The organism is Geodermatophilus sp. URMC 62, assembly GCF_052931475.1.
This window is the reverse complement of record NZ_JBRFHY010000001.1, coordinates 4,630,124-4,687,794: the sequence shown is the minus strand read 5'-3', so window position 1 is coordinate 4,687,794 and position 57,671 is coordinate 4,630,124. Positions and strand designations below refer to the sequence as shown.

The window sequence follows — 57,671 nt, the reverse complement described above, 5'->3', positions numbered from 1 at the left end:
CGGCTGACCTCGGCCGAGACCGGCGACACGCTGTCCTCACCCGGCGACCCGCGGCTGGTCCCCCCGTGGGAGCTCCCCGTCCCGCAGCACCCGGTCGCGGTCGAGGCCGCCTCCCGCAGCGACGAGGACCGCCTGGGCCCGGCGCTGTCCCGGCTGGCCGCCGAGGACCCGACGCTGCGCGTGGAGCGCTCCCGCGACACCGGCCAGCTGCTGCTGTGGTGCGTGGGGGAGGCCCACGGCGAGGTGCTGCTCGAGCGGCTGCGCACCCGGCACGGCGTGGCGGTGTCGACGGTGCCGGTGCGCGTGCCGATGGTCGAGACCCTCGCCGGTCCGGCCCGGGCCACCGGGCGGCTGGTCAAGCAGTCCGGCGGCCACGGGCAGTACGCCGTCGTCGTGGTGGAGGCCGAGCCCGGCGAGCCGGGGTCGGGCGTCACCTTCGAGCAGCGCGTCATCGGCGGCGCGGTCCCCTCCCAGTACCACGGCAGCGTGGAGAAGGGCATCCGCGCGCAGGCCGCCAAGGGGGTCCACGACGACCGGCCGCTGGTCGACGTCCGGTTCGTGCTCGTCGACGGCAAGGCGCACTCGGTCGACTCCTCCGACGCCGCGTTCCAGTCCGCCGGGGCGCTGGCGGTGCGGGAGCTGGCGGCCGCGGCCGGCACGAAGGTGCTCGAGCCCTGGTGCGAGGTGGCCGTCGTCGTCCCCGGCGAGCACGTCGGCGCGGTGATGAGCGACCTGTCCGGCCGCCGCGCCCGGGTCACCGGCAGCGACGCCGACCCCGACCGGGACCGCACCACCGTCCGGGCGGAGGTGCCCGAGGTGGAGCTGCTCGGCTACGCCGGGGCGCTGCGCTCGGTCAGCCACGGCACCGGCTCGTTCACCCGGCGTGCGCTGGGCCACGAGCCGGCGCCCGCCTCCCTGGTCGCCGTGCCCGCCTAGATGACTGATTCCAAGGGGTCAGTGGTCGTAGGCGAGTAGCGATCTGCGGACGGATTGGCCGGTGTGGTCGTTGTGCCAGATGACCGCGGTCAGGGCCAGCAGGCGCTGCAGCACCCGGATCAGGACGCCGGCTGGGGTGTGGCCGCCGTGCAGTTCGAGGTCGAGCTGGCCTTTGAGGGTGTCGAAGACCGACTCGATGGTCTGGCGCAGCGGTTTGAACACCGATGCGCCGGGCCGGTCGGGTTCTCCGCGGCGGGGGCGGCGCAGCAGCCTCAGCCCGGCGTCGGCCAGCTCGGCTTCGAAGCGGCGGCCGTAGTCGTGCTTGTCGGTGATGAGGATCTGTCCGGGATGGCTCGAGATGAGGGCGGGGTCGGCGCCGAGCAGGTCGAGCAGCACCTGGCGTTCGTCGGCTGTGGCGCCGGAGAGGGCGAAGGCGACCGGCAGTCCGTGCAGGGTGGCGATCAGGTGCAGCCGCAGCCCCCAGAAGTAGCGGGTGTGGCTGGCGCAGTAGCCGTACTCGGCCCAGCCGGCCAGCTCCGAGCGGCGGACCGCTTCCCGGGAGCGGGCGCATTCGATCGGCGTGGAGTCGATGACCCACACGTCATCGGCCCACAGGCTGGTGTCGGTCGCCAGGGCCCGGATCAGCCAGATCACGGTGCCGGCGAGGCGGCGCAGCCGCTTGTTGTAGCCGGGCTGGTGCGGCAGGTAGGGAAACAGCGGGCGCAGCTGCTGGCCGGCGAACCGCAGCCAGCGGGCCTCGCTGGTGAACCCCAGCAGCGCCTGCAACACCGCCAGGGTCACCAGCTCGGCATCGCTGAGCCGGGGAGCGATGCCCACCGCCGGGCGCCACGGGAGCCGCTGCGGCGCGGCCTTCAGCAGGTCATCGGTGCGGGCATACAGTGCCGTGGCGAGGGTGTCCAGGTCGGCGTCCACGAGGGCCTCCCGGCTCGACGTTGGGTTAGCAACGCCAAGCCTGAACACCCTCGCCCGTGATCACACCGGTTTCAGCCCGAACCCCTTGGAATCAGTCATCTAGCCGACGGACCCCGCTGCCCCCGCCACGAGCGGACGAGCGGCGGGCGCGGCGGGGTCCGTCGACTAGCCTCGGGCACGGTGTGCAGCGGGGTGGAGGAGCAGTGACGTCGTCGCAGGGGCGCTCGGCCGCCGTCCCGGCGTCCCCGGGGCGACCGCCGAGCGGCACGCCCCGGGTCACCGACCGCAACGAGCTGCCCGACCGCGTGTGGACGGTGCCCAACGCGCTGTCGGCGCTGCGGCTGCTCGGTGTCCCGCTGTTCCTGTGGCTGCTGCTGGGCCCGCAGGCCGACGGCTGGGCGGTCGTCGTCCTCATGGTCTCGGGGGTCACCGACTGGGCCGACGGCAAGCTCGCCCGCGTGCTGGGCCAGTCCAGCCGGCTGGGTGCGCTGCTCGACCCGGCCGCCGACCGCCTCTACATCGTCTCGACGCTGGTCGCCTTCGTGCTCCGCGACGTGGTGCCGCTGTGGCTGGTGGCGGTGCTGGTCGGCCGGGAGCTGGTGCTCGCCGTCATGCTGCTGGTGCTGCGCCGGCACGGCTACCCGCCGCTGCAGGTGCACTACCTGGGCAAGGCGGCCACCTTCATCCTCCTCTACGCCTTCCCGCTGCTGCTGCTGGCCGACGGCGGCGGTGCCTGGGTCGCCGTCGTCGCGCCGGTCGCGTGGGCGCTGACCGTCTGGGGCAGCGCGCTGTACGTGCTGGCCGGCGTCCTCTACGTCGTCCAGGTGCTCGGGCTGGTGCGGGCCGAGCGGGCCGCCCCGCTGCCGACCGCGGCCCGCCCCGCGCCGTGACCGCGACCCGGCCGGCTCCCCGCGGGACCGGCGGCCCGCGCTCGATGGGCGCCTCGCTGCTCGACCAGGTGCTCGCCGAGACCCTCGACCCCGCCTACGCCCGCGCCGCCGAGGCGCGCGCCGCTCGTGCCGCCGCCGGCGAGCCGCCCCGTCCGGGCCGGCGCGCCCGGCTGGCGTCCGCGGCCGTCGCGCTGACCATGGTCGGGGCCGGCCTGCTCGCCGCCGTCACCTACGACCAGGCCGCCTCCGGCGCGCAGGGGCGCGAGGACGTCCGCGCGGCGCTGGTCGGGGAGATCGAGGCACAGTCCGACAGCACCGACGCGCTGGCCGCCGAGCTCGAGGCGCTGCGCGCGCAGACGGCCGAGGCGCGGGACGCGGCGCTGGCCGCCAGCAGCGAGGGGCAGCGCGCGATCGAGGACCTCGACGCCGCCGAGCAGGCGGCCGGACTGGTCGCGGTGACCGGTCCCGGCCTGCTGGTCACGCTGGCCAACGCCGAGGCCGAGGCCGACGCCGACCCGGTGGGCGGCGCCGCCGAGCAGGACTCCCGCGGCCGGGTCCAGGACGGCGACCTGCAGCTGGTGGTCAACGCGCTGTGGGCCTCCGGCGCGGAGGCGATCGCCATCGACGGCCAGCGGCTGGGGCCCACCACGGCCATCCGCTTCGCCGGGGAGGCGGTGCTGGTCGACTTCCGCCCGGTCGCCAACCCCTACGAGATCAGTGCCATCGGCGATCCGGACGAGCTCCGGTCGCGGTTCCTGGCCAGCCCCGAGGTCGGTGCCCTGGCCGCCATCTCGGAGTCCTTCGGCCTGCGCTTCGACTTCGCCCAGGAGGACGAGCTGTCCGTGCCCGCCGGGGGAGTCCCCGAGCTGCGATCCGCCGTCCCCTTCGCCGGCCAGCCGGCGGAGGCCGCCGCCACGGCGACGGGGGGCTGAGCCGTGCTGCCCGTCATCGGCCTGGCCGTCGGCATCGCCCTCGGCCTGGTCTTCGACCCCACCGTGCCGGTGTGGCTGCAGCCCTACCTGCCGATCGCGGTGGTCGCCGCCCTCGACGCGGTCTTCGGCGGCGTGCGCGCCCGGCTCGACCGGATCTTCGACGCGAAGGTGTTCGTCGTGTCGTTCGTGTCGAACGTCGTCGTCGCCGCGCTGATCGTCTTCCTCGGCGACCAGCTCGGGGTGGGCGCACAGCTGTCGACGGCGGTCGTCGTCGTCCTGGGCATCCGCATCTTCGGCAACGCCGCGGCCATCCGCCGGCACCTGTTCCGGGCATGAGCGCCGACCCCCGTCCCGGACCGGACGCCGAGGACACCGGCCCCGCCGCGGAGGAGCCCGCCACGGAGCGCCCCGCCGCGGAGGAGCCCACCACCGAGGAGCCCGCCACGGAGGAGGAGGCCGCGGAGCAGACCGCCGACGCCGCGGCCGCCCCGCCCGCGGCTCCCCGGCGGCAGCGCCGGGTGGCCGCCGCGCTGATCGCCGTCCTCACGCTGCTGCTCGGCTTCGCCATCGCCGTGCAGGTGCGCGCCACCGGCACCGGCGGCGCCCTCGAGGGGGCCCGCGAGGAGGAGCTGGTCGGCATCCTCGACAGCCTCGACGCCCGCGAGGACCAGCTGCGCCAGCAGATCACCGACCAGCGCGCCGCCCTGCGCGACCTGTCCAACACCGACAGCCGCTCGGCGGCCGCGCTGGAGGAGGCCGCCGACCGCGCCGACGCCCTCGCCGTCCTCAACGGCACGGTCGCGGCCGAGGGACCGGGCCTGGTGATGACCATCCGCGACCCGCAGGGGCGGGTGCGGGTCGCCGACCTGCTCGACGCGGTCCAGGAGCTGCGCGGGGCCGGCGCGGAGACGATGCAGATCGACGGCGTCCGCGTGGGCGTCTCCACCGCCGTCACCGGCGACCCCGGCGCCCTGCGGGTCGACGGCCGGGCGGTGAGCGCGCCCTACGACGTCGTGGTCATCGGCTCGCCGCAGGACCTGCAGACGGCGATGAGCATCCCCGGCGGGGTCGTCGACCGGGTCGGCCGGCAGGGCGGCACCGTCGACATCGAGCAGCGCGACCGGGTCGTGGTCGACGCGTTGCGGCCCCTGGACGAGCCTCAATACGCTCAGCCGCAGACCGACTGACGAAGGACCTCCCTGCCCCTCACCGCTCGCAGGCTCGCGGCGGGCCCCTGCAGGGAGGCCGTGGCACCTTCTGGAGACTGCCGCATGACGACCACCCCGGACGACCGCCGCTACACCGAGCAGCACGAGTGGGCCCTCGTGCAGGGGAGCGGGGACACGGGGACCGTCGTCCGCGTGGGCATCACCGACCACGCGCAGGACGCGCTGGGCGACATCGTCTTCGTGCAGCTGCCCGCGGTCGGGGAGGAGGTGGGCCCCGGCAACCCGATCGGCGAGGTGGAGTCGACCAAGTCGGTCTCCGACGTCTACTCGCCGGTCGCCGGGGTCGTGTCGGCGGTCAACGAGGCCCTCACCGACACGCCCGAGACGGTCAACGCCGACCCCTACGGCGCCGGCTGGCTGGTCGAGGTCACCGTGTCGTCCGGGGACGACGGCGACCCCACCGCGGGCCTGCTCGACGCCGCCTCCTACCAGGCGCTGGTCGACGCGTCCTGACCGCCCCCGGGTCCCCCGACTCCCCCGGGGCGGTGCCTATGCTGCCCCGGGAACCGGCCCCGGCCGGCTCCGTGGGACAGCTGGGACGCCGCCTCGACGTCCGGTTGACCCTCGGGACGACCGCTGGTTCCATGACCCACGGCCCGCCGTGCCCCGCACGGCGGCCGACCCGCGACGGACTGACCGGTCCGTCGTCCGCCGGCCGCCCGCGGCATCCCCTCGCCCGCGGCGGTGCCCCCTGCACCGGAGGAGACAGACGTGCACTGCACTCGTTGTGGCCACGACAACCCCGAGGGCAGTCGCTTCTGCGCGCAGTGCGGCGCCGCCCTCTCCCAGGAGCGGGTCGGCGAGTCGACCAGCGTCATCCCCAAGGTCGGCGGCGAGGACTCCGGTGAGGTCCCCGAGGTCGCCGAGCCGGCCACCGACGCGCAGCTGGGCGCGGTGGAGTCCCTCCCGGCCGGATCGGCCCTGCTGGTGGTCAAGCGCGGCCCCAACGCCGGCAGCCGCTTCCTGCTCGACCAGGACGTCACCACCGCCGGTCGCCACCCCGACAGCGACATCTTCCTCGACGACGTGACCGTCAGCCGCCGGCACGTGGAGTTCCACCGCGAGGGCGGGGGCTTCTCGGTGCACGACGTGGGCAGCCTCAACGGCACCTACGTCAACCGCGAGCCGGTCGACGTCGCCACGCTGGCCGGCGGTGACGAGGTGCAGATCGGCAAGTTCCGCCTCGTCTACCTGACCGGCCCCCGCACCGGCGAGCCCGCCGCCCGCTGAGCCGGTGCCCGGAGCGCGTGCCAGCGCGTCCGGGGACGACGCCGCCGGCGTCCACACCCCCCGCCTGACCATCGGCGCGGTGCTGGCCGCTCTCCGCGACGACTTCCCGGACGTGACGATCAGCAAGATCCGGTACCTGGAGAGCGAGGACCTGGTCCACCCGCAGCGGACGCCGTCGGGGTACCGGAAGTTCTCCCGGGCCGACGTCGACCGCCTGCGCTACGTGCTGACCGCGCAGCGGGACCACTACCTCCCGCTGCGCGTCATCAAGGAGCACCTCGACGCGCTCGACCGCGGGCTGCCGGTGCCCGGCACCGGCCCCGCGCTGCCGCCGGCTGCCGAGGAGCGCCCGCCCGCGGGGCCGCACCCGGCGGAGCGGGAGGCGGCGGAGCGGGCGGCGGCGGTCGACGTCGTCCCTCCGCTGACGCCGGAGGAGTTCGCCCGCGCCGCGGGCATGGCGCCGGAGCAGCTGGCCGACTGCGTGCAGTTCGGCCTGCTGGTGCCCGACGCCGACGGCCGCCACCCGGCCGGCGACCTGCCGATCGCGCAGGCCGCCGCCGGCCTGGCCCGCCACGGCTTCGAGCCGCGCCACCTGCGGGCCTTCCGGACCAGCGCGGAGCGGGAGGCCGGCCTGGTCGAGCAGCTCGTCGCGCCGGTCCTGCGGTCGCGGTCGGAGGACGCCCGGGCGCGCGCGACGGAGAAGCTCGCGGAGCTCTCGGCGCTGTCGGCGCAGCTGCACCGGGCCCTGCTGGAAGCACGCCTCCGGGACCTCCTGCGCCCGTGACTGCGGCGTACGGTGGACGTGCCGTCGGACCGGCCACACCGTCGGCCCGCGCCGGCCCCCACCCGTACCGCCGCAGCTGAGGGAGCAACACCGTGCAGGAACTCAGAGTCGTCGGGGTCCGGGTCGAGCTGCCCGGCAACCAGCCGATCCTGCTGCTTAAGGAGACGCAGGGCGAGCGCTACCTGCCCATCTGGATCGGTGCGGTCGAGGCGGCGGCCATCGCCTTCGAGCAGCAGGGGGTCCGTCCTGCTCGGCCGATGACGCACGACCTGCTGCGCGAGGTGGTCCGGGCCCTGGGTGCCGAGCTCGAGGCGGTCAACATCACCGAGATGCGCGACGGCATCTACATCGCCGAGCTCGTCTTCGGCGACGACCGGGTGGTCAGCGCCCGCCCCTCGGACGCCGTCGCCCTCGCCGTGCGCACCGGTGCGCCGATCTACGGCGCGGAGGACCTGCTCGACGAGGTCGGGATCGAGATCCCCGACGAGCAGGAGGACGAGGTGGAGAAGTTCCGCGAGTTCCTCGACCAGATCTCCCCCGAGGACTTCGGCGCCGGGTCCGGGTCCGGCGGGGCCTGAGCGCCGCGGCGCGCCGCCGCCCCGGCACGCGGTCCCCGGGACGGGTGGGGTCCCGCGCGCCCCGTCCGTCACACGCGCCCCCACCTGCACCGCCTCGGGTGCGCACCGCTGCCGGGACCGCCGATACCACTCCCTCGGGGTGAGTGGGGCGACACGCCGCCCGCGTCAGTTGACCGCCCTGGGGGCCCGGCTTACGGTCGCGGGCAACGACGGTGTTGCTCGTGGGGTCCACGCGGACGACGCCGGACGACCGCCGCGCCCGTGGCGGGACGCGAAGGAGGACGCTGACGTGAGCGACCAGAGCGAGGGCTCCCAGGGTCAGCTCTTCAGCGACGCCGCCGTGGGTGCGACGGACTACGACGAGGTCGACAGCGACCTGGTCGGGTACCGCGGCCCCACGGCGTGTGCCGCCGCCGGGATCACCTACCGCCAGCTGGACTACTGGGCCCGCACCGGCCTGGTCGCCCCCTCGGTCCGCAGTGCGACCGGGTCGGGCACCCAGCGGCTGTACTCGTTCCGCGACATCCTGGTGCTGAAGGTGGTCAAGCGGCTGCTCGACACCGGGGTCTCGCTGCAGAACATCCGCAAGGCCGTCGACCACCTGCGCAACCGCGGGATCAAGGACCTCGCCAACGTCACGCTGTTCTCCGACGGCGCGACGGTGTACGAGTGCACCTCGGCCGAGGAGGTCGTCGACCTGCTGGCCGGCGGGCAGGGCGTGTTCGGCATCGCCGTCTCCGGCGCGCTGCGCGAGCTCTCCGGCGAGCTGGCCGAGCTGCCCGCCGAGCGCCTCGACGGCGCCCCGCTGCACGCCGCCGAGGACGAGCTGTCGATGCGCCGCCGCCGCCGGGTCGCGACCGCCTGAGCCCGGCGGGGGCGTCCGGCCCGGCGGGGCGCCGGGAGGTGCCCCGGACGCCGTCCGTCGGTGACCTCCCTGGTCGGGCGGGCGGCTGGCGGGCCGCTGGTAGCGTCGCGGTAATGGCGGACGCTGCTGCTGGCCCCCTCCCGTCGCTGACCTCCCTGGACCCCGCGGGCTCCTTCGCGGCCCGGCACATCGGCCCGCGCGCGGCCGAGACCGCCGCGATGCTGGAGACCATCGGGTACGACTCGCTGCCGTCGCTGGTCGACGCCACCGTGCCCGAGACCGTCCGCGACCGCGACGCCCTGAGCCTGCCGCCGGCCGCTGACGAGGCGGCCGTCCTCGCCGAGCTGCGCGAGCGGGCCGCGGCCAACGAGGTCAGCGTCGCGATGATCGGCCTGGGCTACTCGGGCACGGTCACCCCGGCGGTCATCCAGCGCAACGTCCTGGAGAACCCCGCCTGGTACACCGCCTACACGCCCTACCAGCCCGAGATCAGCCAGGGCCGGCTCGAGGCGCTGATCAACTTCCAGACGATGGTCGCCGACCTCACCGGCCTGCCCGTCGCCGGGGCCTCCATGCTCGACGAGGCCACCGCCGCCGCCGAGGCCATGACCCTGGTGCGCCGCGCCGGGCGCGCGAGGCCCGGCGCGGTCTTCGTCGTCGACGCCGACACGCTGCCGCAGACCCTCGCGGTGCTCGAGACCCGCGCCGAGCCGCTGGGCATCGGCCTGCACGTCGCCGACCTGTCCGCCGGCTGGCCGGCCGACCTGCCCGAGGCCGGGGCGTTCGGCGTGCTGCTGTCCTACCCGGGGGCCAGCGGAGCGGTCCGCGACCACCGGGCGCTGGCCGCCGCCGCGCACGAGGCTGGCGCCGCGGTGGTCGTGGCCGCCGACCTGCTGGCGCTGACGCTGCTGGAGGCGCCGGGGGAGTGGGGCGCCGACGTCGCCTGCGGCAGCTCGCAGCGCTTCGGCGTCCCCATGGGGTACGGCGGCCCGCACGCCGGCTACCTGTCGGTGCGCGAGGGCCTGGCCCGCCAGCTGCCCGGCCGGCTGGTCGGGGCGTCGGTGGACGCCGACGGCGACGTCGCCTACCGGCTGGCGCTGCAGACCCGCGAGCAGCACATCCGCCGGGAGAAGGCGACCAGCAACATCTGCACCGCGCAGGTGCTGCTGGCCGTCATGGCCGGCGCCTACGCCGTCTACCACGGGCCCGAGGGGCTGGCCGCGATCGCCGCCCGCGTGCACCGCAGCGCCCTGGCGCTGGCGGGGTGGCTGCGCGCCGGCGGGGTCGACGTCGTCCACGAGGCGTTCTTCGACACCGTGCAGGCCCGGGTGCCCGGCCGCGCCGACGAGGTGGTGGCCGCCGCGGCGGCGCGGCGGATCGACCTGCGCCGGGTCGATGCCGACACCGTGGCCGTGGCCTGCGACGAGACGACCACGCCGGAGGTGCTGCGGCAGGTGGCCGCGGCGTTCGGCGTCGCCGCCGACGACGCGGCCCTCGACGACGACGGCCCCAACGCGCTGCCCGCGGCCCTGCGCCGGCGCACTCCCTACCTGACCCACCCGGTCTTCTCCGCGCACCGCTCGGAGACGGCGATGATGCGCTACCTGCGGTCGCTGTCGGACAAGGACCTGGCGCTGGACCGCACGATGATCCCGCTGGGCTCGTGCACCATGAAGCTCAACTCCGCCGTGGAGATGGCCGCCATCACCTGGCCGGAGTTCGCCGGGCTGCACCCCTTCGCCCCCGCCGGGCGGGCCCGCGGCTACCGCCGGCTGATCGACGAGCTGTGCACCTGGCTGGCCGAGATCACCGGGTACGCCGCCGTCAGCGTGCAGCCCAACGCCGGATCGCAGGGCGAGTTCGCCGGGCTGCTGGCCATCCGCGGCTGGCACCGCTCCCGCGGCGAGTCCCACCGCGACGTCTGCCTGATCCCGAGCTCGGCGCACGGCACCAACGCCGCCAGCGCCGTCATGGCCGGCATGCGCGTGGTCGTGGTGGCCTGCGACGAGGCGGGCAACGTCGACGTCGCCGACCTGCGGGCGAGGATCGAGGAGCACGCCGAGCGGCTGGCCGCGATCATGATCACCTACCCGTCGACGCACGGGGTGTTCGAGACCGACATCCGCGACATCTGCGCCGCGGTGCACGACGCCGGCGGGCAGGTCTACGTCGACGGCGCCAACCTCAACGCGATGGTGGGGCTGGCCCGCCCGGGCCGGTTCGGCTCCGACGTCAGCCACCTCAACCTGCACAAGACGTTCTGCATCCCGCACGGCGGCGGCGGCCCCGGCGTCGGCCCGATCGGCGTCCGCGAGCACCTGGTGCCGTTCCTGCCCGGGCACCCCCTGGCCGACACCGGCGGGCAGGGCCCGGCCGTCTCCGGCGCGCCGTGGGGGTCGGCGGGCATCCTGCCGATCTCGTGGGCCTACCTGCGGCTCATGGGTCCCGACGGGCTGCAGCGGGCCACCGAGCACGCGGTGCTGGGCGCCAACTACCTGGCCGCCCGGCTGCGCGAGCACTACCCGGTGCTCTACACCGGCGCCGGCGGGCTGGTCGCCCACGAGTGCATCCTCGACATCCGCCCGCTCACCAAGGCCACCGGGATCACCAACGACGACATCGCCAAGCGGCTGGTGGACTTCGGGTTCCACGCCCCGACGATGAGCTTCCCGGTGGCCGGCACGCTGATGGTCGAGCCCACCGAGAGCGAGGACCGCGCCGAGCTCGACCGCTTCGTCGAGGCGATGGTGGCCATCCGCGGCGAGATCGAGCAGGTGGCCTCCGGGGAGTACGACCGCGAGGACAACCCGCTGCGCAACGCCCCGCACACGCTGAAGATGCTGGCCGGGAACTGGGACCGCCCCTACCCGCGCAGCGCGGCGGTGTTCCCGGTGCCGGGGCTGACCACCCGCGGCTACCTGGCACCGGTGCGGCGCGTCGACCAGGCCTACGGCGACCGCAACCTGGTCTGCTCCTGCCCGCCGCCGGAGGCCTTCGCCGAGCCCGAGCCCGCGCACGCCCCGCAGACCCACGTGCCCGACCCCGGCGAGGGCGCCCCCGACGACCTCGGCACCGCCGCCGACGTGGTGGGCGCCTCCGCCTGATCACCGCGAGATCTGCACACTCGAGGCCTTCCGTCCCCGGAAGGGCGCGAGTGTGCAGATCTCGCGCGTCAGGACAGCGCCACCCGGCCGGACGCCGAGGCGATGCCGAGCCAGGTGTGCCGGTTGCCCGCCCAGCACCAGCCCACCTTGGGGCTGTCCCGGCGCTCCCGGCCGTCGCGGCCGGTGCCGTTGCTGATCCACAGCGCCGGCGTGCGGGCGTCCGGCGACCCGTCGGCCCGCCGCAGCCGCGAGCCGACGGTCATCGTGCAGGCGCCCCGCTCCAGCAGGTCCGGGCACTGCAGCAGCCAGGTCAGGCCCTCGGCCACCGTCAGCGGCGTCCGGCCGGCCGCGCGGATCCGCGGCAGGGCCTCCTCCGGCGAGCAGCCGCGGTACTCGTCGCCACGGTCGGGGTCGCGCAGCAGGTAGGCCGGGGCCGGCGGAGGGACGGCGTCGGCGACGGGTGCGAAGTCGTCGAGGTCGGTCAGGTCCACCACGACGAACGCCGGCCGGTCCCGCCACCGCACGAACGGCACCAGCGCCGACGCGGGGACGACGTCCGGCGCCAGCACCAGCAGCCCGTCGCCGGACGCGGCGGCAGCCTCCCGCAGCCCGGCCGCGGGCAGTCCCGCGCGCTCGTGCAGGCCGAGGGCGACCAGCCGCGCGGCCTGGTCGAGGGGGGAGGGGAGGGACAGCGAGAGGGTCGGCACGACGGCACCTCCGGTGCGACGGCGAGCGGCGGACCGTCTCGCAACGCGCGGGCGCCCCTCCGGGTTCCGGCCCGCGGCCGGCTCGACGGGCGAGGAGGCGCGGAGGAGCATCGGCGCCATGACGGCGAGGGTGCGGCGGGGACGGGTCCGGACGGCGTGGGTGGCGGCCCTGGGGGCCGGTGCGCTGCTGACGGCCGGCTGCGCCGGCGCGGAGGACGCCGCCAGCCCGGTCAGCCCGGCAGCCGCCACCGGGTCGGTCACCGGGTCGGCCACCGGGTCGGCCACGGCATCGGGCTCCGCGAGCACCGACGACCTGCGGGACGCACTGCTGCCGGCCTCGGCCTTCGGCGCGGACGCGACCGTCGTGGGCGTCACCCTCGAGCAGCTGGGGACCGCCGGCCTGCCCGGGTGGTCGGGGAGCCTCCCCGAGGGCGTCACCGTCGACCCTCCGCTGTGCGGCGCCGCGCTGGGGGCCCTGCCGGGGCTCCCCGGGGACGGCGGGCGGGAGGAGCCGGTCCTGGTGGCCCAGGCGGCGCTCGGGAGCCAGGTGCGGACGCTGGAGGTGCTCGCGGAGTCGCCGGAGCTCGAGGGACGGCAGCTGCCGCTCGACCAGCTCCTGGGCGCCTGCTCGTCGGTCACGGTGAGCGGCCCGGACGGGAGCACGACGGTCGACCTCGCGGCGCTGGAGGTGCCGCAGCTGGGGGACGAGAGCGCCGCGCTGCAGGTGAGGGTCGGCCGGCCGGACGGGGGGACGACGACCGCGCTCGTCGGCGTCGTCCTCGACGGGCCGCGCGGGGTGCTGCTGGCGCAGACCGGCGCGCCGGACGCGCCGGCTCCCGACGCGGGGGCCTTCACCGCCCTGCTCGGCGACGCGGCCCAGGCCGCCGCCGGCTGAGCTCCGGCCGCCGCCGGCTGAGCTCCGGCCGCCGCCGGCTGAGCTCCGGCCGCCGCCGGCTGAGCCCGTGCCCGGGTCCGCTCCGGACCCGGGCACGGGCGGGACCGGCCCCGTCGCGGGCCCCGTGCCCCGGACGTGCGGGGCGCCCGCTCAGGCGGAGACGAGCCCGGCGGTGCGCCACTCGTGGTGGGTGTCGACGGCCTGGCCGTCGGGGAGCAGCTCGCCGTCGTCGTCGAAGAGGACGACGCCGTTGCAGAGCAGGCTCCAGCCCTGCTCGGGGTGGCTGCTCACGGCGGCGGCGAGGTCACGCGCGTCGCTGGTGGCATCGGGACAGGGGGTGGTGTGTACGCACATCAGGATCGACTCCCGATCGGCCCGGCGGCGAGCCGGGGTGACTTTCAGTGAGGGTCCGATCACCGGACGCCTCCGAGTGTGCGCGCGGCCCGCCCTTTCGTCAGGTGATGAACCTCACCACCTCACCCGTCCGAGTCGTCAGCACCTGCCATGGCGGACGGGTCGTGCGCAGGCGCACCATCCGGCCCCGCGCGCCGTTCCCCCGAGGCGACCCGCCGGTAGACGGCACGGGCGGCCTCGACGACGGAGCGCAGCGCGCCGACCTGCTCGGCGCGGCGGGCGGGGTCGAAGCGGCCCTCGGCGGTGACCAGCGCCTCGAGGGCGTCGAGGGCGGCCAGGCACCACCGGGCCGATGCGGGCACCGCGACGCGGCGGCCGTCGACGTCGACGTACACCGGGCCGGTGTGCGCGAAGACGGGAGCACCGGGCGTGTGCTCGTCGTCCCCGCCGTAGGCGGCCGCGGCCAGCCAGGTGCCGGCCGCCACCGGCACGTCGGCCGCGAGCTCGGCGCCGTCGGTCTCGGCGAGCACCGTGCCCCCGGCCCCGTGCAGCACCAGCCGGTCCACACCCCCGCCGGTGACCCCGGCGCGGACGGCCAGCCGGTCGCCGGGGGAGCGGTCGAGCACCGCGCCGGGTCCCGCGCCGTCGACGTCGAGGGTGAGCCACGGGCCGTTGGTGACCACGGTGCGCCCGGCGGCCACCGCGGCGCGGAAGCCGGCCGCGGTCAGGGGCTCGGTGCCGAGGTGCGCGTAGACCCGGCCCCAGCCGGGCGGGTTGGACGCGACGCCGGGGCCGTGGGCGAAGGAGAGGAAGGCGTCGGTGCCCGCGACCGCGGCCAGCCGCAGCCCGCAGTCGAGCAGCCGGTGCCAGAGCGCGACGGCGCCGCGGTCGTCGAAGCAGGACACCACCTCGACGGCGTCGACCAGGCCGAGCGCGGCGTCGGCGACCAGCTCGCGGGCCTCGACGGTGCGGGCCGGCGCGTACAGCTGCCCGACGTCGGTGAGCGCCGAGTACACCGGGTGGGCGTAGCTGGTCAGTCCGCCGAGGTCGCGCATCGCGGCGCACGCGGCGGCGTTGGGCGGCCAGTCCCACGGCGCGTCGGTGCCCTCGTGGCCGGTGTGCACGAGCGCGGGCACACCGGCCAGGCCCGACGCGTGCACGTGCCCGAGCAGGTCGTTGCGGTACTCGAGGCCGGCCATGCCCACGCGCTCGCCGGACCACAGCTCACGGCCGGCGGTGGTCTCGAGCAGCTCCCGGTCGTAGACCAGCGTCCCGCCGAGGTTGCCGGCCACCAGCTGCACCAGGTGCAGCCCCTCACCGGCCTGCATGCGGGCGGCGTCGGCCGGCTCGAGCACCGCGTCGCCGGAGTAGTTGAGGTGCACGTGCAGGTCCCCGCCGTACCAGCCGCCGGCCGCCGGGTCGAAGCGCCGCTCGGGCTCCCAGGCGACCTCCGCGGTCTCCCCGGGGCCCGGCGTCACCGTCAGGGTGGTCCGCCGCCACTCCAGCCCGCGGGCGACCACGACCTCCAGCGGGCCGGCGGGGACGTCGAACTCGGCCTCCCGGGCGTGCCAGTAGGGCCGGTGTGTAGCGTCCCACTTCGCCGGCGGTCCCGGCGGCCCCCAGCCGCCGCCGGTGGCGTCGGTGACCGACCAGCGCGCGCACGCCGGCGCCGACACCCGCAGCCGGGCCGCCGGCACCGCCGTCACGGCGACGACCTCGGCCCGCGCGGCCCCGCAGGTGACCGGCACGGCGGGCGCAGCGGGGTCGACGTCGACGACGGCCAGGCCCACCCCGCCGGCCGGCACCGGGACGGCGGTCCCGGCGACGGACACGGTGCGGTCGTCCGCGGCGTCGGAGAGCACGACGACGTCGACCGGCAGCGACGCCCCCGCCGGCCCCGGCCGGAGGGGGCCGGTGCGCGCGACCAGCTCCCCGCCCGGGCCGGTCGTGACGACGGCGACCCCGGCGGGCGGGTCCCCGTCGCCGAGGGCGGCGCGCACGGCGGCGGCCCAGTCGCCGGTGACGGCCAGGGCGTCGAAGGCGGCGCCGAGCAGGGAGAAGCGGGCCCAGCGGAACAGGTCGGGCAGCCCGTCCTCGCCCCAGCCCCAGCCGGACGCCGCGCGCATCCGGCGGTAGCCGGCGAGTGCCTCCAGCACCGGGGCCGGCAGGTCCAGCACCGCGTCCTCGCCACAGCACACGCCGGTGACCCTGGCACGACCGCCGCGCCGGCGTCACCGTTATCCCCAACACTGCGGCGATCCTCGACGGCGGGGAGGACGGCGACAAAAAAAGGGTCAGAGCTTGCGCAGCAGCACCCGGCGCACCGAGTGGTCGGCGGCCTTCTGCAGCACCAGCCGGGCGCGCGAGCGGGTGGGCGCGATGTTCGTCCGCAGGTTGGGCCCGTTGACGGCGGCCCAGATCGACAGCGCCATCTCCCGGGCGTCGTCGTCGCTGAGGTCGGCGTAGCGGTGGAAGTAGGCGGTGCGGTCGGCGAACGCCGTCCGCCGCAGGGCCAGGAACCGCTCGACGTACCACTGCTGGACGTCGGCCTCGGCCGCGTCGACGTACACGGAGAAGTCGAAGAAGTCCGACAGGAACACCTCGGGCACGCGGCCGTCGTCGCGGCGGCCGGCCTGCAGCACGTTGAGGCCCTCCAGCACGAGGATGTCGGGCCGGTCGACGACCTGCCGCTGCCCGGGCAGCACGTCGTAGGACTGGTGGGAGTAGACCGGCGCGCTCACCTCGCCCCGGCCGGACTTGACCTCGGCGAGGAAGCGGACCAGGGCGCGCCGGTCGTAGCTCTCCGGGAAGCCCTTGCGCGCCATGAGTCCGCGCTGCCCGAGCACCGCGTTGGGCCACAGGAACCCGTCGGTGGTGACCAGGTCGACGCGGGGGGCGCCGGGGGAGGCGGCCAGGAGGGTCTGCAGCAGGCGGGCGGTGGTGCTCTTGCCGACGGCGACGCTGCCGGCGACGGCGATCACGTAGGGGACCTTGGCCGTGGTGTCGCCGAGGAACCGGTTCTGCGCCGCCCACAGCCGCCGGCTGGCGGTCACGTGCAGGGCCAGCAGCTCGGCCAGCGGCAGGTAGACGGTGGCCACCTCGCCGAGGTCGATGCGGTCGCCGAGGCTGCGCAGGGCGCGCAGGTCGGCCTCGTCCAGGGGCAGGGCGCGGTTGCCGGCCAGCGCTCTCCAGGTGTCCCGGTCGAACGCCGCGTAGGGCGAGATCTGCGGGCGGGTCCCTGCCGTCACCCGCCCATCGTGCCGCCCGCGGTCCGGTGCCCGTGCCGCCGGGGTCCCCCGCCCGGGGGAGGAGCCGCCGTGACCTCCGCTCCGGAGGCGCCCGGGAGGCGGAGCCGCGTCTAGGGTGCGCCTGTGCCGACCCGCCCCGGGCTGCTCGACCGTGTCGAGCAGTACGCCGCCGCCGCGCCGCTGCCCGACGCGCGGCTGGTCGCGGCCGGCCCCCTCGACGTGCCGATCGGCTCGCCCGCGTGGCCCTACCCGGCCCGCCCGCGGCCCGGTGCGCGCAGCGTCTCGGCCGCCGACGTCCGGGCGGCGGTGGCCCTGCAGGAGGACGCCGGGCTGCCCGCCGCCGTGGAGTGGGTGGAGGAGCGCACCCCCTCGCTCGGTGCCGCGGCCCGCGCCGCCGGGCTGGTCGTCACCGAGTTCCCCCTGCTCGTCGTCGACGACCCGGTGGAGCTGCTGCTGCCGGCCGGGGTGCGGCTGTACCTGGTCGGTGCCGAGGACCCGCGGCTGCCGCACTACCAGCACCTGCTGGAGACCGCCTTCACCCCGCAGGCGGAGGGGGCCCGCGACGGCCGGACGCCGGCCGAGGACGCGCGGACCGCCGTGCTGCGCGAGCGGGTGCTCACCGGCCGCACGGTGCTCATGGTGGCCGTCGAGGACGGGCAGCCGGTCGCGGTCGGCTCGCACCACCCCGTCGACGTCGGTGACTGCGAGGTCAGCGAGGTGGTGGGGGTGGCCAGCTCGCCGCGGCGCCGCGGCCGGGGGGTCGGCGCGGCGCTGGCCTCGGCCCTGGTGGCGCAGGCGCGCGAGACCGCCGACCTGGTCTTCCTCACCGCCGGCGACGACGACGTCGCCCGCGTGTACGAGCGGGTCGGCTTCGCCCAGGTGGGCACCACCGGCGTCGCCGACCGCCTGCCCTCGCCGGACTGAGCGGCCCGGCCGGGCGCCGGGGGTCAGGAGCCGGGCGGGGGGAGGGACGCCGCCGCGGCGGTCAGCGCCGCGGCGGCCCGCGGGTAGCCGACCGACCGCGGCACCTCGCTGAGCAGCACGACGACCCGTGTCCCGACGACGCCCACCGAGTGCAGGTGCCGGCTGCCACCGAGGCAGCACATCCAGGCCTGCTTGACCGCCGGTCGTCCGGGCACGGCGCCGAGGAGGCCGAAGCGCTGGTCGAAGCCGTCGGCGGCCAGCGGGGTGGCGGTGCGCATCCACACCAGCAGCGTGGTGGCATCCGCGGGGGAGGCCACCGTCGGGAGCAGCGCGAGGAAGCGGGCGAGGTCGCCGGCGGTGGTCGTCGTCTCGCCCCACTGCGTCGGGTCCGCCGGCGGCGCGGTGCCGGTCAGCCGGTAGCGGGCGGCGACGTCGCGCACCGTCCGCGGGCCGTCGAAGCGGTCCCACAGCTCGGAGGCGGCGGGGTCGTCCGACGCGGAGATCATCGCCTGCAGCAGCCGCCAGTCGCGCGGCTGGAGGGTCAGCTGCCCGGTGCGGGCGCGGTGCAGCACGTCCTCGGCCAGGAACAGCTTGACCAGCGAGGCGGTGGGGAAGGGGCGGTCGGCCGCGGCGCCGTTGTCGGCGGTGCGGCGGGACAGGACGGCGTCGCGGGCGTCCAGCGCCGGGCGGGTCAGCCCGTCGGGGGGCGGGACCTGGGCGGTGAGCGCGACGGCCAGCACCCCGCCGGTGTCGCCGTAGGCGCCGACGGCGGCGGGGACCACCTCGACGGCCGGCGGGCCGGCCAGGGCCCGGCGGCCGCTGCCGAGGGCGACCTGCGCGCACAGCACCGCCAGCACGACGACGGGGACGAGCACGCGGCGGGGCAGGGCGGGGGCGGGCAGGGCGGGGGCGGGCAGGGCACGGTCGGGGAGCAGCCGGGGAGCAGCCGGGGAGCCCGCGACGACATGGCGCCGCGGTACCCCGGCCGCTCCCCGGCACGCCGTCCCGTGCGGACGTCCGCGTTCCGCCGGTGCTGGGTGTCGGGCCTGGTGTCGGGCCTGGGTGTCAGTCCTGGGCGTAGGTGGGCACCAGCACGGCGCGGGCCAGCGTGTGGCCGAAGAGGTTGAACCCGTGGACGGCCGGCGAGGCGTCGGCGGGCACTCCCATGTCCTCGACGTCGAGGGCGTGCACGACGACGAAGTAGCGGTGCGGGCCGTGCCCGGCCGGGGGAGCGGCCCCCACGAAACCGGGGAAGCCGGCGTCGTTGCGCAGCTGGCGGGCGCCGGCCGGCAGGCCCGAGCCCGCCTGGTCCCCGGCGCCGGCGGGCAGCTCGGTGACCGACGCGGGCAGGCCGGTGACCACCCAGTGCCAGAAGCCGCTGGCCGTGGGCGCGTCGGGGTCGTAGACGGTGACGGCGAAGCCCCGCGTCTGCTCCGGGAAGCCCGACCACGACAGCTGCGGGGAGCGGTCCTCGCCCCCGGCGCCCATGACACCGCTGACCTGCGGCGTCGGCAGGACCTCGCCGTCGCGGACGTCGGTGCTGGTGACGGTGAACGACGGCACCGGGGGCAGGAAGTCGTAGGGGCTGGGCGCTACGGGCCGGTCGGCCATGGACGGTCCTCTCCTCGGGTCGGGCGGCTCGCTGCCGCCCCGCGCCGACCCTAGCCAGGACGTGCCCGCCACCTCCTGCGCCTGCGGCCCGCGGCGGTCCCCTGCCGCGCGGGCGAGGAGGACGGCGGGGCCTGGCCGTCCCGACAGGTCACCGGCGCGGGCGCGCCGGTAGCGTCGGGCCGTGCTCGGACTCCCGGACAGCATCCGCGCCTGTCTCTTCGACATGGACGGCGTCCTCACGCGGACGGCGACGGTGCACATGGCCGCCTGGAAGCGGACCTTCGACGAGTTCCTGCGCGCCACCGACCCGCAGGCCCCGGAGTTCACCCAGCTGGACTACAACCGCCACGTCGACGGCAAGCCGCGGGCCGACGGCGTCCGCGACTTCCTCGCCAGCCGCGGCATCACCCTGCCGGAGGGGTCACCGGACGACCCCCCGGACGCGCGGACCGTGCACGGCATCGGCCGCCGCAAGAACGAGCTGCTGCTCACCGAGCTCGAGGAGCACGGCGTCGAGGTCTACCCCGGCTCGATCGCCTACCTGCGGGCGGTCAAGGCGGCCGGGCTGGCCACCGCGGTGGTCACCGCCTCGGCCAACGGCGAGCAGGTCATCACCGCCGGGGGCTTCGCCGACCTCATCGACGCGCGGGTCGACGGCGTCGTCACCGCCCGGGAGGGGCTGCGCGGCAAACCGGCGCCCGACACCTTCCTCGCCGGCGCCCGCGCGCTGGGCGTCGAGCCGGCGCAGGCCGCGGTCTTCGAGGACGCCCTGGCCGGGGTCGCCGCCGGGCGGGCCGGTCGCTTCGGCCACGTCGTCGGCGTCGACCGGGTCGGGCAGGCGCAGGCGCTGCGGGAGCACGGCGCGGACGTCGTGGTCACCGACCTCGAGCAGCTGCTGGACGGTGCCCGGTGACCGAGGGGCGCCCGTCCTTCCCCATCGAGCCGTGGGCGCTGACCGAGACGGGCCTGGACCACGCCTCCCTGGCCGTCCACGAGTCGGTGTTCGCGCTGTCCAACGGGCACATCGGCATGCGCGGCTCGTTCGAGGAGGGCGAGCCGGTCGTCGTCCCGGGCACCTACCTCAACGGCTTCTTCGAGGAGCGGCCGCTGCCCTACGCCGAGGTCGGCTACGGCTTCCCCGAGCAGGGGCAGACCGTCGTCAACGTCACCGACGGCAAGCTGGTCCGGCTGCTGGTCGGCGACACCCCGCTCGACCTGGACTACGGCGAGATCATCGAGCACCGGCGCACCCTGGACCTGCGCCGCGGGGTGCTGCGGCGGGTCACCGAGTGGCGCTCGCCCAACGGCCGCACGGTCACGGTGACCAGCACCCGGCTGGTGTCGCTGCGGCGGCGCTCGATCGCGGCCATCGAGTACGCCGTCGAGTGCACCGACGGGCGCGGCGACCTCTACATCGCGCTGCAGTCGGACCTGCTGGCCAACGAGCCGGTCGACAGCGGCGCGGAGGCCGACGACCCGCGCGCCGCCGCCGCGCTGGCCCGCCCGCTGGTCAACGAGCTCGCCGTCGGCCGCGGCCAGCGGGCGGTCCTGGTGCACCGCACGCGGCGCAGCAGGCTGCGGATGGCCGCCGGCATGGACCACGTCGTCGACGTGCCCGACACCGCCAGCCAGGACATGGAGGCCGGGGAGGACCTCGCCCGCTTCACCCTCGCCGCCCGGCTGCCGCAGGGCTCGTCGGTGAAGCTGGTCAAGTTCCTGGCCTACGGCTGGTCGTCGCGGCGGTCGGCGGCCGCGCTGCGCGACCAGGTCGAGGGAGGGCTGGCGACGGCCAAGCTGGCCGGGTTCGAGCGGCTGCTGCGCGAGCAGCGCGAGGTGCTCGACGAGCACTGGAAACACGCCGACGTCGAGATCGAGGGCGACGGCGAGCTGCAGCAGGCGGTGCGGGTCGGCGTCTTCCACCTGCTGCAGGCCGGGCTGCGGGCCGAGCGCCAGCCCATCCCGGCCAAGGGGCTCACCGGGCCCGGCTACGACGGGCACACCTTCTGGGACACCGAGACCTACGTGCTCCCCGTCCTCACCTACATCGCCCCCGAGGCGGCGCGCGACGCGCTGCGCTGGCGGCACTCGACGCTGGAGCTGGCCCGTGAGCGGGCCCGCGAGCTCGGCCTGGACGGGGCGGCCTTCCCGTGGCGCACCATCCGCGGGGAGGAGACGTCGGGATACTGGCCGGCGGGGACGGCGGCCTTCCACATCAACGCCGACATCGCCGACGCCGTCGTCCGCTACCACAACGCCACCGCCGACGAGGAGTTCGACCGCGACCACGGCGCCGAGCTGCTCGTGGAGACCGCCCGGCTGTGGGCCTCGCTGGGGCACTTCGACGACGAGCACGGGTTCCGCATCGACGGCGTCACCGGCCCCGACGAGTACACCGCGGTCGTGGACAACAACGTCTACACCAACCTCATGGCGCAGCGGAACCTGCGCGAGGCGATCGCGGCGGTGCGGCGCCAGCCCGACGTGGCCGGCCGCCTCGGCGTCACCGAGGAGGAGACGGGGCGCTGGGAGCGGGCCGCGGCGCTGATGGCGGTGCCCTATGACACCCGCCGCGGCGTGCACATGCAGTCCGACGCCTTCACCCACCACGAGGAGTGGGACTTCGCGGCCACCCCGCCGGACTGCTACCCGCTGCTCCTGCACTACCCGTACTTCGACATCTACCGCAAGCAGGTGATCAAGCAGGCCGACCTGGTGATGGCGCTGCACCTGCGCGGCGACGCCTTCACCCTCGAGGAGAAGACCGCCGACTTCGCCTACTACGAGGCGCGGACGGTGCGCGACTCCTCGCTGTCGGCCACCCAGCAGGCGGTGGTGGCCGCCGAGACCGGGCACCTGGAGCTGGCCTACGACTACTGGGGCGAGGCCACCCTCACCGACCTGCAGAACCTGCACGGCAACTCCGGGCACGGGCTGCACATCGCCTCGCTCGCCGGCGGCTGGACGGTCGCCGTCGCCGGGTTCGGCGGGATGCGCGACCACGGCGGGCACCTGGCGTTCGCACCGCGGCTGCCCGGGCGGATCACCCGGCTGCGCTTCCGGCTGAACTACCAGGGCCGCCTGCTGGTGGTGACCGTGACGCCGACGGAGGCCACCTACCAGCTCACCGAGGGCGAGCCGCTCGACGTCCACCACCACGGCCGGCGGGTCACCGTCGACGAGACGGAGACGGTGCTCGACATCCCGCCGGCGCCGGAGGTCGCCCCGGTCAGCCAGCCGCCGGGTGCGGCGCCCCGGCGGCGCGGCAACGGCCGCCGGGACTGACGGACCTCCCTGCCCCCCACCCCTCGCTCCGCTCGGGGCGGGTCCCTGCAGGGAGGCCGTACCAGCACCTCACCGGGCTCAGGGGAGCAGCAGCCAGCCGGCGGCCAGCGCCAGTGCGCCGGCGTCGACGAGCAGGAACAGCGCCACCCACGCCGCTGCCGGCAGCCCGGTGAGGCGGGCCAGCTGGTCGGCGTCGGAGTGCGGCGCGGCCCGCCGGCGACGGGCGGCCTGCAGCTCCAGGACCGTGCGGGGTGCGGCCAGCAGCAGGAACCAGGTGACGGCGGCGGCGAACGCGGCCTGACCGGCCGGTGGGAGCCACTCGGTGACGCCGAGCACCACCGCGCCGGTGACCAGCACCGCCCACAGCCCGAAGAGGTTGCGGATCTGCAGCAGGAGCAGCGCCAGCAGGCCGAGCACCGCCCACAGCACCCCGACCGCGTGCCCGGCGGCCAGCAGGGCCGCCGCGGCGAGGCCGAACAGGCCCGGGCCGACGTAGCCGGCGAGCAGGGTGAGCACCATCCCGGGCCCGGTCGGGCGCCCGGCCGACACCGTCAGCCCGGAGGTGTCCGAGTGCAGCCGGATGCCGGCCAGCCGGCGCCCGGTCGCCAGCGCGGCCAGACCGTGGGCGCCCTCGTGCGCGATGGTCACCACCGTGCGCGCCGGCCGCCACAGGGCCGGGCTGGCCACGACCACCAGCGCGGCGACGGCAGCGGCCAGGAGCACCTCCAGCGGCAGCGGCACCTCGGCCGAGACCCGGGTCCACAACGGGCCGAGGACGTCCACGGGCCTCCCTCAGGTGCGGTGCTCTGACGCCCCAGCCTCCCAGGCGTCCCTGTGAGCCCGGCCCGTCCGACGGCGGGACCGGCCGACCGCCCGCCTCCACCGTTATCCCCAACTTAGGCGTCACCAAAGGGAAGCCGGACGAGCAGGGCGACGACCCCGACCACCGGACCGGCCCGGGGAGTGGGGCTCCCCGGGCCGGTCCGGTCGTGCATCAGGTCGCGCGTCGGGCCGTGTGTCGGGCCGTGCGTCGGGTCCGGGCCGTCACGACTGCTGGAGGGCGGCCAGCTCGCGGGCGACCATCTCCTCGTGCGCCTGCTCGTCCTGCCGGGCGCGGCGCGGGCTCCACCGGCCGGCCATCACGAAGACGAAGGGCAGGAAGAGCACCTGGCCGGCGACGCACACCCACCACCAGGTCTGCCACTGGTGCGGGTTCTCCTCGGCGGCCGCCGCGACCTCCTCGCCGTGCTCGGCGAGGTAGGCCAGGTCGTCGGCGGGGATGGCGGCGTTGGCCTCCTGGAGCACGGTGCCGTACCGCTGCACCAGCGCCAGGTCGGCCTGCACGGCGGGGTCGCCGAGGCTGACCAGCAGCGCGGTGGCCTGGTCGGCACCGATGCCCAGCGCCGAGGCGATCTGCCCGACCGCGGCCGCACCCGCGGCGGGGTCGGCCGGGTTCACCTGCAGCGCGGCGAGGGTGGCCGGGGCGACCGCCTGCGCGGCGGCCAGCTGCGGCGCCCGCGTCCGCACGGCGTCGGTCACCGCGGCGGCCTCCTCCGCGCCGGCACCCTGCTGGGTGGCCACCGCACCGAGCGCGGCGCCCAGCGCGTCGACGTCGGTCGGGTCGGCGGCCAGGGCCTCCGACGTCGCCGGGTCGATGGCCGACAGGACGGCGACCTCCGCCGGGTGCGCGTCGACGATCGCCTGCACCCGCGAGCCCTGGTCGACCAGCACCGAGGTGGCCGGGACGACGAGGGTGAACACGGCCAGGGACGCCGTCACGACGATCCGCAGGAGCCAGCCCCAGATGGCCAGCCCGGTGGCCGTGGCGGCGGGGTTGTGCCGCTCCACGGTCTCGGTGAACGAGGCCATCCACGCGACGTAGGCCATGCCGCCGCCGGCCGCCGAGAGGATGAAGTAGACGGCGATCTCGTAGTAGCCGGTGTCCGGGTCGGTCGCGGCCAGGGCGAACAGCACCGCGCCGACGATGCTGATGACGGTGCCGACGATCATGAACGGCTTGCGCACCCGGAAGCGGTCGGACAGGACGCCGGTGACGACCAGCGCGATGGCGTTGGTGACCCAGTACCAGTTGGCCAGCCCGTTGGCGCGCGCCTCGGAGTAGCCGTAGACGGTGGCGAAGTACACGACCGCGAAGCCGACGAGGATGTAGTACAGCAGCAGGAAGATGCTGATCGCGAAGGCCGACCCGATGACGTCGAAGCGCAGCATCTGCCGCCAGTGGCCTTGGAGCGCCTGCTCGGGGTCCATGCCGGCGGCGCGGGCCTCGACCAGCGCGCGGTCGCGCATGCTGACCATGAGCTGGTCGCGCAGGGCGGGGGAGAGCTCCCGCAGGCCGAACAGCGCGACGACGAAGACCACGAGGCCGGCGGTGCCGCAGACGTAGAACTGCCAGCGCCAGTCGGGGTGGTCGTCGAGGGTGGTGCTCGACACCGTGGTCACCACGAGGCTGCCGAGCACCGGGCCGAGGGTCCAGAAGCCCATGGCGACGCCGCGGCCGACCTGCGGGGAGAAGTCGCGGATCAACGCCGGGGTGGCCACGAGGACGATGCCCTCGACGAAGCTGAGCAGTGCGAACAGTGCGGTGTAGACCCCGGCGTTGGGGGCGTGGGGGAGCCCGAGGGCGATGAGCAGGCCGGTGATCAGCAGCCCGCCGACGACGAGGTTGGCCCGGCCCCAGCGGTCGGCCAGGCCGGCGAACAGCGAGGCGAAGGCCCCGACGGCGTTGCCGATCACCGAGACGAAGACGAAGTAGGTGAACGAGATGCCGAACTCGGCGATGATCTGCGTGGCCACCGCGCCGGCGATGTAGAGCTCGTAGTACAGGACGATCGTCGCGAGGACGGTGATCCCCAGGTAGAGGGAGCGGGGGCCGTTCTCGGGATAGCGGTGCAGTTTGCGGTCCCAGAGGCGGTGGAGGCTCCCGGCCTCTCTCGGTGCGGGAGCCTCGTCGGGGCGCACGGCAGTTGCGGTCACGGACAGTCCCTTCCCGGCGCAGCGCCGAGCACGGGTGGGGGAGGACGACCGCCCCGCGGGCGGACGCCGGTGTGGTGTGAAACACACCGGCGGGAACGTAACGGCAGGTCGATGCGCAGGTCAACGACCCGTTCGGGACACCATGCCGAACTGTTACAACCGTTATCCCGAACTAACGCCCGAACACGACATAAGAGAACCAGGACACTGACGCCAGGGCCACAGACCGTTGGGGGAGTGGCCCATCGGCACCAGCGGACGGTTGCTGCCGGCACGGATGTGACGACACGTCGTGCCGGCGCCGGGGCTCACCCGGGCCGGGAGTACGGCGATCGACCCCAGGGGAGCGATCGGCCGCGACACGCGCTGCGCGGACGCTGCCGAGGCGGGACGGCGGAGGACGGCAGCATGATGTGGCCCGCGAGGGGCGCGTGAGCGGCGGCGACAGGGGTCGTCCGACCTGTCGTACTCGTGTACCGTTATCCCGAACATTTTGATGAAAAGACAGGTACCGCTGCTGACGCACCGGCAAAGAATCGATGACGCATCAGGTCCGCGTCGTCGTCAGGTTGACGGCGTTGCCGTCGGGGTCCCGGACATGGGCCACGCGCTGTCCCCAGGGCATGTCGTTGGCTGGACTCGGTGACGAGCCGCCGAGCTCGACGACGCGGGGGAGTGCGGCGTCCACGTCGTCGACCTCGATGCTGAGCAGCACCCGGCCGGGGGAGCCGGTGCCGACGTCCGTGTCGACGACGATGCCCAGGTCGCTGTCACCGATCCGCAGGCCCTGGAAGAACACCGGACCGTCGTCGGGTACGCGGTCGGTCGGGACGGCGCCGGCCACCCCGGTGTAGAAGCGGACCAGGCGCGCGACGTCGCTGGTGACCAGGACGGGCTGGACGGTGCTCGGCACGGGACCTCCTCGAGCTCGGGGCTGTGCAGGGACGACCGTCCGCGCCGGCCGGACTCAGCGGTGCGCCGGGCGTGTCCGCAACCCCTCACCGAGCAGCACGAAGGCGGTCACTGCCGCCACCAGGACGAGGCTGGGTCCGAGCAGGGTGTGCGGCGCCCGCGACGCCGCCTCGCCGCCCTGCTGCAGCAGGATGCCCCACGACTCCGTCGGGCGCTGCAGGCCGACCCCGGCGTAGGTCAGCACCGCCTCCGCCGACACGAGGAAGCCGGTGTAGGCGCTGCCGAACACCAGCAGCGGCCGGATGGTGTGGGGCACCACGTGCCGGGACAGCAGCCGCAGGGGGCCGGCGCCCAGCGCGCGAGCCGCGGTGACGTGGTCGAGGGTCATCGCCTGGCGGGTGGCGGCGCGCACGATGCGGAGCATGGGCGGCCAGCTGAAGGCCGCCAGCACGAGGACCACCTGCCCCACGCCGCGCCGGTCGGTGCCGCTGAGCAGGACGACGCCGCCGAGGACGAGGGGGATGCCCGACCACACGTCGGTGGCCCGGGAGACGAGACCGTCGAGCGGGCCGCCGGCGTACCCGGCCACGGTCCCGAGCAGGAGCGCCACGAGCCCGGAGACGAGGACGACGGCGACCGCGAGCGCCAGCGACGTCCGGGCTCCGTACACGGTCTTGGCGACCAGGTCGCACCCGAAGACGTCGGTGCCGAACGGATGTGCCCACGACGGCGTCGCCAGCGACCGGGTGAGGTCGCAGGCGTGGGGGTCGACGCCGGTGAGCGCCCAGGGCGTCGCGGCCATGACGGCCAGCACCGCCAGGAGCACCGTCGCGACGGCCAGCGGGCCGTTCGGGCGGCGACGGCGTGCCGACCGTCCCGCCGTCGGCAGGGGAGGTGCGGGTGGCGGCGGCACGCGCGGAGTGTGACCGAGCGGTGCCGTCCGCGCGACCGGGCGATCATGGTCCTGCCACGATGGGCGCCGTGCTCGCCTTCGCCGTGCGCCGCCTCGCGCAGATGGTGCTCAGCCTGTGGGCGGCCGTGACGCTGGTCTTCCTCGCCGTGACGCAACTGCCCGGCGACCCGGTGCGTGCCCTGTTCGGTTTCCAGCCGCCGCCGCCGGAGCTCTACGCCCGGATCCGCGAGGAGTACCGCCTCGACGAGCCGCTGCCGGTGCAGTACGGCCTGTACCTGCGTGACCTGCTCACGGGGGACTGGGGCCGGGGACTGCCGCCCAACCCGAGCGCCAGCACGGTGGCCGGTCCGGCCGTCGTCGACGTGGTGGCCGTGACCGCACCGGTGAGCGCCGTGCTGCTCGCAGGCGCCCTGGTCGTCCAGCTGGTCGTCGGGGTGGTCGCCGGTGCGCTGGCCGCCGGCGGGCGGTGGAGGGGCGCCGGCGTCCACGTCGCGGCGACGCTGCTGGTGGGTACGCCGGTCGTCGTCGCGGCGTACGCGCTGCGCCTGGTGTTCGTCCAGGAGCTGCGGTGGGTGCCGTTCTCGGGCGCGTCCGCTGGGCCGGCGGGGTACGTGCTGCCGGTGGTCGCCCTCGCGGCGCTGTCGACCGGGTACGTCGCGCTGATCACCCGCGCCGAGGTGCAGGAGACCCTGCACGCTCCCTTCGTCCGGGCGGCGTACGGCCGCGGGCTGGTGCCGTGGCGGGTGGTCGGGGTGCACGCGCTGCGGCCGGCGCTGACGCCGGTGGTGACGTTCGTGGCCGCGAACGTGGGCCAGCTGTTCGTCGGGCTGGTGGTCGTCGAGGGGGTGTTCGGGATGCCGGGCATCGGCAACGCCATCCTGCGGTCGATCCGGGGACACGACCGGGCGATGCTGGTCGGGCTGACCACGGTCGTCATCGCCGCGGTCATCGTGGTGAACGCGGTCGCCGACGTGGCGGCGGCGGCGATCGACCCTCGCATGCGGCTGGGTCCGGTGACCTGACGGCCGGGGAGGCGGCGAGATCCCGGTTACCTGACATAATGTGCATTATCGGCACAAGGTGGACGAGTGGAAGCGGGGGGCCAGGACGGTCGTCCCGGCCGGTCGATCGTCACCCATAGACACGTCCGGTCGGCGTCCTGTCACCGGCGTCCTGACGCGCCCTCGACGCCGGTGCGCTGACACCGGCGTCGACCGCGACGCGGCGGTCCCGCGCTCGCTGCCGGGCTCCGGCCCGGCGGCACCCGGTCGTCCGCCTCCCGTTCGGCGCCCCGGGTCCCCAGATCCTCCGGTGTCGCCACGACGCCCGTCCCGCCGCTGTCCCACCGCCGCCTCGTCGCCGGCCGGTGGACCGTCGTCCCGCCTTGGTCGTCGCGGCGGCGGGTGTCCGCTGCCCCCTCGGGTCAGGCGCCGCCCCTCCCTGCCATCCGGCCGGAACCACCCATATTCCGTCACAGTGACGCAATGTGGGTGGGCTGGGGCCTTCGACGGGCGGCTGGTCCTGTCGCTCCGTAGGGTCGACGTCATGGAACTCCGACGCCCGATCGCCGCTCTGATGACCGCGCTGGCGTTGTTCGGCGGCGGCGCCACGCTCACCGCCTGCGAGGCGGCCGGGCAGGGCCAGAACGACGGCACCACCGACGACAGCGGGAACACCAGCGGCAGCAATCCGTCGGAGGAGTCGCAGGACAACCTCCCGGACAACAGCAACCCAGACCCGGGTGCGCCCGAGGACCAGGACGACGACACCCAGGACCCGGACTGAGCCGGACCTGACGACCGACGCGACGACCGACGCGACGACCGGCCCGGGGGCGGGAGGTCAGCCGGCGCGCTCGGTGACCCAGAGCCGGTCCAGCCGGCCGGTGGAGTGGACCAGGTCGGCCAGCGAGCGCTCGAGCTCGGCCTTGGTGTGGCGCTCGGACAGCAGCGTCTGCACGTCCTCGATGGCACACCGCAGCTGGTAGAGCCGGTCCTGCAGGCCGTCGAGCTCGGCGCGGGTGACCAGCACGGCGTCGCCGGGCAGGCCGGCGCGGGCGGTGGCGTTGCGCTGTTCGTAGGCGCGCTGCCGGCAGGCCTGGCCGCAGTACATGCGCGGCCGCCCGACGGACCCGGCCCGGGGCAGGACCCGGCGGCACCACCCGCACCGGCGTTCGGCACCACTCCCCTGCCGGCCGGCGGCCTCGTCGGGCACCACCGTGTCCTGCTCCGTCGTCGTCGCGACCACCTTCCGGACCGCCGTGCGGGTGTGCTGCTGTGCCACGGCGGGCACGTTAGACGGCGCCACCGACAGTCCCGCCGGACACGCCCGACGCGGCTCCGCGGAGGTCGGCCCCGGCGTGTCCGGGCCCGGCACTAGCGTGTCGCGCGTGCCTCCGGTCCGGTATGCCTTCCTCGACGGACCGACTCCCCTGGCGATGGCCCACCGCGGCGGCGCGGTCGAGCACCTGGAGAACTCCATGCCGGCGTTCGAGGCGTGCGTGGCGATGGGGTACCGGTACCTGGAGACCGACGTGCGGGTCACCGCCGACGGCATCCCGGTCGTCTTCCACGACCCGACCCTCGACCGCGTGACCGACCGGACCGGCCGCCTCGAGCAGCTGCCGTGGGCGGAGGTGGCAGGGGCGCGGATCGGCGGGCGCGAGCCGGTCCTGCGGCTCGACGAGCTGTTCGGCGCCTGGCCCGACGTCCGGTTCAACCTCGACATCAAGGCGGCCGGCGTCCTGGCCCCGCTGGTGCACAGCGTGCGCCGGACCGGGGTCGCCGACCGCATCTGCCTGGGCTCGTTCTCCGACGCGCGCCTGGCCGCCGCCCGGCGGGTGTTCGGGCCGGGGGTGTGCACCTCGCTGGGCCCGCGCGGGGTCGCGGCCCTGCGGCTGTCCTCCTACTCCCCCCGCGCCGCCGGGCTGGTCCGCGTGCCGGCGGGGTGCGCGCAGGTGCCGCTGCAGCTGGGCGGGCGGGCGCTGGTCGACGAGCGGTTCGTCGCCGCCGCGCACGCCCGGGGCCTGCAGGTGCACGTGTGGACGGTCGACACCGTGCAGGAGGCCACGGCGATGCTCGATCTGGGGGTGGACGGGGTCATGACCGACCGCCCGTCGATGCTCAAGGGCCTGCTCGAGCAGCGCGGCCAGTGGGCACCCCGGTGAGCACGATCCGTGACCGGACGGTGCTGGACCGCACCGGTCCCGGCTGACACCCTGCGCCCGTGACCGCCCCCGACGTCGACGCCGGCGCCCGCCCCGTGGATCCCGCGCTGCGCCGCGAGCGCTTCGGCTGGTACTCCTACGACTGGGCGATGTCGGTGTTCAACACCAGCGTCACCACGGTCTTCCTGGGCCCCTACCTGACCTCGGTGGCCGAGGACGCCGCGGGGGCCGACGGCCGGCTGCCGTTCCTCGGGCTGTCGATCCCGCCGGGCAGCTGGTTCTCCTACGTCCTGTCCTTCTCGGTGCTCGTGCAGGTCCTCGTCCTGCCCCTGACCGGTGCGGTCGCCGACCGCACCGGTCGCAAGCGGCACCTGCTCGGCGGGCTGACCGCGCTGGGCGCCGTGGCCGCGACCTGCCTGTTCTTCGTCGCCGACGGCCGCTACCTGCTGGGGGCGGCGCTGTTCGTCGTCGCCAACGTCTGCTTCGGGGCCGCGACCGTCGTCTACTACTCCTGGCTGCCCGACCTGGCCGGACCCGACGAGCGCGACGCGGTGTCCAGCCGCGGCTGGGCGTTCGGCTACGTCGGGGGCGCGCTGCTGCTGGCCGTCCACCTGGGGCTCTTCCTCGGCGCGGACTCCCTGGGCCTGACCAGCGGCGAGGCGGTGCGGATCTGCCTGGCCACGGCGGGGCTGTGGTGGGGCCTGTTCACCCTGGTCACCGTGACGCTGCTGCGCGACCGCCCGCCGGGAGCCGCGCACGGCCCGGTGAGCAGCGGCTTCGGTCAGCTGCGGGCGACGCTGCGGAGGATGCGGGCCTTTCCGCTGACGCTGTGGTTCCTCGGCGCGTACCTGCTGTTCAACGACGGCGTCCAGACGGTCATCGCGCTGTCGGCCACCTACGCCAGCGAGGAGCTGAGGCTGTCCCAGTCGGTGCTCACCGGGGCGATCCTCATGGTCCAGGTGGTCGCCGTCTTCGGGGCGCTGGGTCTGGGCCGGGTGGCGGCCCGGTACGGCGCGCTGCGCACCGTCCTGGGCTGCCTGGTGGCCTGGACGGCGGTGCTGGTGGCCGCCTACGCGCTGCAGGAGGGCGCGGTCGCGCAGTTCTACGCGCTGGCCGCCGTCATCGGGCTGGTGCAGGGCGGCACGCAGGCGCTGTCACGGTCGCTGTTCAGCCACCTGATCCCGGCCGGCGAGGAGGCCGAGTACTACAGCTTCTACGAGATCAGCGACCGCGGGACCAGCTGGCTCGGGCCGCTGCTGTTCGGCCTGACCTATCAGCTCACCGGCTCCTACCGCTCGGCGATCACCAGCCTGGTGGTGTTCTTCGTCGCCGGGTTCGTGCTGCTGGTGCGGCTGCCGATCCGCCGGGCCGTCGTGGCGGCGGGCAACACGCCTCCCGAGCGGTTGTGAGCGATCCCGCTGCCGAGCCGGCGTCGGTGCCCGCCGCCGGGGGACGGCGGGCCGCTCCCGCCCCGGCGCACCTGCGGTTCTTCCACGGGCCGATGGACTGCGGGAAGTCGACGCTGGCGCTGCAGGTCGACCACAACCAGGGCCGGCAGGGCCGCTCAGGCCTGCTGCTGACCCAGGGTGACCGCTCGGCGCGCCCGCAGATCAGCTCCCGGGTGGGGCTGCGCCGTGCCGCCGAGCAGGTCGACCCCGGCACCGACCTGCTGCTGCTGGTGCGCAGGCACTGGGCCGCGGGCCGGCGGGTGGACTACCTCGTCGTCGACGAGGCGCAGTTCCTCACCCCCGCCCAGGTCGACCAGCTCGCCGGGCTCGTCGACGCCTCGCACGTCGACGTCTACGCCTTCGGCCTGACCACCGACTTCCGGACCCGCCTGTTCCCACCGTGTACGCTCCGGCGCATGTCGTCTTCTCCCGGGCAAGCCGTCGGCGTCTACCTGCGGATCAGTCGATCCGACGACCGCTCCACCAGCATCGCCAAGCAGAGATCGAACACCCGCCGCCGTGCCGAGCAGGGCTGGCCGGGCCGCGACGTGCGGGAGTTCGTGGACGACGGCGTCTCCGCGTCGAAGGGCAAGGCGCGTGCTGGGCTCGATGCCCTCATGGCCGCGGTGCGTGACGGTGAGCTGGCCGCCGTGGTCGTGGACACCCTCGACCGGCTCACCCGCGACCGTGGCGCCCGGGCGCTGTGGGATCTGGCCGCGGAGTGCGAGGTCGCGGGCGTGGCCCTCGTCGGTGCCTCCCAGGACATCGACGTAGGCACGGCGTCCGGGGAGATGAGCGCATCCGTGCTCGCCGCCGCGGCCCGCTTCGAAGCCCGCCGAACCGCGGAGCGGGTGAAGTCGACCAATGAACACCGCCGAGCCCGCGGACTGCGCGCCCTCGGCGGACCACCCGTGTGGGGTCTCATGCGTGCCGGGGACGGCTTCGTCCCTGACCCGGAACGCGGGCCGATCCTGCTCGACGCCATCGACCGGGTGATCGCCGGTGAGCTGTCGATCCGCGGGATGGCCGAGGAGTTCACCCGCCGCGGCGTCCCCACGGCCCGCGGCGGCACCGTGTGGTCGCACCGGGCCGCCAGCAAGGTGCTCCGGTCTCCGGCGCTGGCCGGCATGACGCCCGCGGACGGTGACGTCGTGCGCAGCGCGGACGACGGCCTGCCCGTCGTGCTGCCCGGTGAGCACCTACTCACGGTGGACCGCTGGCACGCGCTCCAGTCCGCGTTGAACGAGCGGGTGCAGACGCGGGCGCCGATCCGCCGCCGACAGCCTCTTCCCCTGCTGCACGGCCTCGCGGTCGACGAGGGGGGACACAAGCTGTACCGGCACGCGCCGGCCGGCCGCATTGTCCGGTACAACTGCCGCACGGTGGGGTGCCCGACGAAGACATCGGTGAGCCTGACCGCGCTCGACGCCTTTGTCGCCGAGACCTTCATGGCCGAGGCCGGCGGAGAGCCGGAGCTCACCCTGGAGGTCATCGTCCACGGCCGCGACAACGCCCGGCTCCGCGCGCTTCGCGGCGAAATCGCCAAGACCACGGCCGCGTTGGGGTCGTCCCGCGACCCCGCGGAGATCCAAGAACTGGCGGCACGGCTCACCCTCCAACGCCAGGCCGAGGCGGAGGCGGAGGCAGGATCGTCCGCCGGCGACCTCATGGCGTTCAAGTCGACCGGGCGCACGCTGGGCGACGCCTACCAGGCCGCGACCACCAACGACGAACGCCGAGCGCTCCTGGCCGCGCACATCGAGGCCGTAGTCGTTACCCCCAGCATCCGCGGAGGCGGTGGTCGGCCCCTTGCTGAGCGGGTCAGGGTTCAGTGGTTGGGTAATTAGTCTGTGCGGGATAACGGACAAATCTCGGACGTCAGCTGGCGCCGCGGGCCATCGTGGCCGTCTGAGCGTGGCTGCTGAGAAATGTGTCCGAGGACACAGCCCGCTGAACCGATTCAACTGAGCATTTTTGCGGTCCGTCGACAACTTAAGGGATAGAGCCCGACGAGCCGCGCGGTCGCACAAAGGATCTTGATGTTCGGCGAGCACGGGCGGCTCAGCTCGACAACCTCAGGGATGTAGGGAAGACGAGGGCCGGCCTCTGGAAGATCCTCGGTAAAAAAAGTTCGGTCACGAGCGAGCACACGAGGCCCAGGTCGACAACCTCTCCCATAGCGGGTGAGCGCCCGTCTCCTCGCCCACTTCCGACACGTCTTGAAAGGAGGCCCCATGGCGCACCCGCGCACGGCCACCTGCGACTGGTGTGGTTCTGCCATCAGTCTGCTCGGCCATATCGGTCGACCCCCGCGCTACTGCGGCGGAGAGCATCGCCGTCTCGGTCGCGCTGCCTTCGCGCGCAACCACCGCGCAGCGAGGAACGCCGAAATCGAGCGCCTGCGCACGCTGGTCTCACAGTACGAAGCGGCCCTCGTAGCAGCCTGACGCAAACTTCTCCACGTCCGACATCGCCTCACCGCCGCTCGTTCGGCGGGCACGGCGTCGGATCGCCCCGACCACCGCGTCCCTCTCCTGCGCGGTGGTCGGGGCACCTGCGCGGTGGTCGGGGCACCCGGGTGATTCGGCTGGTAGCGCTTGCCGGTCACCACGTCCCCGGCGGTGCTATCGGCGCCGCCGGGGACCCTAAAACTCCTGGGGCTTGGGCTCCCTGGGGGAGTGAAGAGGGCTGTGGTCATCAGCCCACGTGCGGAGAAACGCGCCGCCGGTCGCCGACAGACGGCCGGCGGCGCGCCCCCTACTCAGATGACCTGCTACACCGTTTCGCGCTCCGTGTTTCGTCACGTAGAGCTTGGCGGACGGTGTCCACAAGCCACGGGTCCTGGCAGGCCCGTGTTGGTGAGCCCTTCGGGCTCCTTGGGTGGGAAAACATCCCGCCGGCATCCCCAGCAACACACACGCTCCCGGGTGGCACCGGGCAGCGGCTGGGCGGTGCCGGCGGGATGCCCAACCCCACCCGGCGACCCTGCTCACCATCGAAGCGCGCAGCGCATGCCTACCGCGCGGCCGAGCCGCCAACTCGCCGCATTTCCCCTCCCAACTGAGCGCTTGCCGGCGCTCACCAACACGAATGGATGCCCCATGTCCGCCCTCATCTCCCTCGACGCCTTCGTCGAGCAGCACATCCCAGGCACGCGCACCCAGGTCGCGGACGGCTGGGCCGCCACCTGCCCCGCCTGCGGCACCGCGGACTCGCTCCGCATCCGTGAGCTGGGCGACCTCGTCGCCGTCGGCTGCTTCACCCAGGACTGCCCCGGGAACTTCCACGAGGCCCTCGGCATGACCGAGGCCAAGTGGCTGACCCTCCTCGACACCGTTCGCACCTCGGTCGCGGAGGAGCAGGCGGAGGCCGCCACCGCCGACGCCGAGGGCCAGGTCACCCGGGAGGCCGTCGTCTCCTGGATCGAGGAGAACTACCGCCTGTTCCGCTCCGCCGACGGCCTTCCCTTCGCGGTGCCGACCTCGCCGGGCTCCCTCCGGATCGCCAAGGAGGTCAAGTCGATCCGCGCCGACGTCCTGCTGGGCTACCGCAAGCACCGGGCGGAGAAGAGCAAGAGTGGCCGCGGGGTGATCATCAAGAGCGACCACATGCGCTCGGTCATGGAGGTCGTCGGGGCCATCGCCGACTCCTCCGATGACGTGGTGCCGGTCGCCCTGCGCGCCGCCCAGGTCGGGGACGATCGGGTGGTCGTGGACCTGGGCGACGCGACCGGCCAGGTTGTCGAGGTCACGCGGGATGGCTACCGGGTGACCGACCAGACCGAGGACATGCCGCTGTTTCGGCGGACGGCCGCCACGGCGGCACTGCCCGCGCCGGTGCCGGGTGGCTCGCTGGACACCCTGCGGGACCTCATGGGCCTAGCCGACGAGCGCCACTGGATGCTCGTCCGCGGCTGGCTGGTGGCGTCGCTGTTCGCGGAGTACCCGCGGCCGCTGCTGTGGGCCACGGGGCCACAGGGGTCGGGCAAGTCGACACGGGCCCGGATGGCGCTTTCGCTGATCGAGCCGGTGGAGTCCCTCGGCAAGGAACCCGGCCGCAACGAGCGCGACGACTCCACCGCGGCCCGCGGCCGGTTCCTCGTCGCGTACGACAACATCACCACCGTCTCGCAGAACACCTCGGACTGGCTGTGCCGCCTGGTCACTGGCGTGACCGATGATCGCCGGGCGCTGTACTCCGACGACGACCTGCGGCCGGTCGCCTACAAGCGCAGCGGGGTGGCCACCTCAATCACGATGCCCTCGGGGCTCGGCTCCGACGCCCTGGAGCGCATCGTCCACGTCCCGCTGGACCGGGTGCCTGACACCCACCGACGCGGGGAAGCGGGGCTCTGGACGGCCTACGCGGCAGCCAAGCCGGCCATGTTCGGCGCACTCCTCGACGACGTCGTCCTGGTCCTCCGCCACCTCGGGGAGATTCGGGCCGACACGACGCGGTCATGGCCGCGAATGGCCGACTACGCCATGATCCTGGCCGCGCTGGACCGGAGCCTCGGTCTCGCAAACGACGCCGGCCACCTGGCCGCCTATACCGGCGCGGTGGACGACTCGATGGCTGACCGTGCCCTTGACGATCCCTTCACCGCCGCGGTGCTCGACTTCGTCCGCGGTCGTCGCGGGGTTGCATGGCGAGGCAAGTCGCCGGAACTGCTGGCCGCGCTGGACACCCGCGCCGGGTGGGACTGGCAGACCAACCGTCAGCCGGAGTGGTGGCCGCGGTCGGCCCGAGCGCTGACCACGCAGCTTGAACGCGCCAGCGAGTCCCTGCGGCACGCCGGCGTGGTCAGCAACCGCGAGCGGACGCGGGACGGCCGCTACCTCACTCTCCGGCAGGTCGGCGAGATTGCCGACGCCGGGGACGGGGAGCGCCCTGTGGCCGCCCTGGTCGATGTTCTCCCCTTCGATCTAGACGACGCAGCCGGCATGTGACGGCTGGCGTGACACATCGGGTGCCGCACCGGCCCCGATGTGTCACGCACTGCGTCACAATGGCGTCGATGTGAACCCGCAGGTCGACGCCGGGGTGGGCTTTCCCGGTGACGCTGTGACTCTGTGACACATCGTCCGGGCGCCTACGGATCCCTCCCATACTCGCGTTCCCCAAAAATAAGAGGGGGAGGGCGGGAGGGCGGTGAAATCCATGTCCACCCGGACGAAGAGTCACAGCGTCACAGAGTCACAGCGTCGGCTGCTCCCCCGCGTTGCACCCCACTACTCCAGCTCACCGGGCGCGCCGACGCCCGGCTTCACCCATGCCAGAAATCCCGATGCACACCGTCACATCGCTGCGCTCAACCTCGCCCCCGACGGCGTCCTCCTCGTTACCGCGGCCTGCCAGACCTGCGGGACCTCAGTCACGCACGGACCCGGCGCCGATCCCTGATGCCCTAGACGAGTAAGTCCTATCGGCCGGGAGGGTCGAAAGCCGCTGTAGACGCGGACGGAGGGTGTTCAGGCTCGGGTTGTGACGACCGACCTCAACACCCTCCTGACCGCACTCTACGTCCGCATCGACGACCATCTCACCGGTCACGTCCGCGCCGGACGCCCACCGCGGCTGACCGACGCCGAGCTGCTCACCCTGGCCGTGGCCCAGGCCCTGCTCGGGATTCACTCCGAAGCCCGCTGGCTGCGACTGGTGCCCGCGGCGCTACCCGGCGCCTTTCCCTACCTGCCCGGCCAGTCCGGGTACAACAAGCGCCTGCGGGCGGCGGCACCACTGCTCAAGCGCCTCATCCGGATGCTCGCGGCCGACACCGACCTGTGGACCGATCCGGTCTGGCGGGTCGACTCCACCCCGGTGGAATGCGCCCGCTCCCGGCCGACCGTCCGGCGCTCGGACCTGGCCGGCATCGCCGGCTACAGCTACTGCCCGAGTCACTCCCGCTGGTTCTGGGGCCTGCGGCTGCACCTGATCTGCACCCCGGCCGGGCTGCCGATCACCTGGGCGCTGGCCGACCCCAAGCTCGATGAGCGTCAGGTGCTGATGTGCGTCCTCGATGAGGACGCACACCTGCTCGCCGAGCGGCCCGGGCTGCTGATCCTGGCCGACAAGGGCTACGTCTCCGCCGAACTGGACGACTATCTGCAGACCCGGGGCGCGGAGCTGCTGCGCCCCTCCTACCGCAACCGCACACCCCGCCCGGGCCAGGCGCTGCTGGCACCCATCCGGCAGCTCATCGAGTCGGTCCACGACACCCTCAAAGGCCAACTGGACCTGGAACTGCACGGCGGCCGCAGCCTCATCGGCGTCACCGCCCGCGTCGCCCAACGGCTGCTGGCGCTCACCGCCGCGATCTGGCACAACCGCGCCACCGGGCAGCCGATCACCCGGTCCCTGATCGCCTACGACCACTGACCAGCTTCGGACTTACTCGTCTAGTCCTTGCCTGAGGGTCGCCCACTGCTCGTGCAGGTTCTACGAGCTGGCCGACCTCAACAGGATTCTCCCCGCCCGCGTCGCCGTCCTCCGCGCCGAGTTGGCCGCCAGGGCCGAGCGACGGGCCGCCCGCCTTCTCCGGCTTCGGTGAGCACGGCTCATCGGCCTCGACAACCTCAGGGCTGCAAGAACCCCGCCGCGCCCGCTACCGGCGCCACCAACAAGGAGACCTCATGACCGCCATCCCGCTGGCTTTCCCTGCCCGCACCCCAGACCCGGCAACCGACGAGCGCCTGGAGCGGCTTGTAGGCGTCGTGGACTCGCAGAGCCGGACGCTTCTCCGCGTAGAGCGCGGTATCCGCGAGATCCTCAGCGACGTCGCTGCGCTGGCCGCCCGCCTCGACGCCGCCGAGGTGGCGCTGCCCGAGGTGACCTCGTGACGAGCATTCAGTCAGGCGACGGCTTCCAGCCGGAGCGCCTCCGCAACACCAACGACGAGATCATCTTCGTCCGCGACAGCCGCCGCGATGCCACTCCGCCTACGCCGGCACCTTCCAGCGTCGATCTGCTCGCCGACTTGATCGAGAAGCTCGCCGCCGCCGAGAGGGCCAACGCCGAGCGACACGCGGAGGTTATCGCCCGGCTCACCGCGATCGACACGGCCGTCTTCCGCGCCGAGGACGCGGCCAACTGCGCGTCGTCGGAGGCCACCGATCAAGGCCGGCTGACCCGCGAGGTCATCGCCGAGCTGCGCCTGGATGTCTGGTACTTGCACCCCGACGACGAGCCCGACGAGGACGACAGCCCCGACCTGCACCTGGTCTAGCACCGACTCCCGGGCCGCATTCTCGGCCGTGGCCCGGTTTCAGAGCGCCAGCCGGAGGGCGGCTACCTGATGGTCCAGGTAGCCGCCCTCCGGCGTTGAGCGGCGCTCGCTGCTCCACCGTCTCCGCGGGCCGTCGCGGCGACGTTCCCCCGCCGGACCATCGGCGGTTTCCCCCGCCCGGCCATGGGCGTACCCCCACCCCTAGATCGGAGCACCTCCCATGTCTTCCTCCCTCTCCTCCATCCAGTTTGGCATCGACGAGAAGGCCGCACGTGTCGTGCAGAAGCACCCGCGGCTGACCGCCATGTTGCCCGCCGAGGTCGACGAGCTGGTGACCGGTTTCCTCGGCGCCAAGGCCCTCGCCGCGGCGGTCTCGGACCTCCCGGTCGAGTCGGTGGACCTCACCGATGAGGTGGACGCCAGCCTCCGCGCCGGGGAGGTCCCGGACGCCGCCGAGCTGGTCGACCGCTACGCGACCGCGAAGCGGAAGGCTGACGAGCTGCGCGCGGTCCGCGCCGAGCTTGCGGCGCTGCCGGTCCGGTTCGTGTCCGACATCGTCCGCATGATCAACGAAGAGGTCCGCGTCATGCCCGACGTGCTGGCCGAGGAACTAGACGAGCTTCTCGACCGCGCGGCCGAGGTCGTGGCCCAGCTCGACGGGATCGACTCCGCCGAGGCCGCGGTCGATGCCGAGAAGGCCGCCGAGTGGCGCCAGCTCAAGACCCTCGCCGCGGAGTACGCCGATCTTCGACAGGCTCAGGTCGCGCTGGCACGGCTGGAAAACCCGCTCAACTTGACCCCCGGGTCGGTCGGCCTGGCGTTGATCATGTTCGGCGGGATCGAGCGGGTCGTGCCCGACCTCGCCCGGCGCCTCACCAGCCAGGTCCGCAACGCGATCACCGGCGAGGCGATCACCGCGCTTCCCTTCCCGCTGTTTGATCTTGGCTCGCCGCTGCATCTGCTCGCGGTGGCCCGTAGCCGCGCGGTACTTGAGCCGCACGTCGTACACCCGTCCGAGATCGCCGAGCGACTCGCCGCGGTGCACGCGGCTGCCGAGCTGCCCGGCGTGCAGCCCACCCGTACCAGTTCCGACCAGCTCGGCGGTGAGCACGAGGCCGTGCAGGTCCTGTCTCGCCGTGCTCGGAACGCGACCATCGCCACGCCGAAGGTGTCTCAGCCTTGGGGGTGACCCCGGCTAAACGCCCCCGGGCGTGCTTCTCGGGCACCGCGTAACACCCCCCGGTACCCACCGGGCGGCCACCACCGCCCGGTGGGTACTGCCCCGATGCCACCGCCACCACACCCCCGGCACGGGCAGGGGGCACCGCGCGCACAGCCCCGGGTGTTCGCACCCCGCGGCATCTGCACCCCCGCACCCACACCCCCGCACCCACACCCCCGCACCCACACCCCCGCACCCACACCCCCGCACCCACACCCCCGCACCCACACCCCCGCACCCACACCCCCGCACCCACACCCCCGCGGCCACACCGCACGCCGCCTGCCCCACGCTGGGCAGCCTGTGCCTGGTGGGTGGGCCGGTTGCTGGCCTGGTGCGCGGTGCGTGGTGTGCTACTGCATTCATGTACTGCATTGACGTACTGCATTGACGTACTGCATTGACGTACTGCATTCACGCACTGCATTTACGTACTGATGGGCAAGGCCAATGCCGAAGCCGTTGGCCTTGCGGAGATGGCCAACGGCGTTGGCGTCGGCGTTGTCCAACGTCAAGCCAACGCGCAAGGTGCAACGCTGCGTGCGAATGGCGAGACCATCGACGGCCAAGCACCGAAGTCCGCGAGGACCTCGTCGTCCTCGTCGTCCTCGTCCTCGTCGTCGTCGATGTCCTTGTCGTTGTCGGTGTCCGCGTTCGCCGTGATGCCTTCGGCCGGCTCGTGCTCGGCTTTTTTTGTGGGCGACGGAGTCGCCTCCCCGAGGCCATTCCGATATCGCCACCATTTGCCCTGTGCCGTTTGGGATCCCCGCGCTGGTCCTCTTACTCGTCGGCTTGCTGGTCGTTCGTGAGCGGACGACTCGCGGCGATTGCGGACCCCTCCACCCCCCTGGCAGGGGAGCCCCGGGGTGGGGGTGGCGCCGCGACCGGCGGGGAGGGCTGCCGCTGGTGCGCCAGTACCTAGAACTTTCAAAATCCATTGACAAGGAGACCATTGCTATGCCTCCACCGCCTGACCCCAGCGCCCTTCGCCGCGATCGACCCAGCGATCGGCCCTGGACCCGACTTACCCCGCGACCGGCTGACGCTCCGGTCCCCGATTGGCCACTGACCGAGGCGACGCCGCGCGAGCTGGAGTTGTGGGCCGCGGAGTGGCGGCGCCCGCAGGCCAACGAGTGGGAGAAGCACAACGAGGCCCAGGCCGTGGCCCTGTTCGTGCGGCTCCTCGCCCGCGCCGAAGCCCCCAACGCCCCGGTCACGCTCATGAAGTACGTGCGGGAGTTCCGTGCCGAGCTGGGCATCTCCGCCGATGGTGCGGCCCGGCGCCGCTGGACCATGCCGGCCGCGGAGAACGCCCGCCCCGCCTCCATCACGGCGATCCGCTCGGCCGGACAGAGTCGCACCCGGTCGACGGCCAAGGACCGCTTCCGCGTCACGTACACCCCGCCGGCCACCGACGACAACGACCCGGCGCCGTTCTGATGCGCCGGGAACCGTACCGGCAGCACAAGACGAACCGAGGCCGCCGCAAGGCCGCCGAGGCCGTCGACGCCCCCGCTGTTCCCCGGCCGCGGGATCTACCGCACTGCCTGACCCTTCCCGACATCGCTCTCCCCGAGGAGATCCCTTCCGCATGACCACTGACCACGCCGCGATCGTCGCGGCCGAAGCACGACTGGCCGAGGCTCAAGCCGACGTCGAGCGCCTCCGGGCCCAGCTCGCTGCCGAGCAGACCGCCGGTCCGCGGCTTGCGACGGCCGCCGACGGTGTCGCCATGGCCCAGCGGCGTCACCCCGGCCGCACTCGCAGCGAGCTGGCCAAGGCCGCCGGCACCGACACGGCCGAGCTGACTGGCGCTGCCGCCGGGATCGCGGAGGCCCGCCGCCGCGCCGCGCTGCGGGGCAACCGATGACCGGGTGCAGCGGGTGCGCCGAGGCCGCCGCGCTCGACCTGGCGATGCCGGCGACCGCATCGGCCGCGACCCTGGCGCCCTTGTCGTCGCCCTGGTGGTTCTTAACGCCGCCCATCTCCTGCGGCAGCCCTGACGAGGGTTCGCATAACAGCCCAGACGACGAGCAGAACGTCGGGAGCACCTCCGAGACCGCCCGCCCTCGCTACTGTCACAGGGCCGGAACTGCGGGGAGGTGCGGTGGCCGAGAACGCTACACGCGACTTCTTTATCAGCTACACGGGCGTGAACGAGTCCTGGGCCAAGTGGATCGCGGTCACCCTCGAACAGGTCGGTTACACCACTCTGGTGCAGGCGTTCGACTTCCGGCCCGGCAACGACTTCATCCACAAGATGCACGAGGCCACCAGCAACACCAAGCGCACGATCGCGGTGCTGTCCCCGGCCTACTTCGGCTCCCAGTTCGGCGAGGCGGAGTGGCGAGTCGCCTTCGCCAAGGATCCTTCCGGCGAGCGGGGGCTGCTGGTGCCGGTGCGGGTGCAGCTGTGCCAGCCGCCGGGGCTGCTGGCCGGCCGGGTGTACATCGACCTGGTCGACGTCGAGGAGGTGACCGCTCGGGAGCGGCTGGTCGAAGGCGTGAAGGTCGAAGACGTGAAGGTCGCCGGGGCGCATCCGAGTACCGCTGTGTACCCCGGCGGGCCGGCTGTCAAGGTCACGGCGGCTGGTCGCTTTCCCGGGCCGGAGGTGAGCAACCTGCCCGCCCGTCCTCGCGGCTTCATCGGCCGCGATGAGGACCTGGAGCGGTTGCACGCCGATCTGCTGGCCGGTACGGCCGCCGGCGAGCTGCCGATTCAGGCTGTGCACGGGCTGGGCGGGGTCGGCAAGACCACCCTGGCGCTGGAGTACGCCCACCGCTTCGCCAGCGACTACGAGTTGATCTGGTGGGTGGATGCCGAGCAGCCGACTACGGCGATCGCGGCGCTGGCCCGGTTGGCCACCCAGCTGGGTGTGCCGGAGGTGTCTGACCAGGCGGAGATGATCACGGCCCTGTTCAACCGGCTGCGCCGCCGCGGCCGCTGGCTGCTGATCTACGACAACGCCGAACGGCCCGACCAGCTCGCCCGGCTCCTGCCCCCGGAGGGCATGGGCCACGTGCTGGTGACCTCACGGTGGGCGACCTGGGGCGCCCAGGCAGCGACGCAGCGGCTGGCGACGCTGCCACGGACCAAGTCGGTGCAGTTCCTGCGCCGCCGCATCGGCACCGATGATCCGGCGGCACTGGACGCGCTGGCCGAGCTGGTCGGGGACCTGCCGCTGGCGCTGGAGGAGGCCGCCGCCTACCTGGAGGAGACCCAAGACGACCTGGGGAACTATCTGCAGCTGGTCCGCGACCGGGCCCGAGAGCTGTTCGGACAGGAGCCGGACGCGGAAGACGAGGCCGGTGATCGGCGGCGGGTGGCCACCGTGTGGACGGTCTCCCTGGACCGGGTGCACGCTGACGTCCCGGCCGCCGGGGCGCTGCTGAACCTGTACGCCTTCCTGGCCCCCGATGTTCCCCGACGGCTGCCCACCGAGCATCCAGACGTGCTGCCCGCCGAGCTGGCCGCCGTGGTGAGGGATCCGCTGCGCTACAACCGCACCCTGGCCGCCATCGGCCGGTACTCGCTGGCCACCCTCAGCCCGGCCAGCGTCGGGCTACACCGGCTGGTTCAGACGGTCATCCGGGCCCGACTCACGGATGAGGACGAGCGAACTTGGACGGAGCGCGCGCTGCGCCTGCTGTGGCAGAGCTTCCCGCTCGACAGCGAGGAGATCAGTAGCTGGCCCCGGTGTCAGGAGCTGCTGCCGCACTGGCTCGTCGTGTGTGAGCACGCCGAACGGCTGCAGGTCGGTGGCAAGAAGACCGGCTGGCTGCTGGATCAGGCCGCGACCTACCTGCGCAGTCGGGGCCAGTACCGGCAGGCCCAACCGCTCGCCGAGCGGGCGCTGCAGATCGGCGAGGCAACCCTGGGCCCCGACAGCCCTTACGTCGGCATGTTGCGCAGCAACCTCGGTCGCGTGCTACGGGATCTGGGGGATCTCCCCGGCGCCCGCACCCAGCTGGAGCGGGCGCTGCAGATCGGCGAGTCGACCTTGGGCCCCGACAGCCCTTCCGTCGGCAGCTACCGCAGCAACCTCGGTAGCGTGCTGCGGGAGCTGGGGGATCTCCCCGGCGCCCGCACCCAGCTGGAGCGGGCGCTGCAGATCACCGAGGCCGCGCGGGGCCCCGACCACCGCTACGTCGGCACCTTGCGCAGCAACCTCGGTCGCGTGCTGCAGGAGCTGGGAGATCTCCCCGGCGCCCGCACCGAGCTGGAGCGGGCGCTGCAGATCGGCGAGTCGACCTCGGGCCCCGACCACCCCACCCTCGGCACCTACCGCAGCAACCTCGGTCTCGTGCTACGGGACCTGGGAGATCTCCCCGGCGCCCGCACCCAGCTGGAGCGGGCCCTGCAGATCACCGAGGCCACCCTGGGCCCCGACCACCCCACCGTCGGCACCTACCGCAGCAACCTCGGTAGCGTGCTGCAGGAGCTGGGGGATCTCCCCGGCGCCCGCACCCAGCTGGAGCGGGCCCTGCAGGACACCGAGGCCACCCTGGGCCCCGACCACCCGCGTTTGGCCTTGTACTTTTACCGACTCGGACGGGTCTGCGCTGACTTGGGCGATCTGGCGGCAGCCGTGGTCGCTCTTACCCGGGCCGTCCAGGTCGACACTGCCGCTTATGGGCCGGACCACCCCAAGGTCGCCACCGATTTGAAGGCCCTGGCCGCCGTCCAGGAGCAGCAAGGCGACACTGCGGCCGCGGCCGCCAGTCGGCGTGAGGCCGAGCGCATACGACAGCTTCACTAGGTCCACCGCTGGGTCAGCGTGCGGCCGGTCGTCGATACTGCCGTCCACGTTCGCCTAGCTCGGTGATTGCCGCGGTCGTTGTCGCCGTGACGCCAAGGACTGGTCGCGCAGTCCTCACGCAGCGCGCCACCGTGCTTGTGAGTCAGTGGGCGTGGTGGTGCAGACCATGGGAGTGCCTTTGTCCGTGACACCCGTGGCGCCCTGCTGTGAGCAAAAGGCGCCGGGGTGGACCGTGAGTGCAGGCGCGGGAGCCGGTGCAGGCGCGGGAGCCGGTGCAGGCGCGGGAGCCGGTGCAGGCGCGGGAGCCGGTGCAGGCGCGGGAGCCGGTGCAGGCGCGGGAGCCGGTGCAGGCGCGGGAGCCGGTGCAGGCGCGGGAGCCGGTGCAGGCGCGGGAGCCGGTGCAGGCGCGGGAGCCGGTGCAGGCGCGGGAGCCGGTGCAGGCGCGGGAGCCGGTGCAGGCGCGGGAGCCGGTGCAGGCGCGGGAGCCGGTGCAGGCGCGGGAGCCGGTGCAGGCGCGGGAGCCGGTGCAGGCGCGGGAGCCGGTGCAGGCGCGGGAGCCGGTGCAGGCGCGGGAGCCGGTGCAGGCGCGGGAGCCGGTGCAGGCGCGGGAGCAAGGGTCTCGCAGGCCACGCCGTCGCCGTCTGGGTCAAGCTGCGAGCGATAACCCGGCTCGCCCGCATTGATGGGTGCGGCGCCGGCCGTGTGCGCCGCGTCGCAGTCCCCGTAGTACGGGCTTGGTGCGGGAGCCGGCGGAGGCACTGGGGCCGGTGCAGGCACTGGGGCCGGTGCAGGCACTGGGGCCGGCGCCGGCACTGGGGCCGGCGCCGGCGCAGGCACTGGCGCCGGTGTGGGCTGCTGTTCGGGCAGGTGCGCGACGACACCCTCGGGCAGTGGCTCGTCCGGGCAGGAGCTGAGGACGGTGGCGCTGGCGTTCTTCTCGGCCTGGGTCATCCACAGGTCGTAGGAGACCTTCACCGCCACCTGGCGGGCGACGTACGCGCAGCGATAGCTCGTGTTCGGAGGCAACCAAGTGGCCGCGTCGGCGTCGCCCTTGGCCATGTTGAGTGGGCCGTCGACGGCGAGCAGGTTGAGCGGGTCGTTGGCGAAGGTGGTGCGCTCGGTCGCGGCCCAGCCCTGGGCGCCCTTCTGCCAGGCGTCGGACAGGGCGACCACGTGGTCGATCTGGACGTCATCGCTGGTGTCCTGGCCGCGCTGGAAGGCGATGGTGCGCCCGGAGTACGGATCGGCGAGAGTGCCGGTCAGCACGACGCAGTCGCCGGTGCCGGGCTTGAACGTCTTGCCGTCCAGGTCGCGGGCGAGGATGTCGTTGCGGGTGTCGCAGCCGTTGTTGTCGGTGTCTTCCCAGCCAGAACCGAACTGGTCGCGGTCGTAGCCGGTGCGCGGCGTCCGGCCCTTGACCTCGATCGCGGCCAGGGCGGCCAGGGCCGAGGCGGGCTCGGCGTTCTGGATGGCGTTGTTGGCGGCGCTGTCGCTCAGTTGGCCGGTAGCCGGATCCACCACGGCGGCTGGAGGAACCGCGGTCTCGTTGGTCTCGGTGTCAGCCAATGTCTCTTCGGCCGCCGCGATGGCCGCCTCATCGTCGGTGGGCGCGGCGGCCGGGCTGTCGCTGCCGCGGGGCTCGGATGAGGCTGTTGGGGCGGTTGAGGAGTCAGGCGAGGTTGCTGAGGTCGCCGTGGACGTGGTGGTCGCGGTGCCCACGACGAGCATGACGAGGCCGGCGGCTGCTACCGCACCGCCGACCTTGCGGCTGGCGATAAACGCCCACCGAGCCCGGCCGGCGATCGCCGCACCGACACCGATCAGCAGGAGCACCAGCCCGGCCATCAGCAGCGCGCCCGACAGCCCCCCGCTGGCCAACCCGGCGATCACCAACAGCACGACGAGGGCTGCGACGACCCCCAGGACGATTCTGCGAAGTGGCAGATGGGCAGGACGAGCCATGACATTCCCCCGTGGTGGTGCGTGGCCTGCGTGTTCCGTCCGCTCTGCGGACGAGCGGAACAGGCCCGTACTCTTACTTGATGGGTCAGACCATAGGGTGGATGTCAATGTGGTCCATGCCGTGACCTTCTCCCAGGTCAGCCGGGATTTGATCGTCAATGCCGAGGACACCACAGGGCGGCCGGCGAGCGAGTCAGTGGCCGCGACGCTGCGATCGTGGCCACGTTCGGCTGGCCGTACTCCCGTGCTGGCCGCGGTCTGCGGGCCATCAAGGACGGTGGAGCGCGCGTGGTGGCTCCGGACCTGACCAACACCGAGGACCGGCACCATGCATCCGTTGCCGGCAAGTCGGCGAGCATCGTCTCGGCAGCCACGTCGGTGGCTGCCCACGCCCAGCTGATCGGCTTCCACTGCTTGATCTGCGGCTACCTTCGTCATGCCGAGCACCACCAGCCGAGCCCCGCGCCGATGTGCGCTGGATCGAAGGCCAGGACGGGCAAGCCGCACGAGCCGGCCCGGATGGAGGCCCTTGTCCTCCGCTGAGCTTGCGCGAGGGAGCCAGGCGGTGGACCTGCCTTAAACGCCGGTGACCGCAACAACGGTGGCGGTGGGTCCTCGCTTGGCACCGTGGCCTCCTGATGCGCCCCCACCGTCGCGCTCGACACCGGCCTCGGTGACAATGCGTATGTGACCCATGACAGCACCGACGGGCCCCCCTCACCGCGTCGCGATGACCTGCTCAATCTGCTCCGCCGCATCGCGCACCACGGCGACGCCCCGAGCAGCATGCAGGCCGACGCCCGTAACTTCCTCCAGTACCTGGAGGCTGAGGCGTTCGGCTCCGGCCCTGGCAAGGGTGAAGCCCGCATGAACGGCGACCTTCCGAACGAGCGCGAGGTCGTCGAGGGGCTGCCGTGGCCTCGGCGGGCGACTGGCTGACCCGGCGGGTTTCGCGGCAAGGAACGCCCCCGGCCTCCCTCGCGGAGGTCGGGGCGTTCTGCATTTCTGGCCCTTGCGCGGCCGCCGGGCGGAGCCGGCGGCCGGCGCTGACCCCGCGGCCGTGACGGCCACTCCCGCGTCTGCACACGGGCGCGGGAGTAGCTACACGACCTGACCAGCCGGTGGGCCGGCCAGCGAGGTAGGGCCGATCGCGGCGGCAGGGGCCTCCTAATGGCGCCCCCGCCGTCGCGGTCGGCCGTGCCGGGATGCTGGTCGGTCAGGTCGTGCCGGCTACCCCGCCAGGAGCAGCACCGGCTCGTATCATTGCCGCGGCGTCCTGGGGCGAGCCACCCACCCGCCAGACCCAGTAGGCGACGCAGACCGCGGTCACGACCCGGATGAGTCGCTCGGACCAGTCGGGCGACGGCGCATCAGCCCCGCCGTTCGGGTTGACACCGCCGGTTGATGCGTGGTTATCTGAGTTGCAGCACATGGTGCGGTCCTCTCGATCGACTAGTGCTTCGCCCGATGTGGGGTAGGGCCCACATCGGGCTGTTTTGCGTACCCGGACACCGTACACCGGTCTGACGCTCTGTGCCTGCGGGTCAACGCTCCGTGTCAACCCGTGGAACGGAGGTCACTGAGCCCGAGGCCGTTTAGATCGACGCCGGAACCGCAACGGCCCCGTCTCCCCAGCGATGGGGCGGCGGGGCCGTTGGCGTTTCCGAGGAGGCCGCGATTTCATGTCCGCGTGGGCCAGCGCCCAGCCGAGCCACACGGCGGGCACCACAGCTTCCTCACGGCGGGGAGGACGCGCGGTCATGCCGAGATCCCGGCGATGGCGTCGACCAGCCGGCCGAAGGTGACATCGTCCACCTCGTCACCGACGACGCCGTGGACGATGATCGCCCACTCCTCCAGCGTCCTGGACGGGGTGGGCTCCGTGACGCCGAGGTCCGCGTCCGCCTCGGTGTAGAGCTGCATTTGGAGCAGGCGGCCGGTGGTCTCGGCGGCGTTCTCGGCGTGGCGCCGGCCGCGGTGCGCGGCGAGGTCGACCACGGGCGCGGTGGGGCTGACATTCTTGAACATGCTGGGACTCCTGCTCTCTCAGGTTGTTCCGGAAGTCCCCGTCGGCGAGCTACAACTCGCCGGCGGGGGCGCCTCGTATTGGGCCGCGGTTGGACCGTAGCCCACGGCTCCTCCTAGTTACAACCTGGGCATTTCCGGACCCGCCTGTTCCCGGGCACCCAGCGGCTGCTCGAGGTCGCCGACGACGTCCAGCGCATCCAGGTCGAGGTGCTGTGCTGGTGCGGCGCCCCCGGGCTGCTCAACGCGCGCGTCGTCGACGGGGCGATGGTCCGCTCCGGCGCCACGGTCGTCGTCGCCGACACCGCACCGACCCCGGCGCCCGGCACGACCGACGACGCCGCCCCCGGCGGCGAGGTGCACTACCAGGTGCTGTGCCGGCGTCACCACGTCCTCGGGCAGCTGGGCCCGACGGCGGCCGGTCCCGAGCAGCTGGCCCTCCCCTGAGGCCGCCTCCTCCCCCGGACGGGGGGCCGCCGCGCGGGCCAATACTACCCCATGCGATGATGTGGAACCGACTCAGCGGAATCTCTTCGCGAAATCCGTCGTTGGTCTCTTTCGACTCCCCTGTGCAGTGGGTAGCTCCCAGCTGCGACGAGGACTCCTGACCGACTCCACCAGCACGAGAGGACGGTGTGCCATGGGCGAGCGTTCCCTGCGCGGCAGCCGACTGGGCAGCGTGAGCTACGAGACCGAGCGGAACACCGCGCCGATCGAGCGGCAGTACGCCGAGTACAAGTGTCCCGCGGGCCACCGGTTCACCGTGCCCTTCGCCGACGACGCCGAGGTGCCCGACACCTGGGAGTGCAAGTTCGACGGCGCCGCGGCCAAGCTGGTCGGCGGCACCGAGCCGACCCCCAAGAAGGTCAAGCCGCCGCGGACCCACTGGGACATGCTCCTGGAGCGCCGCTCCGTGGAGGACCTCGAGGAGGTCCTCGCCGAGCGCCTCGAGGTGCTCCGCGGCCGGCGCACCCGCGCCAGCTAGCGCGACAGCCCAGCACAGGGCGGCACGCAACGGCCCCGGTGGGACACCCCACCGGGGCCGTTCCGCGTCCGGGACCAGGAGCGTCCAGGGTCGGGACCGCCGGCCGCAGCGGCCCGCGGTCCCGGGTGCCGCCACCCGGTCCTGGCGTCCTAGCGCGTCAGGTGCTCCTCACCGGCGACCTCGCCCTCGATCACCCGCGACGCCGTGGACCCCGACCGCCACCCCGGGGTCTCGTGAGGGGAGGCCGCGTCGGGCACCCGGGTGCTGCGGACGCGCACCGGACCGGCCACCCCGAGCCGGCCCGCCAGGCCGTGGGTCAGCCCGCGGACCACGGTGGCCCGCACCAGGGGCCGGGTCGGGGGCAGCAGGCACAGCAGCCCGACGGCGTCCCCCAGGAAGCCCGGCAGCACCATGAGCGCCCCGCCGGCGGCGACCAGGCCGGCGTCGGTGGCGGCCCGGCCGGCCGGGCGGTGCGCCTGCGCCCGCTCGCGCAGCTCGGACAGGGCACGGGTGCCCTGACGGGTCAGCAGCACCCAGCCCAGCACGGTGGTGGCCAGCGCCGCCAGCAGGGTCGCGCCCACCCCGATCCACGCAGCGACCAGGACGAAGACGACGACCTCGGCGAGGGCCCACAGCCCCGCCAGCACCCTCACGCGGTGTCCCACGGCTCTCCTCGGCCCGCTCGTGCCGACGGCCCGGGTCCGCCTACCGGACCGCGCTGGACCGCCCGCCGTCGCGGACCCGTCCCGGTACGGCGCGGGGGACCAGGCCCGGCAGCCGGTCGGCCAGCCGGTCCTGCAGGCCCCACCACGTGACCCGTACCAACGCCTCCTCAACGATCGAGGCGGTCATCTTGCTCCTGCCGTACGCGCGCTCGGTGAAGGTGATCGGCACCTCCACCACGCGGGCGCCCGACCGCCAGGCGCGCCAGGCCCAGTCGACCTGGAAGCAGTAGCCCTGGCTGGCCACCTCCGCGAAGGGCAGCCGGTCGACCAGGTCGCCGCGGACGGCCCGGAACCCCCCGGTCGCGTCGGCCAGCGGCAGCCGCAGCGCCCACCGGGTGTAGCGGTTGCCCACCCGCGACAGCAGCAGCCGCCGGCGCGGCCAGTCCTCCACGCGGCCGCCGGGCACCCAGCGCGAGCCCAGCACCAGGTCGGCGTCGGCCAGGGCGGCCAGCAGCCGCGGCAGCTGCTCGGGGTGGTGCGAGCCGTCGGCGTCCATCTCGACCAGGACGTCGTAGCCGTGCTCGCGTCCCCACCGGAACCCGGCCACGTAGGCCGGTCCCAGGCCGGACTTCTGGGTCCGCCGCAGCACGTGCACCCGGGCGTCCTCGGCGGCGAGCTTCTCGGCGAGCTCGCCGGTGCCGTCGGGTGAGCCGTCGTCGACGACCAGGGCGTGCGCCCCGGGGACGGCGGCGTGCAGCCGGTCGAGGATCGGCTCGAGGTTGTCCACCTCGTCGTAGGTGGGGATGACGACGAGGACCCGCGGTGCCGCCGTCACCGGGCGCCTCCGGCGCGCACCCTCCGGCGCACCGCCGGGGCGGCGGCCGCCAGCACCGCGGCGGCGCCCAGCGCGCACAGCGCCCACTCCGGCGCCGCGCCGAGCCGCGTGGCCACGGTCGCCGCGTCGCGCTGGGCGATCCGCGCGACGAGCACCGCCGGCTCGAACAGCCCGGACGAGGCGGCCAGCGACCCGTCGGGGGCGATCACCGCGGAGATGCCGCTGGTGGAGGCCAACGCGACCGACCGGCCGCTCTCCACCGCCCGCACCCGCGCCGCGGCGACCTGCTGCGCGCTCTCGTCGGTGAACCCGAAGGTGGCGTTGTTGGTCTGGACGACGAGCATGCCGGCGCCGGCCTCCACGGTGTCGTGCACGAGGGAGTCGTAGACCACCTCGAAGCAGATGACGTCGCCGACGCGGGCCCCGCCGACGTCGAGCACGCCGACCTCGGTGCCGGCGGTGAAGTCGCGGCGCACCAGGTCGACCTTGTCGCTGAAGAAGCGGAAGAACCGCCGCGCCGGCACGTACTCGGCCAGCGGCACGGGGTGGCGCTTGACGTAGGTGTCGCCCGGCCCGGTCCCGGGCTCCCACACGATCGCGGTGTTGCTCAGGTACCGGCCGGGCCCGTCGAGGACGGCGCCGACGAGGATCGGCGCGTCGACCGCCGCGGCGGCACGGTCGATCTGCCGGGCGGCGTCGGCGTTGAGGTAGGGGTCGATGTCGGAGCTGTTCTCCGGCCACACCACCAGGTCCGGCGCGGGCTCGTCCCCGGCGGCGACCCGCGCGGCCAGCTCGAGGGTGCGCTGCACGTGGTTGTCCAGCACCGCCCGGCGCCGCGCGTTGAACTCCAGCCCCGCCTCGGGGACGTCGCCCTGGACGACGGCGACGGTCACCGCCGGGCCGCCGGCGGTCAGCGAGGAGCCGGGCAGCGGCAGCCAGGCCAGCCCGCCGAGCAGCGGGACGGCGGCCGCCCCGGCCAGCGCGGCCACCGCCGTCCGCACCGCCGTCCGCACCGCCCGGCGGCGCCGGCCCCCAGCGGCGGGGTCCCGGCGGGCACGGACGAGCGCGAGGACCGCGGCGGCCAGCAGCGCGCCGGTCAGGGCCACGGCGAAACCGACCAGCGGCACACCGCCGTAGGCGGCGAGGGCGAGGAAGGGGCCGTCGGTCTGGCTGAGACCCAGCCGGCCCCAGGGGAAGCCGCCGAAGGGGACCCGGCCGCGCAGGGCCTCGTCGGCCACCCACAGCGCGGCCGTCCACAGCGGCCACAGCCGCAGCCGGGAGGTGGCCGCCGTCGCCGCTCCCAGCAGCGCGAGGAACGCCGCCTGGGACAGCGCGAGCGCCAGCCACGGGAACGCGCCGACGTAGGTGCCGCTCCACGACAGCAGCGGCACGAAGAAGGCGAGCCCGGACACCAGGCCGAGCCACGCGCCGGCGCGCGCCCGCTGCCGGTGCACGGCCAGCGCCAGGGCCGCCGGTCCGAGCACGGCCAGCGGCGGCAGCGACCACCCGGGGAAGGCGAGCAGCAGCAGGAACCCGCCGGCCGCGGCCAGCGCGGTGCGCCACGGCAGCCGCCGTCGGGCCGGGACCTGCGTCGTACCGGCGTCCGCGGTCGTGGTGTCGTGCACGGCCGCTGCAGCCACCGCTGGCCTCCCCGCGACGTCGAGCCGCGGGCAGGGCCCGGGCGTCCGGCTGGCACCCGCGTCCCCCGCGGCTGCTGACCACGGTGTGGTCCGCCGACCAGCATCCCATCCCGCCTGTGGCGACCGGGGCTGCGACCGGCGAGGTCGCCCGGCAGTGCGGTCGCCGCACCCGGCCGGGCGTTTCCGTTACAGCGACTGCAGCGTCTCTCCGGCGACCACCAGGGCCCGGCAGGCCGGCCGCTCGCGCCGCTCGAGCACGCCGGACAGGGTCGAGCCGGTGGCCCACAGCGCCAGGTCGCCCGGCGCGCCCACCGCCAGCGGCCCGGCCGCCGTCTCCGACCGCAGGGCGTGCCAGCCACCGTGGGTGGCCGCGTCGAAGGCGTCGAAGGGCCGCAGACCCGCGCCGGGCGTGCGGTGGTCGACGGCGGCGTGCACCCCGCCCCACGGGTCCATGGGGGTGACCGGGGCGTCGCTGCCCAGGGCCAGGGCGACCCCGGCGTCGGCGAGGTCGGCGAACGGGTTGGTGGCCAGGGCCCGCTCGGCGCCGAGCCGCTCGGCGTACATCCCGGCGTCCCCGCCCCACGCCGCGTCGAAGGCCGGCTGGACGCTGGCCACCATCCCCCACGCCCGCATCCGCTCCACCGCGCCGGGCCCGGCCATCTCCACGTGCTCGAGCCGGTGCCGGCAGGCGCGCACCGCGGGTGCGCCGAGCTCGGCGACGACGGCCCCGACCGCGTCGAGGACCTGGTCCACCGCGGCGTCACCGATGCAGTGGAAACCGGCCTGCACGCCCGCCGCGGTGCAGGCGCGGACGTGGTCGACCAGCTGTGCGGTGGCGAACCGCAGCGCGCCGGCGGTGTCGGGGCGGTCGCGGTAGGGGCCGCTCAGCGCCGCGGTGTGCGAGCCGAGGGCGCCGTCGCAGAACAGGTCGCCGCCGGCGCCGGCCAGGCCCAGCTCCCGCACCAGGTCCAGGCCGCCGCGTTCGGCCAGCTCCCCCCAGTAGCCGGCCACCCGCGGCCCGGGCCGCCGCCCGGCCAGGGCCAGCAGGGCCCGCAGGTCCTCGGCGCCGGACACCTCCGGCCCGGCCATCTCGTGCAGGCTGCCGATGCCCAGGCGCACCGCCTCGGCCAGCGTCGCCTCCTGCGCGGCCGCGCGCTGGGCTGCGGTCACCGCACCATAGGCGGCCTGCCGGGCGGCGTGGTGGGCGTCGAGGCGCAGCTGCCCGTCCGGCGAGAAGCCGGGCAGGTCGCGCACCCCCGCGACGAGGTCCAGCAGCGCCGTGGAGACCGTCGCCGAGTGCACGTCCACCCGGGCCAGGTAGGCCGGCCGGTCGCCGACGACGGCGTCGAGGTCGGCGCGGGTCAGCCCGCGGCCCTCCGGCCAGCCGGTCTCGTCCCACCCGGTGCCCAGCACGGTCCCCGGCGGCCCGCCGCGGACCGCCGCCGCCACCGCGGCCACCGCCTCGGCCAGGCTCGACCTCGAGTGGAGGTCGAGACCGGTGAGCGCCAGGCCGGTGGCCGTGGCGTGCACGTGCGCGTCCACGAACGCCGGGGTGAGCAGCGCCCCCTCCCCCGCCAGCACCCGGCCGGCGCTCGGGGCGTCGGCCGCCACACCGAGCCAGGCGATCCAGCCGTCGACGACGTGCACCGCGCGACCGGGCCGGTCGCCGACGGTGACGTCGGAGAGCAGCAGGTCGGTGCCGTCGGGGCGCATGCCGCCGAGCATGACGGCTCCCCCGCGTGGCGCCGGCCCCGGGTGGCCGGGGCCGGTCGCCGGCGGTAGGCAGGAGCGGTGCCGGACCGGGACGGGGAAGTGCTCACCCCCCGGCTGCGGCTGCGCCCGTGGACCACCGGCCGCCACGACCTGGCCCGCCTGGCCGACCTCTACGGCCGCGAGGAGGTCACCCGCTGGCTCGGCGGGCCGCCGTCGGTGGGGCCGGCGGAGCTGGTGGCCCGGTGGGCGCAGATCCCCCGCGTCGACCCCTGCTGCGGCTGCTGGGCGATCGAGGTCCGCGACGGCGCGCCGGCGGTGGCCGGCACCGTGCTGCTCAAGCCGCTGCCCGACGGCGTCGGGGAGGTCGAGGTCGGCTGGCACCTGCACCCCGACAGCTGGGGCCACGGCTACGCCACCGAGGCCGCCCGGGCCGTCGTCGAGCGGGCCTTCGGCGCCGGCCTGCCCGAGGTCTACGCCGTCGTCCGGCCCGGCAACGAGGCCTCCCTGGCGGTCTGCCGGCGGCTGGGCATGCAGCCGCTGGGACGGATGCGCCGCTGGTACGACGTCGAGCTCGAGGCGTTCCGCCTCATGGCACCGCCCGTCGTCGACTGAGCAGCACCGGCCGGTCACCGCCGGCCGGTCACCGCCGGGTGCGGCGGCCGGCGAGGCGGGCGCGCAGCCGCGCCCGGCGGGAGGTGCGCACCCTCCTGCGGTGCCCGGCGGCGTCGGCCCGGTCGCGGGCGTCGGCCTCCTCCAGCGTGGGTGCCGTGCCCCCCAGGTGCACCGGCAGCCACCACCGGTCCTCGGGGCCGGCCGGCTGCTGCGGATAGGTGCGCTGCGCCTCGTCGAGCAGTGCCTCCATGGCGGTGCGGGTGCGGGCCAGCAGCGCCGCGGGCCGCTCGCCGGGCGCGGGCGTGATCGGCTCCCCCAGCAGCACGGTCACCGCCTTGCCCGGCCGCAGGTCCACCGGGTGCTTCTTGGTGGCCACCCGGTGCCCGCCCCACACCGCGGCGGGCACGATCGGCACCCCGGCGTCGATGGCCATGCGCGCGGCTCCGGCCTTGAGGCCCTTGACGGTGAAGCTCTGGCTGATCGTCGCCTCGGGGAAGACCCCGACGAGCTGGCCGTCCTTGAGCGCGCGGACCGCGGCGTCGAAGGCCGCGGCGCCGGCCGTGCGGTCGACCGGGATGTGCTGCATCGCCCGCATGAACGGCCCGGCGAACCAGTGGCCGAACACCGACGCCTTGGCCATGAACCGCACCAGGCGGTGCCGCGGCAGCGCGGCCAGCCCGAGGAAGGTGAAGTCCAGGTAGCTGACGTGGTTGCTGCAGATCACCGCCCCGCCGCCGGCCGGGACGTACCCGGAGCCCCGGATGTCGAAGCGCAGCCCCAGCAGCCGGAAGACCACCAGCGCCAGCCGGATGACGAACCGGTAGGGCCGGTCACGCCGGTCGGGCCGCGGCCCGAACAGGTCGCCCCGGACGACGTCACGCCACCTCGCGGTGTACATGGCGGGACGATAACCGGCGGAGTCGCAGGTCACCCGGCGGGAGGCTCGCCGGCCGTCACCGCCCGGCCGTCACCGCCCGGCCGTCACGTCCACGGCGGCGCGGACGACGGCCGCCAGCTCACCGGTGTCGCGGTGCACCCGGCGCTGCAGGTCCGCGCCGGTCCCGCGGGCCAGGATCTCGGCCACGCCCTCCGACACCCGGGCGTGGTCCCCGGTCTCCTCCAGCGCCGGCGTGACGTGCTCGAGCAGGGCGGTCACGACGTCGGCGGCCGGCGCGGGACGGCCGGTGAGCGGGTGCACGAGCTCACCGGTGGTGCCCGAGCGTCCGGCCCGCCACGCTGCCACCCGCAGCAGCTCGCTGCGCGCACCCGGCGCCGCCCGTCCGGCCCGCCACTCCCGGGCGGCGGTCTCCACCAGCCCGCGGACGAGCCCGGTGTGGGTGACGGCGTCCTCCACGCGCAGGCAGACGTCGGCGATGCGCACCTCGACGGTCGGCCAGCTCTGCGACAGCCGGGCGTCGAAGTAGACCATCCCGGCGTCGACGATCGTCCGCGTCGCCACCAGGTCGGCGACCACCCGGTGGTAGGTTGCGGCGTCGCCGAACGGCTCGGTGGCGCCCGAGGAGGGCCAGCGGTTCCACGACTGCGACCGGAAGCTGGCGTACCCGCTGTCGCGGCCCAGCCAGAACGGCGAGTTCACCGTCAGCGCGGTGAGCACCGGCAGCCAGGTCCGGATCCGGTCGAGAACGGCGACGCCCTCCTCGTCGTCGGCGACCGACACGTGCACGTGGCAGCCGCAGGTCAGCTGCTCGAGCGCGGTGAGCCCGAAGGTCGCCGCCATCTCCTCGTACCGCTCCCCCGGCGTGGTGACCGGCTCCACGGCCACCGGCGAGCTGGCCAGCGCGGCCACCCGGGCCCCCACGGCCCGCGCCGCGGCGTCGGCCCGGCCGCGCCAGTACCGCAGCTCCCCGGTCACCTCGGCCAGGTCGGTGCACACGCGGGTGCCCAGCTCCAGCTGCTGCTGCATCAGCTCGGGGACGAGGTGGCCCGGCGACTCCCCCCGGCCCTCCTCCCCCGCGTGCGAGGCACGGTCGTGCTCCTCGGGCGTCTCCCCCTCGCCCCGCCGCGAGGCCACCACGAGGGCCTCAGGGCCCAGCGGCACCGGCACCCCCGACGGATCGACGACGAGCAGCTCC

The 57,671-nt window shown here is 74.5% G+C and carries 53 protein-coding genes (2 of these 53 running past the window's edge); 33 read left to right on the top strand and 20 right to left on the bottom strand.

Features of this window, described 5'->3' with window-relative positions:
- Positions 1–936 carry the 3' portion of an elongation factor G-like protein EF-G2 gene (locus ACU616_RS22545; protein ID WP_446760645.1) on the top strand. The gene continues 1,134 nt to the left of window position 1, outside the view, so the window shows 936 of its 2,070 coding nt (coding positions 1,135–2,070); the start codon falls outside the window, past its left edge; the stop codon is at positions 934–936.
- Positions 937–954: 18 nt separating this feature from the next.
- Here the strand turns inward: ACU616_RS22545 and ACU616_RS22540 are convergent, their stop codons facing one another.
- A complete protein-coding gene (locus ACU616_RS22540; protein WP_446757825.1) occupies positions 955–1,869 on the bottom strand; it encodes an IS982 family transposase in 915 nt (304 codons plus the stop codon).
- Between the two features lie 203 nt (positions 1,870–2,072).
- Between ACU616_RS22540 and ACU616_RS22535 the strand changes: the two genes are divergently transcribed.
- From ACU616_RS22535 to gcvP, 10 genes are all read left to right on the top strand, one after another.
- Positions 2,073–2,759 (top strand): CDP-alcohol phosphatidyltransferase family protein, encoded by a 687-nt coding sequence (locus tag ACU616_RS22535; protein ID WP_446760644.1) that lies wholly within the window; start codon positions 2,073–2,075, stop codon positions 2,757–2,759.
- On the top strand, positions 2,756–3,691 hold the full coding sequence (locus ACU616_RS22530) for a DUF881 domain-containing protein (protein ID WP_446760643.1): 936 nt from the start codon (positions 2,756–2,758) through the stop codon (positions 3,689–3,691). Before ACU616_RS22535 ends, ACU616_RS22530 begins: the two co-directional genes overlap by 4 nt.
- Before the next feature lie 3 nt (positions 3,692–3,694).
- A complete protein-coding gene (locus ACU616_RS22525; RefSeq protein WP_446760642.1) occupies positions 3,695–4,027 on the top strand; it encodes a small basic family protein in 333 nt (110 codons plus the stop codon).
- Entirely contained in the window at positions 4,024–4,878 is an 855-nt protein-coding gene (locus tag ACU616_RS22520) for a DUF881 domain-containing protein (RefSeq protein WP_446760641.1), read from the top strand. Before ACU616_RS22525 ends, ACU616_RS22520 begins: the two co-directional genes overlap by 4 nt.
- A gap of 84 nt (positions 4,879–4,962) precedes the next feature.
- Positions 4,963–5,373, top strand: a complete 411-nt coding sequence (gene gcvH, locus ACU616_RS22515) for a glycine cleavage system protein GcvH (protein ID WP_446760640.1) — start codon at positions 4,963–4,965, stop codon at positions 5,371–5,373.
- A gap of 258 nt (positions 5,374–5,631) precedes the next feature.
- Positions 5,632–6,150, top strand: coding sequence for an oxoglutarate dehydrogenase inhibitor Odhl (gene odhI / locus ACU616_RS22510; protein WP_446760639.1), 519 nt, complete (start codon positions 5,632–5,634; stop codon positions 6,148–6,150).
- Between the two features lie 4 nt (positions 6,151–6,154).
- On the top strand, positions 6,155–6,934 hold the full coding sequence (gene ftsR / locus ACU616_RS22505) for a transcriptional regulator FtsR (protein ID WP_446760638.1): 780 nt from the start codon (positions 6,155–6,157) through the stop codon (positions 6,932–6,934).
- 92 nt (positions 6,935–7,026) lie between these two features.
- Complete coding sequence (locus tag ACU616_RS22500) at positions 7,027–7,512, top strand: bifunctional nuclease family protein (protein WP_369208901.1); 486 nt, start codon at positions 7,027–7,029, stop codon at positions 7,510–7,512.
- Positions 7,513–7,801: 289 nt separating this feature from the next.
- Positions 7,802–8,377: a MerR family transcriptional regulator gene (locus ACU616_RS22495; RefSeq protein ID WP_446760637.1), complete on the top strand. Its 576-nt coding sequence runs from the start codon at positions 7,802–7,804 to the stop codon at positions 8,375–8,377.
- A gap of 113 nt (positions 8,378–8,490) precedes the next feature.
- Positions 8,491–11,481, top strand: a complete 2,991-nt coding sequence (gcvP, locus tag ACU616_RS22490) for an aminomethyl-transferring glycine dehydrogenase (RefSeq protein ID WP_446760636.1) — start codon at positions 8,491–8,493, stop codon at positions 11,479–11,481.
- A gap of 68 nt (positions 11,482–11,549) precedes the next feature.
- Here gcvP and ACU616_RS22485 read toward each other — a convergent pair whose 3' ends face one another.
- Entirely contained in the window at positions 11,550–12,188 is a 639-nt protein-coding gene (locus ACU616_RS22485) for a DUF5701 family protein (protein ID WP_446760635.1), read from the bottom strand.
- A 118-nt stretch (positions 12,189–12,306) separates the two neighbouring features.
- Here ACU616_RS22485 and ACU616_RS22480 point away from each other — a divergent pair, with 118 nt between their 5' ends.
- Complete coding sequence (locus ACU616_RS22480) at positions 12,307–13,083, top strand: hypothetical protein (RefSeq protein WP_446760634.1); 777 nt, start codon at positions 12,307–12,309, stop codon at positions 13,081–13,083.
- Between the two features lie 150 nt (positions 13,084–13,233).
- Here ACU616_RS22480 and ACU616_RS22475 read toward each other — a convergent pair whose 3' ends face one another.
- From ACU616_RS22475 to coaA, 3 genes are all read right to left on the bottom strand, one after another.
- Entirely contained in the window at positions 13,234–13,500 is a 267-nt protein-coding gene (locus ACU616_RS22475; RefSeq protein ID WP_446760633.1) for a DUF5999 family protein, read from the bottom strand.
- Positions 13,501–13,559: 59 nt separating this feature from the next.
- Positions 13,560–15,635 carry a CehA/McbA family metallohydrolase gene (locus ACU616_RS22470; RefSeq protein WP_446760632.1) on the bottom strand — a complete coding sequence of 692 codons (2,076 nt, stop codon included), beginning with the start codon at positions 15,633–15,635 and terminating at the stop codon, positions 13,560–13,562.
- A 96-nt stretch (positions 15,636–15,731) separates the two neighbouring features.
- Positions 15,732–16,685, bottom strand: coding sequence for a type I pantothenate kinase (gene coaA, locus ACU616_RS22465; RefSeq protein WP_446760631.1), 954 nt, complete (start codon positions 16,683–16,685; stop codon positions 15,732–15,734).
- A gap of 123 nt (positions 16,686–16,808) precedes the next feature.
- On the opposite strand from coaA, the gene ACU616_RS22460 reads away from it, so the two are divergent.
- Entirely contained in the window at positions 16,809–17,609 is an 801-nt protein-coding gene (locus tag ACU616_RS22460) for a GNAT family N-acetyltransferase (RefSeq protein WP_446760630.1), read from the top strand.
- Between the two features lie 23 nt (positions 17,610–17,632).
- Here ACU616_RS22460 and ACU616_RS22455 read toward each other — a convergent pair whose 3' ends face one another.
- Positions 17,633–18,484, bottom strand: coding sequence for a serine hydrolase (locus ACU616_RS22455; protein WP_446760629.1), 852 nt, complete (start codon positions 18,482–18,484; stop codon positions 17,633–17,635).
- A 190-nt stretch (positions 18,485–18,674) separates the two neighbouring features.
- Positions 18,675–19,220 (bottom strand): YbhB/YbcL family Raf kinase inhibitor-like protein, encoded by a 546-nt coding sequence (locus tag ACU616_RS22450; protein ID WP_446760628.1) that lies wholly within the window; start codon positions 19,218–19,220, stop codon positions 18,675–18,677.
- Positions 19,221–19,401: 181 nt separating this feature from the next.
- Here ACU616_RS22450 and ACU616_RS22445 point away from each other — a divergent pair, with 181 nt between their 5' ends.
- A complete protein-coding gene (locus ACU616_RS22445) occupies positions 19,402–20,133 on the top strand; it encodes an HAD family hydrolase (protein WP_446760627.1) in 732 nt (243 codons plus the stop codon).
- Positions 20,130–22,502, top strand: a complete 2,373-nt coding sequence (locus ACU616_RS22440; RefSeq protein WP_446760626.1) for a glycoside hydrolase family 65 protein — start codon at positions 20,130–20,132, stop codon at positions 22,500–22,502. Before ACU616_RS22445 ends, ACU616_RS22440 begins: the two co-directional genes overlap by 4 nt.
- Positions 22,503–22,580: 78 nt before the next feature.
- On the opposite strand, the gene ACU616_RS22435 is transcribed toward ACU616_RS22440, so the two are convergent.
- From ACU616_RS22435 to ACU616_RS22420, 4 genes are all read right to left on the bottom strand, one after another.
- Complete coding sequence (locus ACU616_RS22435) at positions 22,581–23,285, bottom strand: M50 family metallopeptidase (RefSeq protein WP_446760625.1); 705 nt, start codon at positions 23,283–23,285, stop codon at positions 22,581–22,583.
- Positions 23,286–23,546: 261 nt separating this feature from the next.
- The gene (locus tag ACU616_RS22430) at positions 23,547–25,496 is read right to left on the bottom strand and encodes an MFS transporter (protein WP_446760624.1); all 1,950 of its coding nucleotides are present in this window, start codon (positions 25,494–25,496) and stop codon (positions 23,547–23,549) included.
- 547 nt (positions 25,497–26,043) lie between these two features.
- Positions 26,044–26,409 carry a VOC family protein gene (locus tag ACU616_RS22425; protein ID WP_446760623.1) on the bottom strand — a complete coding sequence of 122 codons (366 nt, stop codon included), beginning with the start codon at positions 26,407–26,409 and terminating at the stop codon, positions 26,044–26,046.
- A 54-nt stretch (positions 26,410–26,463) separates the two neighbouring features.
- Positions 26,464–27,321, bottom strand: a complete 858-nt coding sequence (locus ACU616_RS22420; protein WP_446760622.1) for an ABC transporter permease — start codon at positions 27,319–27,321, stop codon at positions 26,464–26,466.
- Positions 27,322–27,389: 68 nt separating this feature from the next.
- On the opposite strand from ACU616_RS22420, the gene ACU616_RS22415 reads away from it, so the two are divergent.
- Together ACU616_RS22415 and ACU616_RS22410 are read left to right on the top strand one after the other, a co-directional pair.
- Positions 27,390–28,343, top strand: coding sequence for an ABC transporter permease (locus ACU616_RS22415; RefSeq protein WP_446760621.1), 954 nt, complete (start codon positions 27,390–27,392; stop codon positions 28,341–28,343).
- A 523-nt stretch (positions 28,344–28,866) separates the two neighbouring features.
- Positions 28,867–29,106 (top strand): hypothetical protein, encoded by a 240-nt coding sequence (locus tag ACU616_RS22410; protein ID WP_446760620.1) that lies wholly within the window; start codon positions 28,867–28,869, stop codon positions 29,104–29,106.
- Between the two features lie 57 nt (positions 29,107–29,163).
- Here the strand turns inward: ACU616_RS22410 and ACU616_RS22405 are convergent, their stop codons facing one another.
- On the bottom strand, positions 29,164–29,604 hold the full coding sequence (locus ACU616_RS22405) for a hypothetical protein (RefSeq protein WP_446760619.1): 441 nt from the start codon (positions 29,602–29,604) through the stop codon (positions 29,164–29,166).
- 106 nt (positions 29,605–29,710) lie between these two features.
- Between ACU616_RS22405 and ACU616_RS22400 the strand changes: the two genes are divergently transcribed.
- The 11 genes from ACU616_RS22400 to fxsT all read left to right on the top strand — a co-directional run bounded on the left by ACU616_RS22400 (position 29,711) and on the right by fxsT (position 45,141).
- Positions 29,711–30,487 (top strand): glycerophosphodiester phosphodiesterase, encoded by a 777-nt coding sequence (locus ACU616_RS22400; RefSeq protein WP_446760618.1) that lies wholly within the window; start codon positions 29,711–29,713, stop codon positions 30,485–30,487.
- 59 nt (positions 30,488–30,546) lie between these two features.
- Complete coding sequence (locus ACU616_RS22395; RefSeq protein WP_446760617.1) at positions 30,547–31,896, top strand: MFS transporter; 1,350 nt, start codon at positions 30,547–30,549, stop codon at positions 31,894–31,896.
- Positions 31,893–33,782: a recombinase family protein gene (locus ACU616_RS22390; protein WP_446760616.1), complete on the top strand. Its 1,890-nt coding sequence runs from the start codon at positions 31,893–31,895 to the stop codon at positions 33,780–33,782. The genes ACU616_RS22395 and ACU616_RS22390 overlap by 4 nt, the downstream gene beginning before the upstream one ends.
- Positions 33,783–35,036: 1,254 nt before the next feature.
- On the top strand, positions 35,037–36,884 hold the full coding sequence (locus ACU616_RS22385) for a hypothetical protein (protein WP_446760615.1): 1,848 nt from the start codon (positions 35,037–35,039) through the stop codon (positions 36,882–36,884).
- A 535-nt stretch (positions 36,885–37,419) separates the two neighbouring features.
- Positions 37,420–38,313 (top strand): IS982 family transposase, encoded by an 894-nt coding sequence (locus tag ACU616_RS22380; RefSeq protein ID WP_446760614.1) that lies wholly within the window; start codon positions 37,420–37,422, stop codon positions 38,311–38,313.
- A gap of 254 nt (positions 38,314–38,567) precedes the next feature.
- On the top strand, positions 38,568–38,774 hold the full coding sequence (locus ACU616_RS22375) for a hypothetical protein (RefSeq protein ID WP_446760613.1): 207 nt from the start codon (positions 38,568–38,570) through the stop codon (positions 38,772–38,774).
- Complete coding sequence (locus ACU616_RS22370) at positions 38,771–39,160, top strand: hypothetical protein (protein ID WP_446760612.1); 390 nt, start codon at positions 38,771–38,773, stop codon at positions 39,158–39,160. The genes ACU616_RS22375 and ACU616_RS22370 overlap by 4 nt, the downstream gene beginning before the upstream one ends.
- Before the next feature lie 220 nt (positions 39,161–39,380).
- On the top strand, positions 39,381–40,349 hold the full coding sequence (locus tag ACU616_RS22365; RefSeq protein WP_446760611.1) for a hypothetical protein: 969 nt from the start codon (positions 39,381–39,383) through the stop codon (positions 40,347–40,349).
- Between the two features lie 1,128 nt (positions 40,350–41,477).
- Positions 41,478–41,822, top strand: a complete 345-nt coding sequence (locus tag ACU616_RS22360) for a hypothetical protein (protein WP_446760610.1) — start codon at positions 41,478–41,480, stop codon at positions 41,820–41,822.
- Positions 41,823–41,973: 151 nt separating this feature from the next.
- A complete protein-coding gene (locus ACU616_RS22355) occupies positions 41,974–42,252 on the top strand; it encodes a hypothetical protein (protein ID WP_446760609.1) in 279 nt (92 codons plus the stop codon).
- A gap of 237 nt (positions 42,253–42,489) precedes the next feature.
- Complete coding sequence (gene fxsT / locus ACU616_RS22350) at positions 42,490–45,141, top strand: FxSxx-COOH system tetratricopeptide repeat protein (protein WP_446760608.1); 2,652 nt, start codon at positions 42,490–42,492, stop codon at positions 45,139–45,141.
- Between the two features lie 114 nt (positions 45,142–45,255).
- Here fxsT and ACU616_RS22345 read toward each other — a convergent pair whose 3' ends face one another.
- Entirely contained in the window at positions 45,256–47,040 is a 1,785-nt protein-coding gene (locus tag ACU616_RS22345) for a GmrSD restriction endonuclease domain-containing protein (protein ID WP_446760607.1), read from the bottom strand.
- Positions 47,041–47,319: 279 nt separating this feature from the next.
- Between ACU616_RS22345 and ACU616_RS22340 the strand changes: the two genes are divergently transcribed.
- Together ACU616_RS22340 and ACU616_RS22335 are read left to right on the top strand one after the other, a co-directional pair.
- Positions 47,320–47,646, top strand: coding sequence for a hypothetical protein (locus ACU616_RS22340; protein WP_446760606.1), 327 nt, complete (start codon positions 47,320–47,322; stop codon positions 47,644–47,646).
- 144 nt (positions 47,647–47,790) lie between these two features.
- The gene (locus tag ACU616_RS22335; protein ID WP_446760605.1) at positions 47,791–48,042 is read left to right on the top strand and encodes a hypothetical protein; all 252 of its coding nucleotides are present in this window, start codon (positions 47,791–47,793) and stop codon (positions 48,040–48,042) included.
- A gap of 819 nt (positions 48,043–48,861) precedes the next feature.
- Here the strand turns inward: ACU616_RS22335 and ACU616_RS22330 are convergent.
- A complete protein-coding gene (locus ACU616_RS22330; protein ID WP_446760604.1) occupies positions 48,862–49,131 on the bottom strand; it encodes a hypothetical protein in 270 nt (89 codons plus the stop codon).
- 207 nt (positions 49,132–49,338) lie between these two features.
- On the opposite strand from ACU616_RS22330, the gene ACU616_RS22325 reads away from it, so the two are divergent.
- Entirely contained in the window at positions 49,339–49,575 is a 237-nt protein-coding gene (locus ACU616_RS22325; RefSeq protein ID WP_446760603.1) for a hypothetical protein, read from the top strand.
- Between the two features lie 193 nt (positions 49,576–49,768).
- Positions 49,769–50,113 carry an RNA polymerase-binding protein RbpA gene (locus ACU616_RS22320; protein ID WP_446760602.1) on the top strand — a complete coding sequence of 115 codons (345 nt, stop codon included), beginning with the start codon at positions 49,769–49,771 and terminating at the stop codon, positions 50,111–50,113.
- 149 nt (positions 50,114–50,262) lie between these two features.
- Here the strand turns inward: ACU616_RS22320 and ACU616_RS22315 are convergent, their stop codons facing one another.
- The 4 genes from ACU616_RS22315 to ACU616_RS22300 all read right to left on the bottom strand — a co-directional run bounded on the left by ACU616_RS22315 (position 50,263) and on the right by ACU616_RS22300 (position 54,978).
- Complete coding sequence (locus tag ACU616_RS22315) at positions 50,263–50,778, bottom strand: FxsA family protein (protein WP_446760601.1); 516 nt, start codon at positions 50,776–50,778, stop codon at positions 50,263–50,265.
- Positions 50,779–50,818: 40 nt separating this feature from the next.
- Positions 50,819–51,613 carry a polyprenol monophosphomannose synthase gene (locus tag ACU616_RS22310; RefSeq protein ID WP_446760600.1) on the bottom strand — a complete coding sequence of 265 codons (795 nt, stop codon included), beginning with the start codon at positions 51,611–51,613 and terminating at the stop codon, positions 50,819–50,821.
- Entirely contained in the window at positions 51,610–53,253 is a 1,644-nt protein-coding gene (gene lnt / locus ACU616_RS22305) for an apolipoprotein N-acyltransferase (protein WP_446760599.1), read from the bottom strand. The genes ACU616_RS22310 and lnt overlap by 4 nt, the downstream gene beginning before the upstream one ends.
- 186 nt (positions 53,254–53,439) lie before the next feature.
- A complete protein-coding gene (locus ACU616_RS22300) occupies positions 53,440–54,978 on the bottom strand; it encodes an amidohydrolase (protein ID WP_446760598.1) in 1,539 nt (512 codons plus the stop codon).
- Between the two features lie 87 nt (positions 54,979–55,065).
- Between ACU616_RS22300 and ACU616_RS22295 the strand changes: the two genes are divergently transcribed.
- The gene (locus tag ACU616_RS22295) at positions 55,066–55,578 is read left to right on the top strand and encodes a GNAT family N-acetyltransferase (RefSeq protein WP_446760597.1); all 513 of its coding nucleotides are present in this window, start codon (positions 55,066–55,068) and stop codon (positions 55,576–55,578) included.
- Positions 55,579–55,606: 28 nt separating this feature from the next.
- Here the strand turns inward: ACU616_RS22295 and ACU616_RS22290 are convergent, their stop codons facing one another.
- Both ACU616_RS22290 and ACU616_RS22285 read right to left on the bottom strand, forming a co-directional pair.
- Positions 55,607–56,476 (bottom strand): lysophospholipid acyltransferase family protein, encoded by an 870-nt coding sequence (locus ACU616_RS22290; RefSeq protein WP_446760596.1) that lies wholly within the window; start codon positions 56,474–56,476, stop codon positions 55,607–55,609.
- Between the two features lie 69 nt (positions 56,477–56,545).
- Positions 56,546–57,671, bottom strand: the 3' portion of a protein-coding gene (locus ACU616_RS22285) for a carboxylate-amine ligase (protein ID WP_446760595.1). It continues 23 nt past the right edge of the window; only the last 1,126 of its 1,149 coding nucleotides appear in the window; its start codon lies beyond the right edge, outside the window; it ends in the stop codon at positions 56,546–56,548.

Bases quoted from the DNA above. Each gene is read 5' to 3' on its own strand.
- ACU616_RS22520 (WP_446760641.1), top strand. From the start codon at position 4,024: ATGAGCGCCGACCCCCGTCCCGGACCGGACGCCGAGGACACCGGCCCC.
- gcvH (WP_446760640.1), top strand. From the start codon at position 4,963: ATGACGACCACCCCGGACGACCGCCGCTACACCGAGCAGCACGAGTGG.
- gcvP (WP_446760636.1), top strand. From the start codon at position 8,491: ATGGCGGACGCTGCTGCTGGCCCCCTCCCGTCGCTGACCTCCCTGGAC.
- ACU616_RS22480 (WP_446760634.1), top strand. From the start codon at position 12,307: ATGACGGCGAGGGTGCGGCGGGGACGGGTCCGGACGGCGTGGGTGGCG.
- ACU616_RS22450 (WP_446760628.1), bottom strand. From the start codon at position 19,220: ATGGCCGACCGGCCCGTAGCGCCCAGCCCCTACGACTTCCTGCCCCCG.
- ACU616_RS22410 (WP_446760620.1), top strand. From the start codon at position 28,867: ATGGAACTCCGACGCCCGATCGCCGCTCTGATGACCGCGCTGGCGTTG.
- ACU616_RS22385 (WP_446760615.1), top strand. From the start codon at position 35,037: ATGTCCGCCCTCATCTCCCTCGACGCCTTCGTCGAGCAGCACATCCCA.
- ACU616_RS22375 (WP_446760613.1), top strand. From the start codon at position 38,568: ATGACCGCCATCCCGCTGGCTTTCCCTGCCCGCACCCCAGACCCGGCA.
- ACU616_RS22365 (WP_446760611.1), top strand. From the start codon at position 39,381: ATGTCTTCCTCCCTCTCCTCCATCCAGTTTGGCATCGACGAGAAGGCC.
- ACU616_RS22355 (WP_446760609.1), top strand. From the start codon at position 41,974: ATGACCACTGACCACGCCGCGATCGTCGCGGCCGAAGCACGACTGGCC.
- ACU616_RS22330 (WP_446760604.1), bottom strand. From the start codon at position 49,131: ATGTTCAAGAATGTCAGCCCCACCGCGCCCGTGGTCGACCTCGCCGCG.
- ACU616_RS22320 (WP_446760602.1), top strand. From the start codon at position 49,769: ATGGGCGAGCGTTCCCTGCGCGGCAGCCGACTGGGCAGCGTGAGCTAC.
- ACU616_RS22300 (WP_446760598.1), bottom strand. From the start codon at position 54,978: ATGCTCGGCGGCATGCGCCCCGACGGCACCGACCTGCTGCTCTCCGAC.
- ACU616_RS22290 (WP_446760596.1), bottom strand. From the start codon at position 56,476: ATGTACACCGCGAGGTGGCGTGACGTCGTCCGGGGCGACCTGTTCGGG.